This window comes from Synechococcus sp. WH 8016, assembly GCF_000230675.1.
Taxonomy (GTDB): Bacteria; Cyanobacteriota; Cyanobacteriia; order PCC-6307; family Cyanobiaceae; genus Synechococcus_C.
Map to the genome: position 1 here is coordinate 55,995 of NZ_AGIK01000006.1, position 51,501 is coordinate 107,495.

Below are 51,501 nucleotides of genomic sequence, written 5' to 3' on the forward strand. Positions count from 1 at the left end.
ACCAATTCCTTGTCGGTGCCTGAAACGGTGACGTTGGTGTTGCCTTCCACCGCGAAGGTGATGCCTTCAGGGGGCACCATTTCAACGGGGTGGCTGTAGCCAGCGCTCACCACAAGGGTTTTGCCTTTGACCTGGGCTCGGGAGCCCACGCCAACGATCTCCAGCTTTTTGGAGTAGCCCTGACTCACTCCGATCACCATGTTGGCGACGAGAGTTCTACACAGACCGTGGCGTTCACGGGAACTGCGTTTTGTGCTGGTGGGTGCCACCACGATGGAGTTATCCACCTGGTTAACGCTCACACCAACAGGAAGGGTGCGTTTGAGCTCACCCTTGGGCCCCTTCACAGTGACGGCGAGGCCGTCGAGTGTGACATTCACCTTGTCGGGAATGGGGATTGGATTTTTACCAATACGTGACATGGTTCAGGTTCCGGGTCAATAGACGTAGCAGAGCACTTCGCCGCCCACGCCTTGCTTGCGGGCGTCGCGGTCGCTCATCACACCCTTGGAGGTGGAGATGATGGCTACCCCTAGTCCTCCGAGGACCTTGGGCAGGCCGCGCGTGTTTTTGTAAATGCGAAGGCCAGGCTTGCTGACCCGTTGCATGGAGCGAATGGTGGGTTGGCGGTGTTTGCCGCTGTACTTGAGCTCCAGCACCAATTCGGTGCGAACACCCTCGCCTTGCTCGCTGATTTCAGCGATAAATCCCTCTTGTTGCAGCACTTTGGCAATGCTGCGGGACATGCGAGAAGCTGGAACTTTTGTGGACTCGTGACGTTTTTCACTCGCATTGCGGATGCGAGTGAGCATGTCGGAAATTGGGTCGTGATTAGCCATAGTGGTTTCCGAGGGGGGCTCAGTTGCTGCGGAATGGCATTCCCATCTCGCGGAGGAGGGCCCGGCCCTCTTCATCCGTGCGGGCAGACGTCACGATTGTGATGTCCATGCCTCTGATGGCGTCGATCTTGTCGAAAGAGATCTCAGGGAAAATGATTTGCTCTCTAACTCCCACGGTGTAATTCCCACGGCCATCGAAGCTTTTCGGGCTAACGCCTCGAAAATCCCGAATGCGGGGCAGCGCCAAGTTGATGAAGCGTTCTAGAAACGCATACATGCGATCACCCCGGAGGGTGACAGCACATCCAATCGGCATTCCCTGGCGGATTTTGAAAGCTGCAATGGCTTTCTTGGCTCTGGTGATGACAACTTTTTGGCCTGTGATTTGGGCCAATTCGTTCACCGAAGCCTCGAGAGACTTTGCATTGGTGGCTGCTTCGCCGAGTCCGCGGTTAACGGTGACTTTCAGCACCTTGGGAACTTCATGAATGTTGGAGAGACTCAAATCTTTCAGCAATTTTGGCTGAATGGTCTCCCGATAGCGCTGTTTTAGTGACATGGCTGGGGGAAAGGACTTCTGGGCTTGGTCAGAAGAGCGATTGAGGTGATCAGTCGATCACTTCGCCTGTTTTCTTAAGGCGGCGCTTTTTGCTGCCGTCTTTTTCGGTAATCAGTTCAATGCGACTGGCAACCTTTTTGGTTGTGGAATAAAACATCACGTTGGAAGCATGCAGGGATGCTTCTTCAGTGACAATTCGTCCAGTTTCACCTTCCTGGGTGGGCTTGACGTGACGGGTTCTCATATTGAGCCCCTCCACGATCACCCGGTTTTCGTTTGGCAAAGTGCGCAGGACTTCTCCTGTTTTGCCTTTGTCTTTGCCGGCAATCACCTGAACGGTGTCACCTTTGCGAAGGCGCATCTTGATGCGCTCAGCTGGGGCTGATTTGGATGTTGCGGTAGCCATTTCAGATCACCTCCGGAGCGAGGGACACGATTTTGGTGAAACTGCGTTCACGCAATTCACGGGCGACAGGTCCAAAGACACGAGTGCCTTTGGGATTTTTGTCGTCGTTGATGATCACGGCTGCGTTGTCATCAAAACGAATGGAATTACCCGTATCGCGACGCATGGTGGCTTTGGTCCGAACCACAACGGCTTTGACGATGTCGGACTTTTTGACACCCATGTTGGGCATCGCATCCTTCACCGTGGCCACGATCACATCACCAACGTGTGCGTAGCGGCGATTGGTGCCGAGAACGCGAATGCATTGGATCCGTTTGGCGCCACTGTTATCAGCAACCGTGAGGAATGTTTCCTGCTGAATCATTTGGACACCTCCTCAGCTTTAGGGCTTTGACTGAGGACTTCAGCAATGGCCCAGCGCTTGTGGCGGCTGAGTGGACGTGTCTCGGTAATTCGGACACGGTCACCGACGCGACAGGCGTTGTCTTCATCGTGGGCTTTGTAGCGGGTGGTGCGGCTGACCGTCTTTTGATAGATGGGGTGGGGGAAGCGGTTCTCCACCGCCACAACCACCGTTTTGTCCATCTTGTCGCTGACGACGGTGCCGACCCTTTCTTTGAGTGCCATGGAAGGTTCTCCTTAAGGATCAGGAAGCAGCGGAGCGCTTGCGCTCCGATTGCACCGTCAGCAACTGAGCCAGTTTGAGACGGCTCTCCTTGAAGCGGTGCGTGTTGCCCAGCTGGCGGGTGGCCTGCTGGAATCTGAGTTCGAACAATTCGCGGCGGAGGCCGTCAATTTGTTCGGTGACATCTGCGTCAGACAATTGGCGCAGATCTGTTGCTGTAGGACGTGCCATGGTCAGGACTCCACGGTTGAAGTAGCAGCAGCCTTGGTGCCGGCTGGCTGTTCCTGTTCATCGAGTGCGATGAACTTTGTTTTGATCGGGAGCTTGTATTGCGCTAGGCGCATGGCTTCCTTCGCAATCTCAGGGGTGATTTCTTCACCGCCCATCTCGAACAGAATCCTGCCGGGCTTGATCACCGCAACCCAGAATTCTGGGTTGCCCTTACCAGAACCCATACGGGTTTCAGCGGGGCGCATGGTGACGGGCTTGTCCGGAAAGATTCGAATCCAGATTTTTCCACCACGTTTGACGTAGCGGGTCATGGCACGTCGGCTGGCTTCGATTTGACGCGAAGTGATCCAGCCGCATTCTTGGGCTTGCAAGGCAAACTCACCAAAGGCAATGGTGTTACCTCTGGTGGCGACACCGCGCATGCGGCCTCGCTGTTGTTTGCGGAATTTGACTCTTTTGGGACTCAGCATGGTTTAGGCCTCCGGTTCAACCCTCGTTTGAGCGGTCTTCGAACTGTTGGGGCCTACGACCGGCCCGACGGCGGGGATTGGCTCCCACCGGGATCTGCTGTTGGGAGTCGTCGCTCAAAACTTCTCCCTTGAAGACCCAAACCTTGATGCCCAGAACGCCATAGGTCGTGCTGGCCACTTTGGTGGCGTAATCAATTTCGGCGCGAAGGGTGTGCAAGGGCACACGTCCTTCCCGCGTCCATTCAGTACGAGCGATTTCTGCGCCATTGAGACGGCCGCTGACCTGGATTTTTAGGCCAAGGACGCCGGCTCGTTGAGCGCGCTGAACGGCCATGCGGATGGTGCGGCGGAAGGCCACGCGTTTCTCGAGTTGCTGAGCGATGTACTCAGCGAGAAGGAATGCGTCAGCGTCCACACGCTCGACTTCAACCACGTTGATTCGAACCTGACGGCTCGAGTCACCGACGGTTTTTTGAATGCCGCTGCGAAGATCTTCGATTCCGCTGCCTTGACGGCCAACCAGCACACCGGGGCGTGCAGTTTTGAGCTCAACCTCAAGTTGATCAGCCTTGCGGGCGATCAGCACATCGCTGATGCCAGCAGAGCCGTATTTCTTGTGGATGAATTTGCGAATTCGATCGTCCTCTTGCAGGAGGGCGGGATAATTTTTGCTGGATGCGTACCAGCGTGACCGGTGCTCCTGGGTGATCCCCAGGCGTAAGCCGGTTGGATGGATTTTGTGTCCCATTCAGACGGTGTGCTCGGGGGGTCAGGAGTCGGTCTGAGCTGCCACAGCAATGCTGATGTGGCAGGTCTGTTTTTTGATCGCGTAGGCGCGACCTTGAGCGCGGGGCCGATACCGCTTCATGGATGGACCCATGTCAGCGGTGGCCTGGGAAATGATCAGGGTTGCTGGGTCAAGTCCGAGGTTGTGCTCAGCATTGGCTACAGCGGAACGAAGCACTTTCGTGATTGGACCGGTGGAGCGGTAGGGCATGAACTCGAGCATGATCAGCGCGTCGCGGTAAGTGCGACCACGGATTTGATCGAGAACACGGCGCACCTTGGATACGGAGCCGCGGATAAAGCGGCCGTGCGCTTGGGCAGTGGTTGCCGTTGGGGATGACGTTGTCATGGTCTCAGCGGCCTCCTTTCTTGTCTTTGATGTGGCCCTTAAAGGTGCGTGTGGGTGCGAATTCACCCAACTTGTGCCCCACCATTTGCTCAGTCACGAAGACTGGAACGTGGGTTCTGCCGTTGTGAACGGCGATGGTATGGCCGATCATCATCGGCAAAATTGTGGAGGCCCTGGACCACGTCTTGATCACTGACTTGTCGTCAGCGGCGTTTTGCTTTTCAACCTTGCGAAGAAGGCTGTCAGCAATAAATGGGCCTTTTTTGAGAGAACGTCCCATGGCGGATTAAGCGAACTGCAAAGCGGTGAGTGACATCAGGAATCGCGTCCGCCACGGCTCCGCTTGGACGTCTTGCGACGTTTCCGGAGGACGAACTTGTTGCTGGGCTTATTCCGCTTGCGGGTTTTTAGGCCCAAAGCGGGTTTGCCCCATGGAGTGACAGGTCCCGAGCGCCCGATAGGAGCACGGCCTTCACCACCACCATGAGGGTGATCGCAAGGGTTCATCACGCTGCCTCGGACCTGGGGACGACGCCCCAGCCAACGGCGGCGACCAGCCTTGCCCAAGCTGGTGTTGCGAATTTCGGCGTTGCCGACTTCGCCAAGAGTGGCGAAGCACTCACGCCTCACGAGGCGCACTTCGGTGGAGGGGAGCTTGAGGGCGACGTAATCACCCTCCTTGGCCATCACCTGAGCACTCGCACCTGCGGTGCGAACCATCTGACCACCGCGACCGGCATAAAGCTCGACGCAATGAACACTGGAACCGAGTGGGACGGCTGAGAGCGGCATAGCATTGCCGATCTCGATCGGTGCATCCGTGCCTGAAACCACCGTTTGGCCGATGCTGATCCCAGCTGGGGCCAGGATGTAGCGCTTCTCGCCATCGGCGTAAAAGAGCAGGGCCAACCGCGCATTGCGGTGGGGGTCGTAGTGAATCGCGGCCACTTTGGCGGTAACACCATGCTTGTTGCGACGGAAGTCGACCAAGCGATAGAGGCGTTTGTGACCACCACCGCGATGGCGGCAGGTGATAACACCGCGATTGTTGCGTCCTTTGCGGCGGTGTTTGGAGACCACCAAGGAGCGTTCCGGCTTGCGGCCGGTGACTTCACTGAAGTCTGTGACCACCCGGGTTCTGGTACCGGGGGTGTAAGGGCGGAAAGTACGAATTGCCATGACGATTCAGCCCCCTCAGGACTCAGGGAAGAGTTGGATGGAGTTGCCCTCGGCCAGGCGCACCACGGCTTTCTTCACTTGAGCGCGCTTACCGGCAAAACGGCCGATACGACGACTCCTGCGAGGAGGATTCATGGTGCTAATGCCCGTGACCTTGACATCGAAGAGCTGCTCGATTGCAGCTTTGATGTCGGGCTTGGCGGCGCGATGGTCCACCTCAAACGTGTATTGGTTTTGTTCCAATGCACGGGTGGCCTTTTCAGTGATCAGCGGGCGGCGGATCACATCGGCCAGACGTCCGGTGAAGCGCTCAGTCATCGCCGTAGACCTCCTGAATCTTTGCGAGAGCGTCCTCGCCCACTACCAGTTTGTTGGCGTGGAGCAGATCGAAGACGTTGAGTTGGTCGGCTGCGATCAGCTTCACGGTCTCCAAGTTCCGAATCGAGCGTTGCACCGCTTCGGAAGGATTGGTGAGGATGATCAAAACCTTGCTCGTGGCAGAAACGCCAAGTCTCCCCAGAGCATCGATGATCTCTTTGGTCTTCGGAGTCGTCAGCGTGGTGGCGAAATCCTTCACCACCACGAGATCCTCAATACGCGCCATGAGGGCGGTACGGAGGGCTGAACGACGCTCCTTACGGTTCATCGCAAGGTTGTAGGACCGGGGCTTCGGTCCAAAAATGATGCCGCCACCCGGACGCAGTGGAGTGCGAACAGATCCCTGGCGTGCGCGGCCCGTACCTTTTTGTTTGTAGGGCTTGCGTCCACCACCTCTCACCTCTGATCGGGTCAGGGTGCTTGCGGTGCCTTGGCGGCTATGGGCCTGCTGACGCAGCACTGCGCGATGCATCAGGTCAAGGGCACTGGTTTCCTTGGCAACCTTCAAGTCAAGGCTTGCCTTGCCAGCTTCTTTCCCTTGCCAATCGCGAACGATGCAGTTAGCCATCACTTACCTCCTTTAGCGGGCTTGGCGCCCACCCGGTTTGCGGGACGGATGTTCAGCAATGAACCTGGTTTCCCGGGAACAGAACCTTTCACCACAAGAAGGTTGCGATCGCTGTCAATTTTCAGGATCGTCAAACCACGGGTGGTGATTTTTTTGCCGCCGTAGCGACCGGACATCCGCTTGCCTGGATAGATCCTGCCTGGCGTTGTGCCGGCACCGATCGAACCGGGTTGGCGATGATTTTTGGAGCCGTGCGTCATAGGACCACGACTGAAACCATGGCGCTTTTGCAGACCAGCAAAGCCACGACCCATGGTGTCGCCACTGACGTCTACTTTTTGGCCAGCCGTGAAATCACCCACGGTGATGGCGCCACCCACCTGAATCCCGTCGAGATCGTCGACGCGGTATTCACAGAGGTGGCGAAGGAGATCTTCGCCGGATTTGGCGAGATGGCCTTTCGCAGGCTTATTGATCAGCTTTTCGCGAATGTCGCCAAAGCCAATCTGTACGGCTTGGTAGCCGTCAGTGTCTGAACTTTTGAGCTGGGTGATGCGGCAAGGACCCGCTTCGATCAATGTGACCGGAACGGCTTTTCCTTGCTCGTCGAAGAATTGGGACATGCCCAATTTCTTCCCAAGAATGCCGATAGACATGGAGGTAAGAACGCCAGCGTGAACAACCGCTTAATCACAAAGGAATGAAGAGGCCTAAAAGGGCGCTGATCGTATTAACGCAGTCATGACCGTCATCCTCTCGCCAATGGCGAACAAGAAGGCGGATTGGGGCTAGCGAGCGAATCAGCTGGCTGAGACTTTCCGTGCAATGGTTTGCTCGGTGAGTTTCTCGGCAGGACCACCAATGAATTGGTGAGGCTGCTCTGGCCTAGGGATCCGGCGCAAACGCCGAACCTGCTCTGCGATCTGGAGGCCCGGCTAGCGGGCGGGCACAGTTCAACAGTGCAAACAAAGACACTACAGCATTGCGATCAAGCCCCTAACTGGTGGCGTTTAACTGCCAGAATCCTGTTATTCGATCCAATTTCATGCCGCTGCTGCTGTCTGGTCGTGGTTTCCGCCGTGAGCTGGAGTCGGCAGGTTGCATGGCTGTGTTTGCGCCCCTCGAGGGTGGTGCTGAAACGCGTTTGTTGCGCCGATTGCGCGGAGCTGGGTATCGCACGCAGCTTTCCTCTGCCCGCGGTCTGGGCGATCCAGAGGTGTTTTTATTCCAAAAACATGGCATTCGTCCGCCCCACCTCGGGCATCAAAGTGTTGGCCGCGGTGCGGCTGTGGGGGAGGTTCAGGAGGTGATGCCACTCCTTGGTGAAGCGATGTTGGGGACGAAACCGGTTGCGTTATGGCTGCTTGAAGGCCAAGTCCTATCGCGCTCAGAATTGTCAGCCCTGTGTGATCTGTGTCGTCGAGAGCCTCGTTTGAAAGTGGTGGTTGAAATGGGAGGCGCGCGAAGCCTTCGTTGGCAACCCATGAATGAGCTTCTGAACAACTGAATTCCACCGTGACCACTGCTCTGCAGAGAGCGGATCCCGGTGAGCTCGCTCTGGCGAATGGATCCTGGGTCAAGTTGATCTGCGGAGCCAGCAACCAAGATTTGGCCACGATCGGAGATCTTTGCGCGCTCTTCGCTGTTGCAGGCGTTCACTGCGTGGACGTGGCTGCAGACGCTGCCGTTGTGCGTGCTGCTCGTGAGGGACTCGACTGGGCCTGGGAGCGCACCAGGCGACGCCCCTGGTTGATGGTGAGTGTGAGTGACGGACATGATGCCCATTTCCGCAAGGCGGTTTTTGATCCAGACCTTTGCCCTCCAGATTGCTCACGGCCTTGTGAGCGCGTGTGTCCAGCCGATGCCATCCGGGCAGGTGTCGGCGTTGATGAACGGCTTTGCTACGGGTGCGGTCGCTGTTGGCCGGCATGCCCGCCCCAAATCATTCAATCCTTGGATCGTCGGGTGGGCCTGCATGACTTGGCTTCCCTTCTTCAATCCTTGCGTCCCGATGCTTTGGAAATTCATACGGCGCCAGGGCGCATGCCTGCTTTTCAGGCAACCCTGGAACAGGTTCGTCTCGCGGATGTCCCCCTGAGGCGGCTGTCAGTGAGTTGTGGACTGGAAGGCCATCAGGTCACGGTGGAGTCGCTTTCCAGAGAACTGTGGCAGCGCCATCAAGCCTTGCGTGCGCATCAACAACGCCCGCTTTGGCAGCTTGATGGTCGTCCCATGAGCGGTGACCTTGGGGTTGGGACGGCCCGTGCCGCCGTTGGTTTGTGGGAGCGGCTTCAGCCCTTGGCGCCGCCTGGTCCCCTGCAGTTGGCTGGTGGGACCAATACAGCAACGGTTGGATTGCTGCCATCCCAAGGGGGAGCGATGGGACCTGCTGGTGTTGCTTTTGGTGGGGTGGCGAGGGCGCTGGTGCAGCCCTTTTTTCAAGCGGCGCAAGACCGGGGATGTCGTTTGCGCGACTGGCCGGATGGCTGGGCTCAGTCTCTGCAAGCTGCTCGCCTGATGATTGCTCCCTGGTTGCGGCGTAGCTGATCGCACTCCAACCTCCTGCTCCTCTTGCTATGACTGTTTTCGGTCCGATTGCTGGCCGGCTGAGCCATGACGACCGAGCGCATTACCGACGACTTAAACCGACTCGTTTCTTTGCTTCCAGCAGAGCTTCAAGCCTCGTTGGCTTCCCCGGAGTCCAGAGACCAACTGCTCGAGGTGGTTCTCGACCTTGGACGTGTTCCAGAAGCTCGATATTCAGGTGGGTCCACCCCCCTTGGAACCAGCACCATTACGCGCGCCGATCTGCAGGCGATGGTGGAACGTCTCGGCCAGTTTGGCTCTGATAACAGGGCGGGCATTGAGCGAACCTTGCATCGGATCAGTGCCATCCGTAACCGCCGAGGGGAGGTGGTGGGTTTGACCTGCCGCGTTGGTCGCGCGGTGTTCGGGACGGTGGCGATGGTGCGCGATCTTCTCTATAGCGGTGAGTCCTTGCTTCTGATGGGCCGGCCCGGGGTCGGGAAGACAACGGCCTTGCGCGAGATCGCTCGCGTTCTCTCCGATGATCTGGGGAAGCGTGTTGTGGTGATCGACACCAGCAATGAAATAGCGGGGGATGGCGATATCCCCCACCCTGCGATTGGTCGAGCGCGGCGCATGCAGGTGGCACGCCCAGAGCTTCAGCATCACGTGATGATCGAGGCCGTGGAAAACCACATGCCTGAGGTGATCGTGATTGACGAAATCGGCACCGAGTTGGAAGCGCGTGCAGCCCGCACGATCGCGGAACGGGGGGTGACGTTGGTGGCGACAGCGCACGGCAATGCCCTGTCCAACTTGATCAAAAATCCAACCCTGTGCGATCTCATTGGTGGCATTGAATCCGTCACCCTGGGCGACGATGAGGCGCGTCGTCGTCGCAGTCAAAAAACGGTGCTGGAGCGGGCGGCGGAACCGACCTTCTCAATGGCCGTTGAGATACACAGTCGTAGTCATTGGGCCGTGTATCGAGAGGTGGGACGAGCGGTTGATGCCTTGCTACGCGGGCATGTTCCCAGTCCTGAAGAGCGGAAGATGGCCTCCGATGGACGCGTTCTGCGCGTTGAACCCCAGGTGTCTCCCTCGCCCTTGCGTCGCCCTTCCTTGGCGCCGGTCCCGCTTCCAGATCCCGTTGATCCAAACCCACATCAACCCGTGGAGATGGGGTCTGCACCGTCAGCGTTAAAGGAGGCTCAGGCGCCGTCAACGCTGCTTCAGGTTCTCTGTTGTGGCCTGAGCGAGCAACGGCTGGATGAAGCGGTTCGCCGACATGACTGGGCTGTGCAAGCGGTGGATGATCTCGTGCAGGCCGATGTGGTGCTGAGCGTTCGCCAAGGACTTGGCCGTCAACCTGAGCTGCGTCGTCAAGCGAGAGACGCAGGCGTTCCCATCTTGGTGATCAAATCCGACACCCTCCCTCAAGTGGAGAGGGCCTTGGAGCGTTTGTTGATGCGCCGTGATCATGGAGTGAGCGATCGAGACTCTGCGGACTCTGGTGATCAGTCCGATGCCTCTGCTGCTCTTGAGGAATGCCGTCTGGCCGTTGAGCAGGTGGTGGTTCCGCAAGGCCGTCCCGTGGAGCTGCTTCCCCGCAACGACGATGTGCGCCAAATGCAGGCAGAGCTCGTTACGCGCTACCGCCTTCGTAGCGATGTGTATGGCACCAGTGGTCAGCGGCGACTGAGAGTGTTTCCACCTTGAATCAGGGATTCGTTGTGAGAGGTGGATTGACGAAGGTCACTATGTTGTGGGTAACTATGTATGCACTAGCAGGGACCACCAGTTTGGTGGTGCTGAGCTGGGGTTAATGGGCCGTCGCCAAGCGGTAAGGCAGCGGGTTTTGGTCTCGCCATTCCTAGGTTCGAATCCTAGCGGCCCAGTTTTTCCGGATTCCCGGTGTCACTACAGCCTCTCCTCGTTTTCGATTTCGACGGGGTGATCCTCGACGGGATGGACGAATACTGGTCGAGTTCCCGAGCAGCTTGCCGATCCCTGCTCCAGGGGGCGCTCCTGCCGGAGCACACACCGAACAGTTTCCGTCAGTTGCGTCCATGGGTGCACCACGGCTGGGAGATGGTCCTGATCGCTGCCTTGCTTCAAGAGTCCGATGGACCGTTGCAGCGTCTTGGTGTCGATGCTTTTGCCGCTGATTATGACCAGCAGCTCCAAGCCTGTCTCCATCGGTTTGGATGGAAGACACCGCTGCTTCAAGACTCCCTGGAACGCGTTCGTCGTCAGGCCGTGTCTGCTGATCGTTCCGGCTGGGTGGCATTGCATCAGCCGTTTGAGGGGGTGCCGGAGCGTTTGTCGCGCTTGGAGGAGGAGGGGGTGGCTTGGTCTGTGCTCACCACAAAAGGGCGTGATTTCACGGCCGAGTTGCTTGATGCTTTCCAGCTTCGACCCGTACGCCTTGATGGCAGAGAGTCCGGGCCAAAGCCTGAGGTGTTGGTGCGATTGCGCCGTGAATGGGCGCTGAGGGGGTTTGTGGAAGATCGGCGGGCCACCCTTGAAGCGGTGTTGGAGACTCCAGGGCTAGAGGGGCTGCAGTGCTTTTTGGCCGATTGGGGATACCTGCGTCCGGCAGACCGAGAGGGGTTGCCGGAAGGGCTTGATTTGCTTTCGGCCAGCCAATTTGCAGCCCCCTTGGCGATCTGGCCCTGATTCGATAACGTACATGTGTACTAGATGAGACAAGTGGTGTTGGCCGGGGCACTGGATGATCTGTCCAGTGTTGAGTCGACTTCAGTTTGCGGGTCTTCCGCCGGCTGAATCGGCGACCTGCGGCACCTGTTTGCTCCTTAACTGTTCATTGCTATGCCAGCCGACGTGAAAGCCGCTCAGTCCTCCCAAGGAAATCCCCGTCCAGGGGAAAAGGACAAGGCCTTGGACCTTGTGCTCGGTCAAATCGAGCGAAATTTTGGGAAGGGTTCGATCATGCGTTTGGGAGATGCCTCCCGAATGCGGGTGGAAACCATCTCCACGGGGGCTCTCACTCTGGATCTAGCCCTTGGTGGTGGGTACCCCAAGGGGCGAGTGGTGGAGGTCTATGGACCTGAAAGTTCAGGAAAAACCACGCTCACGCTTCATGCCATCGCTGAGGTGCAAAAGCGTGGAGGGGTGGCGGCCTTCGTCGATGCCGAGCACGCCCTTGATCCTGTCTATGCGGCTTCTCTCGGCGTTGACATTGAAAATCTGCTGGTCTCCCAACCGGATACGGGTGAGATGGCGCTTGAGATCGTCGATCAGTTGGTTCGCTCTGCTGCGGTCGACATTGTGGTGGTCGACTCGGTTGCCGCGCTGACACCTCGCGCTGAGATTGAGGGGGAAATGGGGGATTTGGCTGTTGGAGCGCAAGCGCGCCTGATGAGCCAAGCCATGCGCAAGATCACTGGCAACATTGGCAAGTCAGGTTGCACCGTGATCTTCCTGAACCAGCTTCGCTTGAAGATCGGAGTGACCTACGGCAATCCCGAAACCACCACTGGCGGCAATGCACTGAAGTTTTACGCCTCGGTAAGACTCGATATTCGCCGGATCCAAACCCTGAAGCGCGGCACTGAGGAGTACGGCATTCGGGCGAAGGTCAAGGTGGCGAAAAACAAGGTGGCACCTCCGTTTCGCATTGCTGAGTTCGATATTTTGTTTGGGCGTGGGATCAGCACGCTCGGATGTGTTCTCGACTTGGCCGAGGAAACGGGTGTGGTGACGCGCAAAGGGGCCTGGTACAGCTACGAGGGCGACAACATTGGTCAAGGTCGTGACAACACCATCGGCTGGCTCGAGCAAAACCCTGATGCCAAGGAGGCCATCGAAGTGCTTGTGCGTCAGAAGTTGACCGAAGGATCGGAAGTGACGGCGAATTCGATGCGTCCTTTGGCTGCTGCGGCCCGGTCAGCTGCAGCTAAGCCTGCGGCGAAACCGGCTGACACGGATAAAAAGTCCGCTGTTGATGGGGCTGCTTAGCGGCTGGCGGTTTCAGGAGTGCTGCCCGTGGTGGCGCGCTCCTGAATGGTGGTAGCGATGCGTTGAAGCTCCTGAATGGCTTCAGCGCCCTCAAATTTCACGAGTTCTCGTCCATTGCGGGATTCAACCCAGCTGATCCCGAAATCGGAGACAAGAAAACGCACGAGGTGTTGATCCCCGAGTTCGGCTACGAACGATGCGCCATGGCCGTCATGGCCTTGGCCGTCATCGCAGCCGTAGCAGGTGGCGACGATCCCTTGCTTTTGAAGACTTGAAGCAAGGGCATGAAGGCTCATGACCAAGTCTTGAACGACGGTGCGGTACTGATCGGCAAGGCGTGAAAACATCACGGGCTCAGGAAACCTTTAGGAATTCTAAAGGTTTTGACCGGGGTTTTGTTGAGCGCCTTCTGGTTGGGCGGCTTTCGGCTGAAGCGTTAGGGCATGTCTGCCAGCGTCCACCAGCCCGCCGCCGGTCCGATGAAGCGCACCACGATCCAAAACACCACCAGCCCTCCAATGCCGATCCAGGCTCCCCGGGTTGTGAGGGCAACAAATTGCTGGGATTGGCTGCGGGTTAACGGCAACCAAGCAACGATTCGCTCGCTGTCCTTGGGGTCAGATTTGCGTTGCTTGGGAGGTAGTCCCTGGCTGTTGCGACGTCGAGCTTCTCCCATCGAGGCAGGCTGATTGGCAGATATCAAGACTAGAGAGGGTGTCAGTCCGGCAACAGCCTCTGGAGGGGAGACCAGGGTTCGAGGGCGCGCAGGACCTGCTTGCCCCAGCTCCGTGCACGGACCCTCCCATCCAAAATGGCCAGCCGTCCGCCGCTCTGCCTTAAGGGCGCGATCGCTGGAACCAGCTTTGCTAGCGCTTCCGGCAGAAGTAAGTCACGGAACCAATCCCTCCCGAGCTTTTTCAACGATTCCACCCGAGCAGCCGTGAGCGGATCTTCCAAGCTGGAGACAGGAAGCAGGGCAACGATGAGCTGATCCAAGGCCGGTAGCTGGTTCTGATGGTTCATCCACCACGACCAACTGCAGCAGATCACTCCGTTGGCTTCCGGTGCTGTGCCTTGATGAATCACTCTGCTGCCAAATTCTCCAGCGAGTTCGCTGGTGAGTTTTTGCCTTAGCCCTGGATCGTCCAGGAGAACCAGGGTCAGTCCGCGCCGCCCAAGAATCAAGCGCCGACATTGATCGAGCAGATGCTCCGCATAGATCGCCGTATTCGGCAACGGTTGCCGTCTGGGGGCGAACAACCGCAGCGGTTCCGTGTGCATTCGATCGTGGAGCTGGATGTCCACCACGGCCCCTGACTCTGGCGTCCGTTCAGCGGTATGCCTGGGCCGCTCCAGGGATACACCATCCGTTTGCAGAAGAATCGAAGGGTGTTGCTCCAGCAGAGAACGAAGCGTTTGTAGCGGTTCTAGGGGTTGAAGCGTCCAAGTCCATTGCAGCAGGTTGTGGTCGAGATGCGCCCAGCTGGCCCATTGCGAACTCTGGAGCGTTAACAACTCAGTCCAGGGCTCTGGCGCAGACCCAAGCAAACCGATCAAGTCGCGCAGGCTCACCAATGCGCTGCTTGGCATGGGCAGCTCGCAACTGGATCGGCTGGAGACGGCGAACAATTGGCGGCTGAGGCGCTCGTGTAGGTCGAGGAGAGCAGGACCTGCTGTTGGGTAGGCCTGACGCAACCGATCCCAATCCTGGGTCGCGATGGTGAGCCCCATCGCTTGGCGCAGGTGGTGCGCCAACGATTCCGCTTCAGGAATGATCAACTGATGCGAAGGTTTGAAGCCGCCTTGGCGGTGAACTTTGACCAGTTCGGCCGGAGAGAGCAGCCAGAGTTGTGGGCCGGGGGGAGCAGAGCTGCCACTCCAACAGGCAAGCCTTAGGCCACCCTGGCGAAGACGGGGCAGTTCCACTTGAAGAAAGCGTTGCCGTTGGCGTTCATCGAGCACCAGCACACAGTCTTTGGAATGCAGGCAAAGAGGAACGAGCAACCCCAGCCACCAGCGATCCCGCTCACCCGCAGATAACCGGATGCGGGTGCGATCTTGTCTGCGCAAGCTGCGACCGATCAGACGGCTAAGCGTCAGATGGTGCTCCCATGGCATCTCCTCGAGATGGAGAAGTTGCTTGAGCTGCTGATGGGCTTGGACTTCCAGCATCCAAGGAGCCTAAGCAGTGCCCTGAATGGGTTTGGTTCATGCGGATCGATCGATCAACATGGGTGAATGAGCGAAATCGATCCGATGGATCTGGGGCAAGCGGTGCAGCCGTGGTCGATTCAGCGCGTCGGCGTGGTGGGGATGGGCTTGATCGGTGGTTCGATCGCCCTTGACCTCAGCCAACAAGGGGTTGAGGTGCAAGGCCTGGTTCACCGTGAAGTCACCGCGGAACGGGCCCGCAGTAGAGGGCTTGCCCCACTGGTGAGCACGGATCCCAGCTGTCTTCAAGATTGCGACCTGGTGATCCTGGCCCTCCCCTTGGCCTTGTTGCTGGCACCGGAAGAGAGCCTGCTGAAGGCCCTCCCAGAGCAGGCGGTGGTCACTGATGTGGGCTCTGTGAAGGCAGAGGTCCTAGCGGTTTGGCGCGATCTTCATCCGCGCTTTGTGGGGAGTCATCCCATGGCGGGAACGGCTCAAGCAGGGGTTGATTCTGGTTTTCCAGGACTTTTTTGTGGCCGTCCTTGGGTGTCAACACCTGAGTCTGCGACGGATCCAGTGGCGCTTGAGCTGATCCACCAGTTGGCCTTGCGGCTCGGTAGTCATTGGCTCACAGCTGATGCGGCCCGTCATGACCAAGCCGTGGCGCTGATCTCCCATCTCCCCGTCATCGTGAGTGCTGCTTTATTGCGGGCGGTAGGAGAAGAACGGGATCCTGCTGTGCTGGATCTGGCCAGGACCTTGGCGTCGAGCGGTTTTGCCGATACGAGCCGAGTGGGGGGTGGCAACCCGGCTCTCGGGACTGCCATGGCGGCGCACAACACGCAAGCGGTGCTTCGCTCCTTAGCGGCTTATCGCTGGAGTTTGGAGCAGCTGGAAGAAGCGATCCTTGAGGGGCATTGGGCTCAGCTCGAGAAAGAGCTGGAAAAAACGCAGTCGCTACGACCGCAGTTCCTTTCGGAGTAGCGGAGGGTTTCAACTGTTGAGCTCAAGGGTTTGGCCGCGTTGAGCGAGCAATTGCCTGCAAGCCATGAAGGCAGACAGGGTGACCCCTGCTGTTCCCTCACCTGGATGAATGGAATCTCCACAGAGCCAGAGCCCAGGCATTGGCGTGCGGCTCGCCAGGCCAAAAGGTCCGAAACGGCTGGGGGATTGCCCCAAACCGCCGACGATGCCGTTGGGCCGACCGGTCCAGCGCAGAAAGCCCCTCGGTGTAGCCAGCTCCTGATGACGCCAGGTGTGATCCGACAAGCCCAAGGCGGCTTCCACCTCGTTGCGGATCTTGGTTTGACAGGCCTTTTTTTTGCTTTGGTACGCCGTTTCTGAGCCCGAGAACCAACCCATAGGGGTTGTAAACACGCTGGCAATCACGGTGGCTTGCCCTTTCGGCGCTCGGCCATCTCCCTCTCGGCTGATCGAGATAAACACTGAGCCAGGATCGCTTGCATCCCGTTGGTAATGGCCTGGACAGTCGTTTGGCAGATAGGCCCTGTCGATGGCGCCATAAAACACCAGTGCCCCACTGGGGGCCTCGAGCTCGGTGAGGTGTTGGCGATAGGGCGCTGGCATCGGCCTCTGGTCAGCGCTGTGTTCAGGAGCGATCAGCTCAGGGAGGCATTGAGGCGGGAGGGTGCTGATGACGTCGCCAGCGTGAAAGATCTGCTCTTTCCGGTCTGGTCCTTCAACGCGAAGTTGCCAGCCTGACCCATCTGAGTTTTGCTGCAGTTGCTGGACGCGGTGACGCAGAAGCATGGTCCCTCCATCGCGCTTCAACCCAGATGCCAGCAGTTCACTGAGCACTTGCATGGATCCGTGAAGGTGCCATAGGCCCAGAGGGGCTTGGGTCATTTGCAACACCGTCGCTCCGTAAAGCGCTGCGGTCTGATCGGCGGGCTGTTGGGAGTAAAGCCGGAGTTGTAGATCGAGAAAGCGCCGCAGGCGTTGATCACTGCCGCAGCCAGACAGCGTTAAAAGGTCTTTGACTGTGCAGAGACTCAGAGGTGCGCTGAGCAGATTGCCTGGATTGATCGCTGCCAGTGTTTGCTTGAAATCCCAGCCATTGCGAATCGGTAAGACCGGGTCGGAAGCCGCAAAGAGCCAATTGCTTTGGTGAAGAAAGCTGCAGAGCTGCCAGAACCTTTCGCTGCCTGGAAATTGTTGTTGCCGTTCCTGCTTCCAGCGCAGGGGGTCGTGCCAAAGGTGCACGGGCGGGGATCCATCGGCCAGGTCGACGACGCAGCCTGGATCCAGTAGTTCCGCCTCTGGTAATGGCAGATCCAGATGTTGAAAGATGCGGGCGTGGCTGCCACCAGGTTCGAGCCCTGCCACTTGGGTGGCACCAACATCAAAGGTGTACGCCCCTCGACGGAAGGTGCCTGCACAGCCCCCAGGCTGATAATGCGCTTCTAAAAGGGTGACCGAAACACCGTCGCGTGCCAGCAGGGCCGCTGCCGTGAGTCCAGCGATGCCACCGCCGACCACGATCACGTCGTCGCGTTTTTGCATCAGGCCATGCTGACAGTTGCGTTAGGGCGATCGTGAATGCGAAGGCAACTGCTGGAGGCGTTGCAAAACGATTGTGGTCAGCTCCAGGGCTGTGAGTGCAAGACCCTGGAGCCTGCTGGCAGTGCCTCCACCTGGCGTGCTCACTTATCGGATGGGCGATCCCTCTTCCTGAAGCTGGCGTCACCAGCCATGCTCCACGTGGAAGCCCGGGGGCTCCGCTCCCTCAAGCCTTGGGCTGACCCTGAGCTGCTGTTGATCCCTGATCCGCTTGGAGTGGTTCCGGTGGGAGAGCGAGCGGCGTTGATTTTGCCCTGGCTTGAGTCCGGGCGAGGGGATCAACATCAACTAGGGCGAGGGTTAGCCCTCCTTCATCGAGCGTCTGCTGACGCTGGGTTGGATCGATTTGGTTGGGATGAAGAGGGCTTTATTGGCTTGGGGCCGCAACCAGCTGGTTGGTTGCCGTCTTGGGGTGATGCGTTTGTGAGCTTGCGACTGATCCCCCAGCTTCAGTTGGCATCCAACTGGGGATTGGCTCTGGATCCACTCGAACCGTTGCTTGCAGCCACAAGGATTTGGTTGGATCAACATCAGCCCGAGCCCTGCCTCGTGCATGGCGATCTGTGGGGAGGAAACGCGTCAGTGCTCGTTGATGGACGGGGAGCCTTGATCGACCCGGCCTGTTGGTGGGCTGATCGGGAGGTGGATCTAGCGATGACTCACCTGTTTGGTGGATTCAGTGCCCGCTTTTACCAGGGCTATCAACAGGAATGGCCGCTAGATCCCAACCATGACGATCGGATCGTCGTTTACAACCTCTATCACCTGTTGAATCACGCCAATCTGTTTGGAGGTGGCTACCAAAAAAAATGCCTCACAGCAATCGATGCCATGAGGTCAATGTTGTTGTGATTGAGAGAGAAAATCCGCCCCGTTTTAGCCGAGGTATTCGCTACGTAGGGTCTGAACGCGATTCACCAAAGCGGTGCGCTTTTCACTGGTGGTGAGATTTTTCCAGCTCCATTGGCCCACCACCACAACGCCGAGAAGCTCGAGGAGCCCTGGGACGACAGGAAGAAGATTGATGGTGTCGAGAATGCCCTTAATCAGAATTTGGGCAACGATGACAGCTGCAAAAATTCCAACCACTTTGCCGATACGACCGGCTTGGCTCCAATCCACCTTGTCTAAGGTCTCGTTGACTTTTCCGAGAATTTCGCTGTAGCGCTCAGAAAAGTTGGCGGTTTCAGTGTTGGTGGATGATTCGCTGGTGTTAGCGGTCCAAGTTGACTCACTCGCCGGGGTGGTGGACTCCTCGCTCATGGAACTAATGCTTAGTGCAGATTTTGGCTGAGATTATCGGTCTTTTTTCACAAGCGCCATCCCAGTTGATCATTGGTGCTGAATGCCTAATGGTTCTCCGTCACGATCTTCTGGCTCCCGCACCTGCAGAAGGCTGTGCTCTGTTGCTCGGAGAGGAGCATGGCTTGGCGGATTCAGCCTCGGACGATTGGTGCGTGCAGTTGATCTGGCCTTGCCGAAACATGGTGGGTCGTCAAGAAAAAGATCGTTTTGAGCTCGACCCCCGTGAGCAAATTGCCGCGCAACGTTGGGCGCGATCGCGCTCATTAAAAGTGCTTGGGAGTGCCCATTCCCATCCGGGAGCTTCGGTGGTGCCTAGTCGAAGAGATCGTCTTTGGGCTGGGAGCTCAGGATTGATGCTGATCATGGGAAACAACCATGCCCTTGCGGCTTGGTGGCTGGAGGTCGAGGCTCCCCATTGCGCTCTCGCCGACGTTCATCCTCTGCCGATTCGGGTCATGGGGGAGACTCCTCTGACGTCCCTTCCAGGAGATCCTGGGATTCGCCATGACTGAAGCGGGGGGTGCTCCTCAGCTAAGTGGAGAGGAGAAGACCAGATATGCCCGCCATATCACCCTCCCCGAAGTGGGCGTTGCCGGACAACAACGCTTAAAAGCAGGCTCGGTGTTGTGCATAGGTGCTGGTGGCCTGGGTTCGCCGCTCCTGCTTTATTTGGCGGCGGCAGGGGTGGGTCGCATCGGGGTTGTGGATGATGACCTTGTTGAGCCCTCCAACCTGCAACGTCAGGTGATCCATGGCACGGGAACGGTGGGCCAGGCCAAAACGTCATCAGCGCGTTCTCGAATAAAAGATCTCAATCCCTTTTGTCGGGTTGAAGAGCATGGCGTCCGCTTGTCGGCCAGCAATGCGCTGGAGCTGGTTTCTGCGTACGACGTGGTGGTGGACGGAACGGATAATTTCGCCAGTCGCTATTTGATTAATGACGCCTGCGTCTTGACCAAGCGACCGTTCGTTTATGGCTCGGTCCAGCGCTTTGAAGGGCAAGTGAGTGTGTTCAATCTTGGGAGTGAATCACCGGATTATCGAGACCTGGTGCCGGAGCCGCCGCCGCAAGGGCTCGTCCCCTCCTGCGCTGATGGAGGAGTGATGGGTGTGATGCCTGGCTTGATTGGCCTGATTCAGGCCGCTGAGGTCATCAAGCTGATCACCGGAATTGGGACCCCCCTTGATGGTCGGTTGCTCTTAGTGGATGGCTTGTCGATGCGGTTTCGCGAGCTCACCTTGCGAAGAAGGCCAAGTCGCGCCCCCATCGAAAAGCTGATTGACTACCAAGCGTTCTGCACGGCCGGAGATTCGATCTCCGGGGAGACATCGAATCTGATGAAAAGCATTTCTGTGGTTGAGCTCAAAGCCCTGTTGGATCAGAACCAAGACTTGGCTTTGATCGATGTGCGCAATCCAGCAGAAGTTGAGGTTGCTGTGATCGCTGGCTCCGAATTGATCCCGTTGTCCACGCTTGAGAGTGATGAGGTGATCGAACGCATCCAGGCCATCGCGGCGAGCCAAACGGTTTATGTGCACTGCAAACTGGGAGGACGTTCGGCTAAGGCGGTAGAGCTTCTTGCCAGCCACGGCATCGATGCGGTCAACGTGGAAGGCGGGATTGATGCCTGGTCAGAGCAGATTGACCCTTCCGTTCCGCGCTATTGAGCGCGATTAGTAATCGACACCGCGCTTGAGATCAACGCCCTGCTCGGCGTAATGCTTATGGCACACCATCTCTGAATGAACGCTCGCAAGGTCGAAATAGGCGGGCTGATGTTTGCACCGGCCGGTAATGATCACTTCCGTCTCTGTTGGCTTACGGAGCAAGGCCTGAACGATCGGCTCAACCGGAAGAAGTTCGAGATCCACGGTGGGATTTAACTCATCAAGGATCACGGTTTTGTACAGCCCGCTCGCGATCGCAGCCCTGGCGATTTCCCAGGCCCGTTCCGCTTCCACGTAGTCGATGGGTTGTTGCTGGCCTCGCCAAACGATGGCATCACGCCCTGAACGGAGGTGATCCACTAAGTGGGGATAACTCTCACGCAAGGCTGCGATCGCCGCATCTTCGGTGTACCCACTTCCACCTTTGAGCCATTGGAGGATCAGAACGCGATGGCTTTTGTCCTGGCTGATGCCTCTGCCGATCGCTTGCAGGGCTTTCCCAAGGGCACTGGTGGATTTCCCCTTTCCTTCACCGGTATAAATCTCGATGCCGCCTGCTGTGACAAACGACAGCGCGGCGTTGTTGTCCACCTCGGGGCGTCGGTGCGCGCGCATCTCAGAGTGCAGATCGGCGATCTCTACCAACCGGCGTGGAGCTCCACGTCCGGTGACGATGATTTCCATCCCTTCCGGTCTGCTCTTCAGCGACCGGATCACATCTTCGGTTTCGAGGAGGCCAAGATCCAAGACTGGATTCAGTTCATCGAGAACCACCACGGAGTACAAAGCGCTCGCAATGGCGCCTTTGGCGATGTCCCAACCCCGTTGAGCTTCCTGTCGGTCGAAGCGTTTGACCTCGTCCACACTAAAATAGTCTCCCCGACCGGTTCGCACCTGATCGATCAAGTGGGGGAAGCCCTGTTGCAGAGCTTCGATCGCGGCGTCTTCGTCGTAAGCCCGACCTGGACCTTTTAAGAATCGAAGCAGCAGAACTCTGGTGCGCCTTTGCTCGCAGATCCCGAGCCCAATCGTTCGGAGGACAACGCCTAAGGCTGCTTGGCTTTTGCCTTTGCCCTCGCCGTCATACACGTGGAGTTGACCGAGGCTCCGCTCACGGCTGTCAGCAGCGGTGACGATTCCAACGCCGCGATTGCTGCGAGCACGGTTGGCTTGAGACGTATTGGATGAGACTGCATCCATTGGCAGCAAAAGGATGAGTCTTCTTACGCTGGGAGCATACAGAGATTTGAAGCGAAGGCATTGACCAACGTGATGTTCCGCCAGCTCGAAGCTTTGTCAGAGCTGGAATGTGACGTCTTGGAGCGGTTGCGTGATTTCTTGGCCGCTCAGAAGCATGTGTGTGTGGCTTACTCAGGTGGTGTTGACAGCAGCCTCGTCGCAGCCATCGCCCATGAGCAGCTTGGTGACCAGGCCTTAGCGATTACGGGCGTTTCGCCCTCCCTCGCTCCCCATCTCCTGTTGGAAGCGCGCCAGCAGGCGGCCTGGCTTGGGATGCGGCACCAGGAGGTCTCCACCCTTGAGCTTGAGGATCCGAGTTACACCAGTAACCCGCAGGATCGTTGCTATGCCTGCAAGCGAGAGCTGCATCGTCATCTGGCTCCGATTGCTGCGGAAGCCAACGGCGCCCTCGTGCTTGATGGGGTGAATCAGGACGATCTGGGAGATCATCGTCCGGGGATTGCGGCGGCGAAGGAAGCCGGTGTTCGCTCTCCTCTGGCTGAACTTGGGATCACAAAGGCGACTGTCCGACGCTTGTCTTGGGCTCTTGGTTTTCCTTGGTGGGATAAGCCTGCGCAGCCTTGCCTGGCCTCCCGTTTCCCCTACGGAGAAGCCATCAGCAGTGAGCGTCTCCAGCGGGTTGGGCAGGCTGAGGCCTGGCTGATTGACCAGGACTTCGATCAGGTTCGGGTCCGTAGTCACGGACTCGCCGCGCGTGTGGAGGTTCCCGAGGACCGCATTGCCGATTTGTTGCAGCCTTCGCTGCGGCGTGAGCTCGTGAAAACCCTTCTCAGTCTTGGCTTCACCTCGGTGAGTGTGGATGTGGAAGGGCTTGTGAGCGGCAAGCTCAATCGCGGCTAGGTGATCAAACGCCCACTTGGTTACGACTGTGGCGCTGGTTCCCCACCCTGAATAGTTTTTATCAAGATGAATTCTTCTTGTGGCACTGCATCAATCCCGTCATCATCTCCGTGACAGTGAGGAGCAGGCGTTGGTTGATGCCATGCTCTCTCCTCTGCCGAAACATCACTTTCCTGGAGTAGGGCGGGAAGGAAACTCCACAGTGCAACTTTTAAAAGAAGAGTTGCTCCTCGATGGGAATAGTAAGCAGAACTTAGCCACTTTTTGTCAGACTTATCAGGCGCAAAGCGCGATGGAGTTGATGGCTCTGGGAGTGGATAAAAATCTCATCGATAAAGATGAATATCCGCAGACGGCTGAGCTTGAGAGTCGCTGTGTTTCGATGATGGCCGACTTATGGAATGCTCCTGGCGCTGCAGTTGGATGCTCCACCATTGGGAGCAGCGAAGCGGCCATGCTCGGCGGGATGGCCGCGAAGTGGCGTTGGCGAAAGCGTCGCGAGGCGGCTGGCTTGCCAACAGATAAGCCCAACATGGTGTGTGGCAGCGTGCAGATCTGCTGGAAGAAGTTTGCGCGCTATTGGGATATTGAAATGCGTGAATTAGAGATGCTTGCTGGTGAATTATGTATCAGTCCTGAGCGTGTTATCGAGGCTGTGGATGAGAACACGATTTTTGTTGTACCCACGCTTGGGGTGACGTATCACGGCCTTTATGAAGACATTGAGTCCATCAGCAAGGCTTTGGATGACCTTCAGGCTCGGACGGGCCTTGATGTGCCCATTCACGTGGATGCGGCCAGTGGTGGCTTTCTTGCTCCGTTCTGCGCACCGGATCTCCCCCTGTGGGACTTTCGCTTGGAACGCGTGAAATCGATTAATGCTTCAGGTCATAAATTTGGTCTGGCACCCCTGGGCGTGGGCTGGGTTCTCTGGCGTAGTCAGGATGATCTGCCCGATGAGCTGGTCTTTCACGTGACCTATCTGGGTGGAGACATGCCGACATTCCAGATTAATTTTTCAAGGCCGGCAGGTCAGGTGATCGCTCAATATCACGAATTTGTGCGCTTAGGTCGAGAGGGCTATCGCATGCTTCACATGGCCAGTCATGCCAATGCGCAGTACTTCGCCGAAAAATTAAGGGAGATGGACCTTTTCAAAATCATCCATGACGGTGCTCCCGACCAGGGCATTCCCACCGTGGTTTGGACTCTTGATGACAATCCGGATCATGGCTTCAATCTCTATGACTTTGCCGATCGCTTGCGGATGCGTGGCTGGCAGGTGCCTGCCTATCCCTTTACGGGAGAACTGGAATCAACAGCCTTCCAACGAATTTTGGTGAAGCGAGACTTCACTCGCGACATGGCGGACCTGCTTCTGCAAGACATCAGGCAAGCCATTGAACATTTTCAAAAGCACCCGATTACGAACAATCTGCTCGCCGCAGAGGCGGCGTCTTACAACCACCTCTGAACCCAGGTCTTGCACTCAGGCAGCGATCGGAACGGCCGGCATGCGCTCGGTTGTTCCAAGCGCTGCCGGTGTTTCCCGTAAGAAGCTGCGTAGGGCGTGACGACCAGCCCCTAGGTCTTCGCACAGCACCTCACAGGCTTTCTCCGGCATGGTGTGGTCACCACAGGTAAAAACATCCACGGCCGCGTATCCGTTTTCAGGCCAGGTGTGAATGGAGATGTGGGATTCAGCCAGGAGTGCCAGACCTGTCACCCCTTGGGGTTCGAAGCGGTGGGTGATCAGGTTGAGCAGAGTTGCACCAGCACGCTGGGCTGCTGTCGTGATGGTGTGTCTGAGAAAAGTTTCGTCGTCGAGCTTTGAAGGATCGCAGTCGTAGAGCTCGAGAATGCAGTGTTTGCCAACCATGTCGGTTGCACTGGTGTCGGTGGCACTGCGCGTGGTCGCGTCGGAGCTGAGGTCTGTAGCGCTCTCTTTCGTCGCCCATCCCGGGTTGGGATGCAGGCTGAACAAGGACTGCTCCATCAAGAATCTTCATGTAAATGGCCCGCGACCCTACCGCGTCTCGGACTGTGATCTCAAGCTGTCTGCCTCGAGAATCTGCGACTGCTCAAGCCATCCGCCTTCAAAGGCGTCGAGATGGGTGGCACTAACAAGGCATTGATGGTTTTCTCCAACGGCCTCGAGGAGGGCCAGCTGCCGTGTGGGGTCGAGTTCTGCCAAGACGTCATCCAGCAAAAGAAGGGGAGGTTCGCCGCAGAGTTCTCCGACCAGTTGTAACTCCGCCATCTTCAAGGCCAGCACCAGGGTGCGTTGTTGGCCAGATGAGCCGAAACGTCTTGCCGCGGTTCCATTGATCCGCATTTCGATTTCGTCGCGATGAGGTCCAACTCGGCAGCTGCCTAAACGTTCTTCTTCCTTGCGTTGGTCTCGGAGCTGTTGCTCAATCGCCAGTCGCCAGGATTCCTCCTGCTCTTCTCCGATCAAGGCACTGCCAGGGGTGTAGCAAAGCTGAAGTTGCTCCCGTCCTTCACTCAGCCTGTCCTGCCACACAGCGGCTAGGGGCTCTAGTCGGGCAAGGGCTCGCAGACGCCTGCGATGAATGCGTGTGCTCACAAGAGCCATTTGGCTATCAAAGCTTTCGAGGAGCGCTTGCGGTTCCATTCCTGTGGATAACCCTCCCCGTCGCCAGAATTGGGCCCGCTGTCTCAGCAAGCGCCCGTAGCGACTGATGAGATCGGCATAAACAGGCTCCAGCTGAAGCACAACACGATCGAGCCACTGGCGGCGCAGGGCGGGCTCGCCTCTCACGAGATGCAGGTCGAGGGCGCTGAAGCCCACGCAGCGCAGAGGACCAATCAAGTCCAGCTGTCGTTGCAGTGGTTTCCCGTTGCGCTTGGCTTGGCGGCCGCCACGGCGACGCAGCTCCAGTTCAAGGATCTGCTGGTCTGCGCAGGTTGCCTTTAGCAGGGCACGGCTGGCGTCCCAATGGATGAGATCTCCATCCTGGCTGGCTCGGTGCGAGCGCAGGCTGCCGAGGAGCTCCACGGATTCCAGCAGGTTTGATTTGCCCACACCGTTGCTACCGATCACCAGGAGGCGTGGTGCCTTGATCTCCAGCTGCAGGTTGCTGTGGTTGCGAAAGCCCTGCAGTTGAAGCTGGAGAAGCCGAATTGGTCCGAATGCGTCGTGTCGCTAAGGTACTTGGATCGGCCGGTTTTGCCGATCAATACCCGCAGCTGTTGCGACAGCCGCAGGGGCATGTAGCTCAGTTGGATAGAGCATCAGATTCCGGTTCTGAGGGTCGGGGGTTCGAGTCCCTCCATGCTCGTCATCAATCAGGCTCCAGCCTTCATCGGAGCCTTAAGCCCATGGCGCGAATTCCGCCAGGGTCAAGGATGAAACCTTGTTTCTTCAATCCCTCCAGTGCAATGGCGGGAGCGGAGATCGAGATGCTGCAGCCTGGTAATTCTTTTTTCAAGCGTGTAAGGGCGTGATGCACTAACGCGTTCAGCAGCGAGTTCTGATCGTCGCCAGGAGAGGCGGCGAGGTTCCAGAGATTGGCATTCAAGGCCAGATCGCTTGTGGCTCGAATGAAGCCAACCAGCGCTTGATCGCGCTCGTCGATGATGCTGAGTTGCCAGAGGCTGCGACTGAGCGCCAAGGGCCAACGCTCCACTGGATGCGCTGGCTCACCGCAGGACATCAGCAGGGCATTGATCGCCTCACCGCTCGGATGGGGCTCGGTCTGCAGCCGGTAATGGGCAGGCAGTCGTGGTGCCGCGGCCTGCTGTCGGAACGGAAGCGGTGACACTCAGCCTGTATTGCGCATGCCTGCTGCGATTCCGTTGATGGTGAGAAGCGCACCTCGCAGGAGCTCACTGCGGCTGTAGGTGCGCCCGTCTCCATCGCTGCTGGGCGATTCACTCATCGGTGGTTGACGGTTTTGATCTCTCAGGCGGCGCAACAACGCCACTTGCAGAAAACCAAGCGGAACGATCGTGCGATTGCGTAGGTCAACCGAGAGCTGTAGGGCTGGATCGGCATCAAGAAGTCTCTCTTGGCCTGTGATGGCCAACACAAGCCCCTTGGTTCGGGCGTATTCATCGGCCACCGTGGCGTAAATCTTCTCAAACGCATCATGGTGTTCGGCACTGCCCAAACTGGTCACGTAATGACGCGCTAAATCGAGATCCACCTTGGAGAGAGTCATCTCCACTTTGGAGATCAGCATGCGGAAGAAAGGCCAGCGCTGATGCAAGGTGCGCAACAAGGTGAGTTGGTCTGGATCCGCCTCAAGCTCTTCACTCAGGGCTGAACCCACCCCAAACCAGCTGGGAAGCAAGAAGCGGCTCTGGGTCCAGCCGAACACCCAGGGAATAGCCCTCAGGCTGGAAAGGTCTCGGGCGCCTGTTTTCCTGCGTGCGGGGCGACTGGAAATCTGCAGTTTGCTGATTTCTTCAATGGGCGTGACCTGTTGAAAAAAGGCCACTAGATCAGGGTTGTCGTGCACCAAGGCTCGGTAATGGCGGCGAGAGCTTTTGGCGAGCCTGGACATCAATTCATTCCAGCTCGGTGTCGCATCGAGTTGGTTGGTCACCAGGCTGTTTTGGATCACCGCGGTGGTCACGGTCTCAAGGTTGTACAGAGCCAGCTCCGGCAGGCTGTACTTCGAGGCCAGAACTTCGCCCTGCTCCGTGATCTTGATGCGTCCCTGCAGGGTCCCGCTGGGCTGAGCCAAGATCGCTTGGTAGGCCGGGCCTCCACCACGTCCTACAGAGCCACCACGCCCGTGGAATAGACGCAGGGCAATGCCCTGACGAGAGGCCAAATCTTGCAAGGCAATTTGGGCTTGATGGATTTCCCAGTTGCTGGAGAGGAATCCCGAATCCTTATTGCTATCGGAGTACCCGAGCATGAGCTCCTGCAGAAGCAGCCCCTGGGTGCCGACCTGGGGCAGCAAATCTCGATAGAGCGGGGTCTGGAACAGTTGCTCCATCACCTCAGGGGCCCTTTGTAGATCCTCCACGGTCTCGAACAGTGGAACAACAAGCAGGTCGGCATGGCGGGCCGAAGGATCCACCAATCCCGCTTCTTTGGCGAGCAGCAGCACCTCGAGCAAATCGGAGACGCTGTGACTCATCGAGATCACGTAGGTGCCGCAAATACGGCTGCCGAATTCATCCTGCAAACGGTGCAGCATCCGGAACACATCCACCGTTTCAGCTGTGGCTGCGGACCAGCTAACCGCCGGAGGAATCAAGGGACGACGCGTTTGCAATTCCTCCATCAACCAGGCCACACGCTCTGCTTCGTCCATCTCTCCGTAAGCACGATCGGGATTGATGTACCGGCTCAGTTCGTCAAGGGCATCACTGTGTCGCGTGCTCTCTTGCCGGATGTCGAGACCTGCGAGTGAAAACCCAAAGATGTGCACTTGGGTGAGCAGTGTGTCGAGGGGTTCACAGCTCAGATCTGTGTTAACCAAACTGGTGCGGATCAGTTCCAGTTCGCTGCTGAACTCAGCGATGGAGCCGTAGTGCAGAGCATCACCTGGGGTGTTTCCTGGAGCACAAGATGGCAATCCTTCAGGCGGGGTTCGCCAGCCAGCATCAGCCAGTTGCTGGTTGCGCAATTGCGTGAGTCGCAGGCGCTCCAGCACGAAGCTGAGCTTGAGCCGATAGGGCTCAAGCCGGTATCGGGTGGCGCGCTCCTCGTAAACGTCTGGGAAGCGCAGTCGGTCCATTTCCAACGATTCGAGCAGGGGAGCACTCACCTGGCTCCATTGCATGGAAATGCTGAGTTGATTGCGAAGGTGTTGAACGGCGCTCACGTACCGGTCAAGCATTAACTGGCGCTGATAACAGGCTGTACGCCAGGTGATTTCAGTGGTGACGGAGGGGTTTCCATCCCGGTCGGACCCCACCCACGATCCAAACGTGCAAAACGATGACGAAGGAACCCTGACGTCTGGATAGCTCGCCGCAAGGGACGCGACGATCCGCCGCCGCAGCTGCGGCATGGCATTGAACAGAACCTGTTGGAAGTAATGAAGGGCGTAGTCCACTTCATCCAAAACCGATGGCTTGAACTGATGGAGCTCATCGGTTCGCCACCAAAGCCGGATCTCTTCTTCCAGCTGCAGTCGCACGCTGTCCGTTGCCCCTGAGGGTGTCAGCGGCTGCGTCTCAAGTTGCTGGAGGAGACTGGCAACGCGTCGCTGTTTGTGGCGCACGGTATGGCGCACGATTTCCGTGGGGTGGGCTGTGAAGACCAAACGGATATCGAGTTCTTGGAGCAGGGCCTCAAGCTTGGCTGGGGGAACGTTGAGACGTCTGAGGCGCTCAAATAATTCTCGAAACGTTGCTGGTTCGGTCTGGGTGGCCAGAGGCGGAGCAAATGGATCGACATGCTCTGCCTGGTCCTGGGATCGATTAATGCTCTCGAGATAGGTGTCCTCTTCGATGCGTTGTTCGAGGATGTTGACGAGTTGGAAATACAACGAGAACGCTCTTGCCGCAGCGATGGCCTCGGCAAGATCCATCTCCTTGATCAGATCGATCAGTGCATCGGTTCCCGCTGGATGTTCACCAGGAAGCACCGGATCACTGAGCTGCTTCATGCGCAGCAGTCGCTCGGCCTGCTCCGGTGGACATTCGCTGCGCAGAACGGTTTGCCACAGGTCTTCAACAAGAGCAAGCCGTTGCTGCAGGAGCTGTCCACCGCCTGTTTCGTGGCCATCAGCCCTGGGCTGTGTGCTCTCAGGAATCAGGGCTGAGGACGAATGCATCGATGGGAAACCGCTATCAGATGGAGTCATGATCATCCCAAAGCGTCAGCAAGGGATTGGTCGATCGGCTGTTCTTCCCGTTCCATCTCGAGGATGCCAGTGCGGAATTCCTCTTCAAGGCTGCGTCCATTCTCGATTCCTTTGAGCCAACGCATGGCTTGATTCCCTTCCGCAAGAACGGATTCGAGAGGGAGCAGAGAGGAGGCCAGTTCCAGGTCGTGCGCTAGAGGCATCACGGCCTTGATCATCTCCCGCAGCCAGTCGCGACATAAGCGTTGGCGCCCATCACGCCAATCATGCAGCTGTGCATCAAGGCTATGCCTGGCGGCAGCGGCGTCATTGGTATCGCTGAGCACCATCAGCTGTTCGGCATTCAGTTCACTCGCCTTGAAGGGGTCGAGTTGATCGGGCTCCTGAAGCAACATCAACACGCGCAGTTCCATCAGGGCTGTAATCGCCAGAAGCAGATCTGGATTGGTGACTAAATCGCAGATCCGCAGTTCGATTCGATTGAGATCAAAGGGCCGTTGTGGACCATTGGGACGGACTGAGGTCCATAGATGGCGCACGTTATGCATGCGCCCCTCCACCAGCTGGGTGTCCGTCCATTCCACGAAATGCTCGAGATCGCGAAAGAGGGGAACCTGTTTGGGAGTGAGGGGGAATTGCAGCCAACGTTGTGAATGGGCGCCGGTGATCTGGCGGTTGAGAAAGGGTGAACTGGCGCTCAGGGCAAGCAGAAGGGCTGCTTCACAACGCACAAGCCGAAGCGCGGGGAATAAATCGGCTGGGTCACTGATCCCCAGGTTGATATGAATGCTGGCTGTGACGACCGTGGTGCCGTAGGTGGCTTCGATGAGGTCGTGATACGGGTCGTTTGGATTGGATCGTTCAAATCGCGAGGCATCACCCAAGGTGAGAGTGCTGCCTGGGAGCAAGGTGAGATCACGTTCTGCCAGCCACGTCCGGAGGCGGCGGCGCGGCGCGAGCAGGGCCTCCTTGAGCTTTCCGTAATCGGATTCAGGCTCTGTGATGTACTCCAGATTGCGGTGGTCTGGCTCAACGCAAAATTCAGTGAGGTCTTGCTTGACCAGCTCGGCAACACCAACATTTTCACCGTCGCTCCGACCGGTGAATAGCTCCACTTCAAACCCTTTGAGTCTGAGCTTTTGGATCATGACTCTGCATCCTCAAGGCAAGCGAGAGCAGTGAGCATGGCGCGGGCCTTGTTCAGGGTTTCTTGGTACTCAGAAGCGGGGTCGGAATCGGCGACGACGCCAGCGCCGGCTTGCACTTGAATGTTCCACCCCCCCTTCGGATGAGGACGGACCACCATGGTGCGGATGGTGATAGCCGTATTCAGAGCGCCGGCCAGATCAACAGAACCGTAGACGCCGGAGTAAGGCCCTCGAGCATCGGGCTCCAACTGATGAATGAGCTGCATGGCCCTGATCTTTGGAGCGCCGCTCACCGTTCCCGCTGGGAACGAGGCCATCAGCAAGTCCCATACGTCACGTCCTTGAGCCAATCGTCCTTCCACCTGGCTGACGATGTGCATCACATGGGAGTAGCGCTCGATCACCATCAGCTCCTTGACATCCACCGTGCCAGCGGCGCAGACCCGGCCTAGGTCATTGCGGCCAAGGTCAACCAACATCACGTGCTCCGCCCGTTCTTTGGGATCAGCAAGGAGATCCACTTCAAAATTTCGGTCTTCCAGTTCATTGCGCCCGCGTGGGCGCGTGCCAGCGATGGGCCTAAGGCTGGCACGAATACCTCCCTGGTCTGGTTCTGCCTTGACCATCACTTCAGGGCTTGAGCCGATCAGGTACCAGTCCCCGAAATCAAAGAAGGCCATGTAAGGGGATGGATTGACCATCCTCAAGCTCCGGTAGATCTCTAAGGGTGGTTGCGAGACGCGTGTTTCCAGCCGTTGGCTGATCACGAGCTGGAAGGCGTCTCCTGCGGCGATGTGTTCTTGGGCCGTGGCAACGGCTTGTTGATAATTTTCTGGGGATCGATTGCTCTCTGTTTCAGGGGTAGGCCTCGCATCAGGCTTCCAGCGCAGGGGACGCACCTGGGGGAGAGGTGATGCCATGCGGTTTTCAAGCCCATCGATGCGACCCATGGCTTCGTCCCAGGCTTGATCTGCGGTCTTGGCCGCGGCCCTCGTGCTGCTCAAATCTCCATAGGCCACAGCCGTGATCAAACGCTTCACTTGATCGATGATCAAGATGCTGTCCATCAGCATCCAAATGCCGTCAGGAGGGGCGTCCTCGTCGGCTTGATGCACGGGAACGCTGGGTTCAATCCAGCGGATCAGCTCATATCCCCACATCCCATACAACTGCCCAAGGGGTGGCAGCCCTGGGAGGGAGACAGGCTTGTAGGCATTCGTGCATTCACGAAGAACGTCTAGGGGATTGCCTTGAAAGCTCTCTTCGTAGCCGTCTCGCCAGCGGCGGGTTAGGGCATTCCCTCTGGCTGAGAGTGTCCATAAAGGATCACAGGCAATCACACTCCAACGTCCAAGGTTCTCGCCACCTTCGACAGATTCGAGTAAAACCCCAGGCGGGTGGCCTTCACCGACCTTGAGCCAGGTGGTGAGAGGGGTTTCCAGATCAGCGGGCCAGCTATGGGCTACGGGAATGAAGGTTGCCCCGCAGCGTGCTGCTTCAAAAAAGGCGGAGCGGTCGGGGCAGAGCATGAGGAGATTGTCGCAACCGACCGCTGGGCATCATGGCCGAACGCAGGTCAGGAGTCGAACGTGTTGCGGCCGCTGAACTTGATGTTTGCAGGATTGGGATTCGCTCCGATTCTCCTGGGGTTGTGTCCCACCATGGGCCGTCCCTCGTTGACCTTCTCCGAGAAGACACCATCCAATGGATGGAGGAACTCGGTGTCACCACCAGGGAAGATCCGATAGATCTTGAAGTCTTCGATCCGAGGCTTGAACTTGGTGCGGAGTTGGGTGCCCAAGGCCAAGCACTGTTCTTTGCGGGCGAAATACATGATGTTTTCGCCAGAAACCATCATCGCGGCTCCGCCTGTGGGCAGTTCAAACGCTTGCGCGCTTTTGCTGGTCCAGGTGATCGCGTACTTCTCTTCCGTTTCAGCGGAATTGAGCAGCCCGCCGGTGCTTCCGATGTACTGGGGGAGCTGACCGGTTAAAGCGGATGCTGTCATAGCTTTCCTCGGAATTCGGCATGCCGTGATGTCAAAAAATTAGCATCGCGGTTCGGCCCTGATCGCCCTTCTGGCCTGGAAGCTTCACACCCGTCAACAATGCGGGGCTAAAGGGAAAAATACAGTCAAACCACGATCTCGTCGCTGGGTGAGTCGGCCGCCTAGTCGGGCGAGTAAACGCCGGGTAGCGGTCTGACTGAGCTGCAAACTTCCCGTGTCTGGATTCCAGCTCAGTACGGGGCCAAGTTGGGCGATGGGTTCTGGACTGGCTCCCTCTTCTCCACGTTCTGCAGGACTCTGGCCATGCAGTTGCAACTTGAGACGTGCTCCAGCGGGTTGCAGGGTCAGAACGAGCTGGCTCCCACTGGGAAGACCTCGACTGCAACGGTCGACCAGGCCTCCCAGCATCGGCTCTAGGCGACTTGGATCGCTGAGAACGGACGGCAGGTTGCTGGCGATGGAAAGACTGAGCTCGATGCCGCGCCGCTGGAGCTGCTGTTCCCAGGAGGGCGTTAAGAGGCTGATCATGCTGCCGAGATCAGTCTGAGCCAGCACGGAGGGGCTTTCTGGCTGGCGTTGTAGCTCTGCCGCCTGAAAGATCAGGCCAAAACGGTCAATTTGTTCGCTGCATTCGGTGTCGATCATCTGAAGGCGCTTGATCGCGGTTTCGGGCAAGTCATGGCGCCTCAACAAGGAGCGGATCAGGGTGCGAATCGTTGAAAGAGGTGTTCGCACTTCATGGGCGATGGCCTCAAGCAAGGACAACTCCTCATCCACCTTGTTCGCCGCTGAGTCTTGTTCACTCGTTTTTTGTGGGTGCTGTTGGCTCTCGGCAGGAGCTGATGCCGATGCCTGCAAGGTTACGGTGGGAGCCATGCTCGCGAGTCGCACCGCCAGGCTTGGCCAGAAGGTTTGCCCGAGGACACAGCTGCTTTGCAGAGGGCCGAGCGCTTCGAGGGCTTGATGAAGAGCCAGTGCTTGATCGGGGGCATCCTGTTTCAGCCTTTGTTCAATCAGCCCAAGCACGGTGCCAAGGATTTCAGGCTCACTGCGCATGAGCAGCTGCCGTTGGTTTGGTTCTCCATGGAGGGCTAAGGCAATTTGCACCTTGGCTGTGATCACAACCAACAGCGGGTCGTGGCTGTCCCCCTCATGAAGGGGCAGGTGCCTGAAGGTCGATGCCTGGAGTGACTGGGTGGCTCTTCCCTGGCTCTGGCCAGCTCTTAAGAGGTCTGGAGGCAGGAGGCTTGTGGTGGGCGAGGTGAGAGCTCCGAGTGCCTGCGGTGCCCAGACCCATCCCTGCAGGCTGTTCAAGAGCTGGGGTGAATACAGCGCGGGCAAGGGGGCCGCAAGCCAAACGCCGGCTGGGGCTTGTTCGTTCTGTTGAAGCGTTTCCTGAAGCGTTTCCAACGCAGCCCACCACATCCGCCGCGCCGTTGAGTCATCGGAGCATCCCGCGCTCACGCCCTGGGCCATCTGTTGGTGAATGCTCTGGAGCAACATCACTGGCTCATCGGTTCAGGGACCGCTTGGAGCGCCTTGACACCGAAAGACATAGGCCTAAGGCGAGGAAATTCACGACCATGGCGCTTCGGCCGTAACTCATAAACGGAAGGGGGATGCCAGTCACAGGACCCAGGCCAATGGTCATGAAGATGTTCACGACCACTTGAAACATCAGCATGGTGGCGACACCAATCACCACGAGTGATTCGAAATCAGAACGGCTTTGCCCGGCCACCTGCAGGAGGCGCCCCATTAAGAGGGCAAATCCGATCACAACGAGCAGCGTTCCTAAGAATCCAGTCTCTTCTCCAAGGGCACTGAAGATGAAGTCGGTGTGTTGTTCAGGAATAAAGCGCAATTTCGTGAGTTGCCCTTGAAGCAGCCCCATCCCAAACAAGCCACCCGATCCAATGCCAACGGTGCTTTGCAACAGGTGATAGCCACCCCCGAGGGGGTCTTTGGCCGGGTCCAGAAACAGCACGAGGCGATCGCGCTGATAGTCCTGTAAGCCGTGCATCCACATCCAAGGGGTGACGAGGGCCGCCGCCGATTGCATGATCATCACCAGTACGAGCGCCACCCGTTTCCAGGGCAATGATCGGTAGGCAATGATCATGGTTAAAGGGATCCAGGCCGCGAGTCCCCAGGGGAACAGACCTGCGAGCAGGGCCGTCGCCAAGGGTGAGAGCAGCAGCACGAGCCACTCAATCGGCATGCCAGACCAATAGAGCATCGTGAGAAGCAGCGCTCCAAAAACGAGCGATGTTCCGAGGTCAGGCTGGATGAACACCAGAAACCAAGGAATCGAGATGATTCCCAGCGGACGCAGCAGATCGACGGGCCGTTCGACAGGGTGCCGATCGAGCACGGCCGCCAGCAAAAGAATCGCCGACAATTTTGCGAACTCGGACGGCTGCACGTGCACTCCGCCGATGCTGATCCAGCGTTGAGCGCCAAGCGCAGTGGTGCCGATCAGGCGAACGGCCACCAGGCTGATCACCGTGATGGCGTAGATCGGAATCAGCAGTGGTTTCAGCCGAAGCAAGGGAAGCCTGGCGAGCACCAGCGCGATCACAACTCCCACAGCAGCCGTGATCCAGTGGTGATACCAGTCGGCGTAATCAGCTTGGCGCTGGGTGCTTGCGATCAAGAGACCCGCCACCATAACCATGGCGAGGGGGACACCCCATAACACCGGCTCCTTGAGTCGCCAGCCTTTGCGTCGGCGGTTGAGAGCGAACAGGCTGTGTTCACGACTCATCGGGCCCATTTTCATGCTCAGCTGATCGCTTGAAGGCTGTTGGCAACTGTCTCAGCCAGCTCTTTGAAGGCCTGTGCACTCACGGAGCTGGGGTGGCTGATGCTGATAGGTCGGCCTTGATCGCCTCCCTCTTGCACGGACATTTCCATCGGGATCTGGGCTAACAGAGGCACGTCGAAGGCGTCCGCCAATGTTTGTCCGCCCCCGGATCCAAACAGGGCATAGCTCCTGTCGGGCTGATCAGGTGGGATGAAGGCGCTCATGTTCTCAACGACGCCAAGAACCGGGACGCCCATCTGAAGGAACATGGCCAAGCCTCGCCTGGCATCTTGCAACGCCACTTTTTGCGGCGTGGTCACGATCACCACTCCTGCCATGGGAACGGCCTGGGCCAGGGAAAGTTGGGCATCGCCAGTTCCAGGTGGAAGATCGACGACCAGCACATCGCGCTCGCTCCAGTCCACCTGATACAGAAACTGGCGAATAATCCCGTTCAGCATCGGTCCACGCCAGATGACTGGTTGGTTTTCTTCGATCAACAACCCCATCGAGACCACGGCGACCCCGCAGCTCTCCAGTGGGATCATCCGCTGCTCATCACCAGAGCCATTGACCTCGGGGCTTTGATCGGCAACGCCAAGCATGATCGGTGCATTAGGGCCGTAAATATCAGCATCGAGTAAGCCAACACGGAGTCCCTGTTTTGCCAGGGAGCAAGCAAGATTGACCGCCACAGTGCTTTTGCCCACGCCTCCTTTCCCACTGCTAACGGCAATGACTTGTTTGACCCCTGGGATGGGCTGGCGTTCGGCTGCTTGGCCATGGCCGGCTTGACCAATGCCTCCTTGAGAAGGAGGGGTGCCTACTTCAATTTGGACATCTTGAATGGTTTCAAGGGCTAAAAGTCGTTCCCGTGCCTCAGCGACGATCCTGTCCCGTTGGCCTTGGGCAAAGCCAGGCAGATTGAGACGGAGCACCGCTCGGGGGGGATCCACTCGCACGCGATCCAGCCAGCCGAGATCCACAACAGAGCGATTGCTCCCTGCATCCACGATCCCTTTCAGCAACTCAGCTGCCTTTTCTGCTATGGCCATGCATCTGTTGCGTTGGGGTGGATCCTAGGGGCGCCGCCCATGACAGTCCTTCACACATGCTTGTCGGGACCGCTGTCAGGCTGAAATGGTCGTTTGATCGTTCATCGCCATTTCATGGTTCGCTCTCTCCTTAAGCGCCTCAAGGGCAAGATCTTGCTCTCCTCGGATGCCACGGGGGAGCGACCACCTTCCGATTCCCGCACGCGAGCCAGGGCGCTGGTGCAGGGCCTCCAAGATGAAATTTGCGCTGGCCTCGAGCAACTGGATGGCAGTGCCCATTTTCAGGAGGAGAGTTGGGATCGTCCGGAAGGAGGTGGTGGACGTTCGCGGGTGATGACCGAGGGGCGGGTGTTTGAGCAGGGAGGGGTGAACTTTTCCGAGGTACACGGCAAAGAATTGCCACCGTCGATCCTCAAGCAGCGTCCTGAGGCCAAAGGGCATCCCTGGTTCGCAACCGGAACGTCGATGGTGTTGCACCCTCGCAATCCCTTCATTCCGACTGTTCATTTGAACTATCGCTACTTCGAGGCGGGCCCTGTTTGGTGGTTTGGAGGGGGTGCCGATCTCACGCCTTTTTATCCGTTCCTCGAGGATGCCCGCCACTTCCATCGAGAGCACCAGCGGGCCTGTGATTCCATCGACCCCAAGCTTTACACCGTGTTTAAGCCTTGGTGCGATGAATATTTCTTCCTGAAGCACCGCCAGGAGACACGGGGGATCGGGGGGATTTTCTACGACTACCAAGATGGAAGTGGTCGCCTGTATCGAGGCCAGGACGCAGAGGGACCTGCGGCGCGTCAAGCCGCAGAAATCGGCGCGTGCCCACTGGGTTGGGACCAATTGCATGACCTGGCACGCGCTTGTGGACAAGCCTTCTTGCCTGCCTACACCCCGATTGTGGAGAAGCGCAATCCACTCCCCTATGGAGAGAGAGAACGTCAATTTCAGCTCTACCGGCGTGGCCGCTACGTGGAGTTCAATCTGGTCTGGGATCGGGGCACGATTTTTGGACTGCAGACCAACGGTCGTACGGAATCGATCTTGATGTCTCTTCCTCCGATGGCACGCTGGCAGTACGGCTATCGAGCCCCTGAAGGATCCCGGGAGGAATTACTCACAGACCTGTTTACCCGTCCGCAGGATTGGTTTGGAGATTCGACCCTTGAGGACCGTTGCCGCCCTCATCAGGCGATTGATTAACGCCTTGCTCCAAGGCATCCACCACACGTAGCGCTAAGCATTCGATCGTTTGGAGTTGCGTGTTGGGGTCGCGGAGCTTTTGCTCTAAGGGCGGTTCCAGCATTCCAATTTCGAGAATGCCGATTCCCCGCCGTGGCCCGCCTAAACCACCTCGGAACAGTCTCGGGAAGCGCCCAAAGGCCTTGCCCAGGCTTTCGTCAATCGTGTTGAGGGGTCTGTTGATGGCTGGAATGAGGCCTGAGCCGAATCCATAGGGGCTATAGGCATCGAAATGAATTTCGAGGATGTATTCGCCTTTGGCTGAACGCACCCTCGCCTGCGACCAGTTGGTCTTGGGGTGATTGTCATTCCGGATCGTGAGTGCGGGTGGGTTGTAGGCGCTGATATTGAGAGCTCGGGCCTTCCCTTGGCGAACCACGGCCTTCTGAACCTTCAAATTCCAGTACAGCTCGTCGCGCATGCGTGCATCCATCGGAGCTTGCTTCTTCACTCCAACAGCAAATCCAGGCGTGCCTGCACTGTTCATCCCCTGGGAGTCGGCATGCCCCGCCATGACGACAATGGGGGCGTCTTTTGCTAGTGGGGTCGTCCCCACCCAACGGCCAGGCTTACGGGTCCTCGCTCCCAGCAACGGGTCAGGGTTGGCTGGAGCTGGGCAGGCTGATGGCTTAACAACCGTCCTGTCTGTCTTCTCAGCGGTGCTGTCTGGACTCCAAAGGTTCTGCTCTTTTGCCTGCGTGAGCACCAGGGCGGCCATAGTCAGCACGGTGACGCCGATCGGGATGGTGACCCGTTTGCGCTGCAGCCAGGCCGGAATGGAGGGCATTGGTTTCAGATGGGGGAGGAGAGCAAAGAGCCATCGCTGGCGAGTTCAAGGGGTTCGCCTAAAGCCAGCTCGAGGGCGATCAATTCGTCGCGGTGCGCACGAAGCCTGAGGGTGCTTCCTTCTTGGGGTGCTGGTTCGATCAAACGGATTTGGATGCCTTCCTGACGGGCTGCCCGTCGGCTGTAAACCCAACCGGCGAGGGGCCCAAGCAGGATGAGCGAGAGCGGCCACCAGGAAAGCGATGGGTTGAGCTCACGCAGCACGAGTCCGAGGCAGCCTGCGCCAACCCCGCCAAGAATGGAAAGCAACACTGCTAAAGGGTTGCTGGAGGCCACGCGCCCGCGATATTCGAGCAAACAGCGCTCTGCATCGCCGCCATCGCGAATCCAACCGCGACTCTCGAGCCACGTGCAGAGTCCTTCCATGACTTCAAGCGCGGGCCTGGGGGAGTGCACCTCCACCACGGTGGTGCGATCTTTGCTGGCGGCTCGCAAGAAGAACACGAGTCCAATGGCCAACAGCAGAGTCAGCAACAATGTGGATGTCTGTGTGGTTGGCATCCGCCGCGCTTGGTCTTTTGGTCCACCTGTTCTAGGTGGTCAGGGGGTCATGTTCGAGGAGCCAGCGCTGCCATGGTTCCATCAACCGCTCAGCCTCGGCTCTGGCCTCCTCATGGAGATGGAGCATGCGGCGAGGACGGCCGCGGCTTGGACAGCGCTTGCTGTAGCACTCAAGCAGTTCTTGCTGATTTAAAAAGTCAACGGCCTGGTGCAGGACGGTTTCAGACACGCGCAACTGTGGATGTTCCCGTTGAAGTCTCTGGAGCAGTCCAGAGGGATAGCTGTCGTGCTGGAGAAGGCAGGCCAAGATCCAGCACACCGCCAGTTCGAGATCTAAAAACAGTGGTGGTGGTTGCTGAAAATAATGTTCGATATCGGCCAGGCAGTTGTGAGTGGCGCTGCGACGGTGGAGCATAAAGCCGATTGATCTCAAGTTGGTCTAGCTCGGTCTCGGTTTGATTTTCAAGCCGCGAATGGGAAAACATTCCGCGTGCGGACAGGAGGTCAAAGTGGTGAGCTGGGTCCCCACTTCTCTGTTGCCATGACTGACATCACTGCACAGCCTCGAGCGTTTGCTGTTTTCGATGGCGATCTTGATGCGGACTGGGCGGAGCGTTACAGCCATGCCACCGCTCTCGCCGTGGATACGGAAGCGATGGGTTTGATTCATGGACGGGATCGTCTCTGTCTGGTTCAAATCTGTGATGCCGAAGATCAGGTGTCCTGCGTTCGCATCGCCCTGGGGCAAACCGAGGCCCCACGCTTGAAAACGTTGATGGAACAGGCCTCGATCGAGAAGGTGTTCCATTTCGCCCGCTTTGATGTGGCGGCGCTTGCGACCGGGCTGGGCATCAGGGTGAACCCCATTTTCTGCACCAAGGTTGGGAGTCGGTTAGCCCGCACCTACAGCCCTCGCCATGGACTCAAGGAGGTGGTGATGGAGCTGGTGGGTGTGGAGCTGGATAAGCAGGCCCAAAGCAGTGATTGGGGTCGTGTGGATGAACTCAGCCACACCCAACTCGCCTATGCGGCGAACGATGCGCGCTATTTACTCCCCGCCCGAGACCGCCTCAAGGAGATGTTGCAGCGTGAGGGGCGCTGGGACCTTGCCGAGCGTTGCTTTGCTTGCATTCCGGTGATGTCTGATCTCGATCGCTTTCGCTTCACCCAGACCTTTGAGCATTGAGGCCCTAGGCCTCTGCCGTGCTGGTGGCCTGGACTTCAATCCTCCAGCATGAATTTCTCATCCAGGGGCTCTGCTTCGAGCAAGCGGTCGAGGACTTGCCCCTGATCGTGATCTCCTTGTGAGCGTTCGTTTTGTGCGTCTGCAAGCAGGGTTGTGGCCACCTCTTTGCGAGACATCAAATCCTTGGCGCCTATCTTGCTGGCAGCAAGTTCAACCCTTCGGCGGGCTGACGACTGGCTGATGCCAAGTTCGGTGGCCAGTTCCGCGCAGAGCCTGAGGTAGTCATGGTCCTGAATCGCGGGCATGGCTGAAGGACGATTGCCTCTCAGTATCCGTGGCCGAGCGGCAGTTGGATCAGAACTCGCTTAGCGATGGCTTCACTGCCACCGGCAGGCCCCATGCGTTGCCGACCTCTTCGACCCATTTGCAATCTCAAAGACGGGTCCTCGAGGAGCTTTTTCAGGCGTGTGTTGAGCTCATGGCTCGATTGGCAAGAACGCACCGCTCCGCCGAGCAAGCGACTTTGGCGTTTTGCGAACCCTTGGGTGAATTGAGGTCCTTTCCCAGGAAGGGAGAGAGCGGGAATGCCCAAGCCGACGAGTTGCTCGGTAGCTGTTCCTGCCGTGGCGACGCCCACTTCAGCCCATGGAGCCCAAAGCTCGAACTGTCCGGTCCCTAAGAGGACAAGGACTTGCCCCCTTAGCCAGCAGGCTCCCGCCTGCAACGCATCACTGGGTGGTGGACTGGATCGAAATCCTTGGCGCTTGAGTTCTGAGCCAAGGGCTTGAAGGCTTGCCGTGCTGCCAAGCGCGACCAGCACGGCAATCGGTCGGTCGCTGGGCAACGGTGCCAACCCGAGCAGTAAGCGGCTGAAGTTGCGCTCCGCTTCTGGCATGCGGCTTCCGCACAGCAGCAGGATGCGCCTGCAGCGACTCAGGCTGGCAGGGGCGGTTGCATTGCTCAACCCATCCATCATCGGATTGCCAGGGGCTTCCGCGCGGACCCCATGCTTTCGCAGTCCTCGCGCTGTTAAGCGGTCACGGGTGACCACCAAACGGCAGCGTTTGTTGCGCATGAGCAGCCATTCCCACGGATCCCATTCGCTCCCTTTGAGGGCGTGATAGTGATCGCTGAGGTCACGACCAGGGCCGCTGGACCAGGTGTAATCGCTTTTTGGGGTGCCCACAAAGGCGAAGGGCCGTCCCGAACCCCAAGCCATCAAGAGCGGGAGCAGGTCTCCCACGGCAAGGACGGCGTCAATCTCAGTGCGGAGTTTGCGCAGGCATCGCCACTGCTGCCATGTGAGCAGGGGTAGCCCAGCGATTAAATCCGCAAAGAGGCCACTCAGGCTTTGGTTGCTAAATCCGCCACTTGGGAGCGGCGCAGCGGGCCCAACTTGTTGGACCCAGCCTTTTTCGATGGCTTGCCTGAAGCTTCCGCCCGTCCCAACCAGTGGCAACACCTTCAGGGTTAGTTGCGGACGTTGGGTCCGAAGTGCCTCGATGATCTTTAAGGCGATGAGGTCTTCCCCGTGCCCATTGCTGATGAGCAGCAGGGAACCTGAACCCTCGCTGATACGATCCGCTAGTGGAGCTGAGGCTCCCTGAATGGCGGCATGGCCAAGTGGTAAGGCAGAGGATTGCAAATCCTTTATCCCCAGTTCGAATCTGGGTGCCGCCTTTGATCTCAAAAGACCCGAACGAGATCTTTTTATGATTTGGCGTATCTTCACGCTACGCAAAATCCTCGAATGTCTTGCTCAGAATCTGTCTCATTTGAGATGGGTAGTTGGCTCTGCGTTGAAGGGCACTCGTGGGGCTTGCGCTTGTCTCCCTTAGGCATCTTCCCAGATCTTCGTGAGGACAACGCTTGATCGTGCGCTTGGGTTCGTGCCTCGCAAAGGGGTGCTTGGTTGTTGGGGATGAGGGTTGAGCCTTGAGGCGTTGGCTCTTGTGAATGACGCGCTGGAGGTCGAGGGTTAAGCGAAAAAAAAGCCCCAGGAGCGTTCGATCTCCTAGGGCCTGAGTCGTTCTCATGCGACCGCACCGTTCTATCCGAATTGCTGAGTATTTGTGCTTACGGAATGCCGGCGGTTGAGGTTCGGTTCTCCGTGGCAGCTCCCGTTCACTCGCGCCTGATCTGCCTTTGTGCCTGGGTGGCGATGGAGGGGTTTCAGCAGCAAAATACAAGTTCTTTGCGAGGAAGATCAGGTGAAAAATATTAGAAATAGGGTTTGTATTTTGCTTGAAGAAGAGCAAGCTGGTCGAAAAAGCACGTATGTTGTTAAGGCTATTGGGCTTTTAATTGTCTTCTCCATTCTGCTGGCAATTCTTGCGACGGAGCCGGCGGTTCGTGGCCCTTATCTTGATCTTTTGGCGAAATTAGACCTGGTCGTCGCAATCTTGTTTCTTGTGGAATACCTTTCCCGTTTATGGATTGCGCCGCTCCGAGACGGGGCGCGAAAAGGAGTGAGAGGCGCCTTGGATTTCGCGATCACTCCAATGGCGATTCTTGATCTTGTTGCGATTGCGCCAACGATCCTTGGATTTATTAGTCCTGAGCTCTATCTGCTTCGACTGATTCGTCTTGTGCGAATTGGCAAGATAGGGCGTTCTAAGCGCTTTCAGAAAAGTGTGAAGCACTTTAATCACGCTATTACGTCGAAAAAGGAAGAATTGCAAATTTCTGCCATCTATTCGGCTGTCGTGATTTGCATCAGTAGTGCATTGATGTATTTGGTTGAAGGAAGCGTGCAAACCGAGCAATTTGGCTCCATCCCTCGGTGCTTATGGTGGTCAGTGATTACCGTAACGACGGTTGGCTATGGAGATGTATCTCCAGAAACAGCAGCTGGAAAGATTGTTGCTGCGATGACGGCATTGTTTGGGATTGCTGTGATCGCAATCCCTATTGGCATTATTTCTTCTGGATTCACAGATTCTCTGAGTTTAGAAAAAACGGATTTAGATTCCAAGAGTGGTTGAGATTGCAGCCCAACCACTAGAAGACCTGATCTCTTGGTTGGCATGTGTTCTGTTTGTTTAATACGGTCAAATAAAAAATTTTGAAATCTAGAAATGAGCCTCTGCTTTGTAGATCTCACCATTGATGTGCAGAGCGCTGCAGCGCAAAACTCTGTCTTTCAAGCTGCATTCTCCGTTGTTAGCGGCCCAAGCCTTGGGTAAGCCCGTTGCAATTCCATTGGAGTTGAATGAAGCTTCTGCCACGCTTGAGACTGCGCTTTGCCACGACTGGGCTTCTAAGCGACAGGTTCCAGCGCTGCATTTCAAAGGTGATTCTCCCTGTGTTGTCAGTGTGACGAACGTGAGCTGCCTACGGGAATTTTTGGTGCTGCCGTGACCAATCAAGCGGACCGCTACGACGGAGGCACTGCGTCCTTTGAGCTGCAAGGTGATGCAAGCAGAGCTTTCTTGCTTGCTGCCGGTGAAGGAACACTCCTTCGTGTTCGTTTCATAGCGGCCAATTTTGAGATTCGGATCGGCAGCAGCCCCTCTTAAGGGAAAGCTCATCGCGCTGCTCAGCAGCAGCAAGGTGCTGAGGTGCAAAGCAAGAGAGCGATCCATCATCTGTTCAGTAATCCTTTGTTCAGTAGTCGTTATCAGCGACGCAAATCCCCATGCATCGGATGCCATTGCTGGCGGTGCGACGGCAGTGGGGACAAAGGACCTTTTCGCTTTGGTCTGTTGTGACCCCATCTCCTGCTCGATCGGCATCGGAGCTGGATGGTTTGCTCGTTTGCATGATGGATTCTGCGATCGATGCCATGGCGAGCGCTGCTTTACGACGATCATGGCGTGAACAGTGAAAGGCCGGCGTGACGGGAATCGGATTTGGGACTTGGGCCTGGGGCAATCAATTGCTGTGGGGTTACCAGCCGGAGCGTGATGATCCCGATCTTGCGGCCACTCTGAGAGCAGCTGTTCAAGGCGGATTGTCGCTTGTGGACACCGCCGATTCCTATGGAACAGGACGCCTCAATGGGCGTAGCGAACGGTTGCTGGGTCAGTTTCTGCGTGCCATGGATCCTGTTCAGTCCCAAAAGCTCAAGGTGGCAACCAAGTTGGCTCCATTCCCTTGGCGGCTGGGACGCGGCGGGTTTAAGCGTGCGTTTGATGCCAGTAAAGAGCGTTTGGGAGGACGTTTGGATCGAATTCAATTGCATTGGAGCACGGCTCGCTATGCCCCTTGGCAAGAGTTGCCTTTGCTCGATGGGCTTGGGGACCTCGTCGAGCAAGGCTTGGTGCCAGAACTGGGCTTGTCCAACGTGGGGCCCAAGCGTCTTCGCTTCCTCCATGAACATCTCTTGAACAGAGGGATCTCCTTAAAAAGCGTGCAAGTTCAGCTGTCTCTGCTTGCTCCTGAACCGGTTCTCCATGGCGAGTTGGCGGACGTGTGCCGGGAGCTTGGTGTTGAGTTATTGGCCTATAGCCCCCTAGCCCTCGGGATTTTGGCGATTCCTCCGGGAGCGCAAGGCACCACCGCAACGATGTTGCGTTCAAGGTTGTTTCAGCGTCTGCTCCCAGCCAGTGAGGGCTTGCGTGCCGTCATGGTTGAGATCGCTGCAAGCCGAAGCGCTTCGATGGCCCAAGTGGCTTTGAATTGGTGCCGGGCCCATGGTGCTTGTCCGATTCCAGGATTGCGCCGCCCAGCCCAAGTAATTGATGTCACTCAAGCTTTGCAATGGTCGCTGAGTGAAACCGAGAGGCAAGCTTTGGATCAAGCCAGTCAAAAAACAGTGGCACGCATGCCAGCTAATCCATTTCAGAGTGCCTGATCAGCAGGATCAGGATCAGGACTTACAACCACTGGCAAAGAGGATGCTTTGCCCTGGAATGGAATGACCTTGACCGGAGATGGATTGGACGTCTCTTCCTGCGCCTTGGATTGTTCACAGGCATTCAAAGCTTCTTGAAGAAGAGAATCAAATGTGGCTCCTGGCAGACGATGCCGGGCGATTTCAAGAAATGTTCTTGGTAGGGACTCCCCTGCAGCGCTCAGGACCGCTGGGTTTTCACGGCGCTGCTGTTGCTCCTCTTCAATGGCACGAAGGAAACGATGGGTCACGTCTCGCTTGGTGCAGGCCTTAATCAGGGTGTCGCGGTCGGCAATTGGCTGATCCGCAATCTCTTCAAGTTCAACAATCCTGCGCTCGAGGCTCTCGAGAACTTCAGCAGCTTCTTTGGTGATGTTGGCGAGTTGTCCGTCCGACAGGAAGGGCATATCGGCTACAAAGACCTTTCCATGATCTTTGAGGGCTAGAAAAGTAGGCCTGGCCCCTTGTCGATGGCCTGATGCACGGTCATAATTCCCGCCTAGAGGCCTCCGTGGAGGCGTAGGACCAGCAGAAGATCGTCTACGGGTCGTTCTCTGAATTTTATCGAAAGCCATTTCTAGTTAAAGATTTAACGCTCTGCTTGCGGCTAATGCCGAAGTGCCATAGCAACACTAACGATTCATACCCTAAATGGGTTTGAGAGCGCAGCCAGTTTTATGAGCTGACGTCTTCTATCGAATAGGGGGCGGAATTCATGTTGGAAGTCCCAACACGGGTCCGTTTCCATCCCCGCCTGTTGAACGTTCGATCCGTCCGATGGTCCAGGCCTGAAGCCCCTGTGATTCGCATGCTTTCTCAGCGACCGCAACCCCTTCTTCGGGGACGATTAAGCAGTAACCAATGCCGAGATTGAAGGTATGCCAGAGGTCTCGTTCGGGGATGTCGCCATGGGATTGCAACCAGTCATAGACAGCCGGGCGTACCCAGCTCGAAGGGTCCACGCTTGCTTGTAAACCGTTCGGTAGGCAACGAGGCAGGTTTTCTGGAAGCCCGCCTCCTGTGATGTGAGCCATTCCGTGAAGGGGTGTTCCTGCTTCGAGCAGGGTTTTCACAAGACGTCCATAGAGCTGTGTGGGGGTGAGCAAGGTCTCGATCAGAGGTTGATCGTCGGGACCGAATCTGGTTTCAGCATTGGCGCCAGCTTGGGTGAGCACCCTGCGCACCAGGCTGAAGCCATTGCTGTGAATGCCGCTGCTGGCAATGCCCAGAATGCGATCGCCCGCGCGGATCTGCCGCCCGTCTATCAGCTGCTCTTCTTCAACAACAGCCACGCAGAAGCCTGCTAGGTCGTAACGCCCTGGTGGATAGAACCCTGGCATTTCAGCGGTTTCACCACCCAACAAAGCGCAGCCACTCATGCGACATCCCTCGGCAATGCCCTCCACCACCGTGGCCATCGCTTCAGGGCTCAAAGCTCCAGTGGCCATGTAGTCGAGGAAAAAGAGGGGTTCTGCCCCACTGGTGATCACGTCGTTGACACACATGGCGACAAGGTCGATCCCCACGTCGTGATGCCGGCCATGGTCTTGAGCGAGTTCAAGCTTGGTGCCAACGCCATCAGTCCCTGACACCAACAGGGGTTTCTTGAGTCCTGCGGGAAGGCGCATCAGGCCGCCAAAACCACCGAGTCCGCCCACGACCTCTGGCCGGTGCGTGGCTTCCACGCTCTTGCGGATTCTGTTGACGAAGGCGCGCCCCGCCTCCACATCGACCCCAGCGGTTTTGTAGTCCATTCAAAAATGCTTCACTTCAATGATCCTCCTCTTTCATGGCTCGTGCTGTGCCTGATCTGGGATCGTCCGAGCCATTGATGAGTGTGGCTTTTCTCTGAGATCAGGCTCCCTAATGCGTTATTCGTTCTGTTGTGTTGCGTAGCCCTGTGCGGGTGTGACATCTCAGGGTTGCGTCAATGATTTCGTTCAAGCGAGATGTCTCAGCGTTCCTGAACACGATTGAAAAAGGTTTTTAGCTTGCTCAAAGTTTGAAACGAGAGATCGTTCGGACCAGACGACCTTTACCGCTTTGTTTTCGGACAAGGGTCGCTCTAACAAGGCCGAACCATCGACTTGCATGCACCGATCTTTCCCCTTCGCAACGCTCGCCACTGGGCTCTTCGCTACAGGCTTTGCCCTGTTTCCAGTGTTGGCGCGTGATGTACCCACCATTGATCTCTACGACCCTTTCGAACCCTTGAGCTCGGAGTCCGTTCAGGCCTCTGCTCCAACAGCCCCGGCGGTGGCTTCTCCCCCTGCCGTCGCTCCGCCGAAACCTGCCAAAACGTTGGTTGTTTCCACCTCAACCGGAGAAGCCAGCTGGTACGGACCTGGCTTTTTTGGCAATCGCACCGCTAATGGAGAGGTGTTCAGGCCAGGAACCATGACCGCAGCGCATCGCACGTTGCCTTTTGGAACGAAAGTGAAGGTGACGAATCTGAGAAACGGCAAAGAAACGATCGTACGAATCAATGACAGGGGCCCATTCAGTGGCCATCGCGTCATCGATATCGCCCATGGCGCTGCCCAGCACCTTGGGTTGGTGTCAAGCGGCATTGCTCAAGTGCGCCTCGAGGTGCTCCGCTGAGCATTCAGGTTTGTCAATCCCTGCATGAACTTCAACGTTGGCGTCAATCCTGTGACGCCTTCGTGCATTTTGTCCCAACGATGGGGGGGCTTCATCACGGCCACGCAAGCCTGATTGCGGCGGCCTCCCGCCCAAAGGCAGGTGCGGCAGAGACTTTGGTGAGCGTGTTCGTCAATCCTTTGCAGTTCGGTGCAAATGAGGATTTCGCTCGCTACCCACGAACCTTGGAAGCGGACTGCGAACTGGCGGAGCTGTCTGGTGCTTCTGCAATCTGGTGTCCAGACGAGCAGCAGATTTACCCCGGTGGGATGGCTGAATCCTGGAGGGTTCAGGCGCCGAAATCGTTGCAGTCACGATTGTGCGGATCAACAAGGCCTGGTCACTTCGATGGTGTCGTCACAGTGGTGTGCCGACTGTTGGCATTGGCTAGGCCGCATCAGTTGTTTTTGGGGGAAAAGGATTGGCAGCAACTCACCATTCTTCGCCGCATGGTGGTGGACTTGGGCTTGGACGTCCGGGTGCGCAGTGTGCCCACCGTGAGGGATGGTGATGGTCTGGCTAGCAGTTCGCGCAACCGCTACCTCAACGCTCAAGAGCGTCAGCAAGGGGTGTTGTTTGCCCAGGTTCTACGCGATGCGAAATCTGCGTTCTTGAGTAGCAGCATGTCGCCGGACCCTGGTCAAGTTCGCCGTCATCTTGAGGAGGGAGGACTCGGAGTGGAATACGTCGACGTTGTTGACCCCTGGCTCTTACAGCCTTCCCAGCCCCATGAGGCATCCATTAATTTGCTTGCAGCTGCTGTTCGATGTGGCAGCACTCGCCTGATTGATCATGTCTTTTTAATGACGCGTTCTCCCCTCGTTGCCATTGATGGTCCTGCTGGTGCTGGTAAAAGCACGGTGACCAGGGCCTTTGCTGAGCGCCTCGGACTGGTCTACCTCGATACAGGAGCGATGTATCGCGCCGTGACGTGGTTGGTGCTCGAGCAGGGAATTGATCCTGCGGATTCTGCGGCTGTGGACGCTGTGTTGCGGGATCTCGAGGTCGAACTTGCGCCCTTGCAGCAAGGTGTGCAGGCGGTGCGTGTCAATGGCCACGAGGTCACCGATGCCATTCGCGATCCGCAGGTGACGGCGTCGGTATCAGCGGTCGCGGCCCACGCTTGTGTTCGTGCTGCGCTGACTGCCCAGCAGCAGCGCATGGGCGCAGCGGGCGGTCTTGTCGCTGAAGGTCGTGACATTGGCACTGCAGTGTTTCCGGATGCAGAGCTCAAGGTGTTTCTCACTGCAACGCCGAAAGAGCGCGCTCGACGCCGTGCCCTCGATTTGGAGGAGAGAGGACATGAGGTGCCAGCTCTGCCCGACCTAGAAGCACAGATTGTTGAACGCGATCGCCTTGACAGCACCCGTGAGGTGGCGCCCCTGCTTCAGGCCGACGATGCCGTCGAGTTGATCAGCGATGGCATGAGCATCGACCAGGTGATTGATGCCTTGGAAGATCTGTTCCGCCGTCGGGTGGCGGAAGAGGTTTGGCCAACCCCCGCCTAACGGTTAGCGCTCAGTTGTTGGAGCCAAGAGGTCGTCTAGAAGGCCTTCGCAGGCATCTTCGAGTAGATCGAGCACATGTTCGAAGCCCTGCTCACCTCCGTAATAGGGATCTGGAACCTCGAGCGTGTCTGCCCGACGCGCATGGCTGAGCATGAGGCGAATCTGGGCTGTGCTTCTGGGGCCGAATTCTTTGGCCATGCTGGTCACACTGCGCAGGTTGTCCCGATCCATGGTGAGAACGTGATCAAAACTCTCTAGGTCGCCGCGTTCGAGTTGGCGGGCACGACTGGGCAGATGAATCCCTCGCCGCATGGCGGCTGCTTGCATGCGCTGATCGGCTGGATTTCCTACATGCCACCCACCGGTACCAGCGGAATCAACAAGAAACTGGTCCGTGAGCTCTCTCTGCTCGATGAGGTGAAGAAACACGCCTTCAGCGGCGGGTGAACGGCAGATATTGCCGAGACAGACAAATAGCAACTTTGTTGTCATGAGGCCTTCAGGCGTTGCAGTGCCAACTTTGCCCTGAGACGCACCACGCCCACCTCTTCAGACTCCCCCGCAAGGGTGTTCAGCGTGCTGCTGGCTTGATCACGAATGTTCCCAAGAATCCTGCAATGGAGGAGGCAAAACTCCAACCCGTAGGCCACGGCGTAGCGCACGACCCACTCTCCATCCTCCCCTGCATCAATCAGGGCCTGAAGACAACGCTCTGTTCTGTCTGGCGAATGGATCGAAGCTCCACTGATGGCGGCCAAACCTTTGGCCGCGGCGCGACGCACGCTCGGGGCGATGTCCTGTTGGAGGGCCTGAATCAGCACATCGGTGCCGCGAGGATCCTTCAGTTCGGCCAAGGCGCGAATCGCCCATGCCCTAGCGCCGTAATCATGGGCATTGAGATTGCGAAGCAGGATCGGCACTACATCAGGGCCAAGGGCAATCAGTCCTCCCATCGCCACCGCTCCCACCGCTGGGTTGTTGAAGCTGAGCACTTCGATCAGTTTTGGCGCTGCCTTGAGATCCTTCAGGGTCGATAGCGATCGGGTGGCTTGGATCAGATCTGGAGTTGTGCGGGCACGATCGAGCTCTCGAATCGCGCTGCTTAGAAGGTCGGAGTGCGTCACAACAGTGAATCCATGGCGTCCAAAACCTTGGAATCGCCAGATTGTTCGGCCAATCCACGTAAGGCAACCAATTTGAGGCTGTTCTCAGCGGCGGTGGCTTGAATGGCTGGAAGGGAGGGGAGCCATCCTGTGGCCCCGAGATCGAGCAGCGCTCCACGGCGAACGAGCGGTGTTGGATCGTTGAGCAGTTGTTCCAACTGTTGGGCCCATTGCCCGTCTTGGGTGAGCTGCAGCATCGCTCGACACGCTGCACTACGAATCAAAGCTCGAGCGTGGTTGCAAAAGGGACGAATCACATTCAGCACGTCGGCTCCGTTGCTGCCAATCGATCCAAGCGCTTCAAGAATGGCTTCACAGGGCTCTTGCAACAGAGCTGAGTTCGGACGTTCTTGGCCAGCGATGGTTGGCCCGCTGGCGAGAAGGGAGCAAAGCGCTTTTACGGCGTTGGGGGCTTGCATCGAACCCAAGCTGCGTGCGGCTGCTTCTCGGATGCCGTAGTCATTGGATTGAAGGAGGCCTGAAAGGATGTCGGACGTCGAGGTCTCTTGGAGCCAACCCAGAGAGCGAATGGCATTGAGTGCAACCCCGCGACGATCTTGATCGTCTGGATGCTCCTGAAAAGTTTGCAGGGTTTTTAGGAGCAGGGGCACCGTCTGGGGATGTCGACTGCGCATCCTTCCGAGCCACCATGCGGCGTAGTACTGGTCAGACAGATCTGCTTCTTGCTGCAGATTGCTGATGACTTGCTCTTCACTGAGGGGAGGGTGGTCGGCAGCGTCTGTAGTTGGAGTGTTGATTATGTCCATTGCGCAGGGATTTCCTCGCCCCATGTTTTGGTGCGTAAAAACCGAAACTCGCCCGCGATGGATCCCCAGCAGCGTTCATGGGTGACCGGGTCATGCCCTCGGTCGAGTGTTTCTAAAGCATCACCTTTGAGATGAAAGGTGCTGACTAAAACCGTGTCTTTCCCATCGCGTCGCACGATGCATTGGCATCCCGGTTCCATTTCACCGCGGTAGCCGCCATCAACCTCTGTGACTTGGTAATGGCATTGATCCATGGAGATCAGATCCTTGTCTTGAATTTGTCCTCGACAATCTGGATCAAACGT

General features: G+C 57.5%; 61 protein-coding genes and 3 tRNA genes (2 of these 64 running past the window's edge). 20 read left to right on the forward strand and 44 right to left on the reverse strand.

The annotated features are described in order from the left end of the window. The 15 genes in view from rplF to rplC are tightly spaced (at most 49 nt apart) and all read right to left on the reverse strand, a layout consistent with a single transcriptional unit that may run on beyond the window. Nucleotides 1-422: the 5' portion of a 50S ribosomal protein L6 gene (rplF, locus tag SYN8016DRAFT_RS12650; RefSeq protein WP_006854814.1), read on the reverse strand. It extends 118 nt beyond the left edge of the window; the window shows 422 of its 540 coding nt (coding positions 1-422); it begins with the start codon at nucleotides 420-422; its stop codon lies off the left edge, out of view. A gap of 15 nt (nucleotides 423-437) precedes the next feature. Next, the gene (gene rpsH, locus SYN8016DRAFT_RS12655) at nucleotides 438-839 is read right to left on the reverse strand and encodes a 30S ribosomal protein S8 (RefSeq protein WP_006854815.1); all 402 of its coding nucleotides are present in this window, start codon (nucleotides 837-839) and stop codon (nucleotides 438-440) included. A 19-nt stretch (nucleotides 840-858) separates the two neighbouring features. Further along, entirely contained in the window at nucleotides 859-1,398 is a 540-nt protein-coding gene (gene rplE, locus SYN8016DRAFT_RS12660; protein ID WP_006854816.1) for a 50S ribosomal protein L5, read from the reverse strand. Between the two features lie 49 nt (nucleotides 1,399-1,447). Beyond that, the gene (gene rplX / locus SYN8016DRAFT_RS12665; RefSeq protein ID WP_038014845.1) at nucleotides 1,448-1,804 is read right to left on the reverse strand and encodes a 50S ribosomal protein L24; all 357 of its coding nucleotides are present in this window, start codon (nucleotides 1,802-1,804) and stop codon (nucleotides 1,448-1,450) included. A 1-nt stretch (nucleotide 1,805) separates the two neighbouring features. After that, the gene (gene rplN / locus SYN8016DRAFT_RS12670; RefSeq protein ID WP_006854818.1) at nucleotides 1,806-2,171 is read right to left on the reverse strand and encodes a 50S ribosomal protein L14; all 366 of its coding nucleotides are present in this window, start codon (nucleotides 2,169-2,171) and stop codon (nucleotides 1,806-1,808) included. Continuing rightward, nucleotides 2,168-2,434, reverse strand: coding sequence for a 30S ribosomal protein S17 (gene rpsQ / locus SYN8016DRAFT_RS12675; protein WP_006854819.1), 267 nt, complete (start codon nucleotides 2,432-2,434; stop codon nucleotides 2,168-2,170). The genes rplN and rpsQ overlap by 4 nt, the downstream gene beginning before the upstream one ends. A gap of 19 nt (nucleotides 2,435-2,453) precedes the next feature. Continuing rightward, nucleotides 2,454-2,663 (reverse strand): 50S ribosomal protein L29, encoded by a 210-nt coding sequence (gene rpmC / locus SYN8016DRAFT_RS12680; protein WP_006854820.1) that lies wholly within the window; start codon nucleotides 2,661-2,663, stop codon nucleotides 2,454-2,456. A gap of 2 nt (nucleotides 2,664-2,665) precedes the next feature. Continuing rightward, nucleotides 2,666-3,133 (reverse strand): 50S ribosomal protein L16, encoded by a 468-nt coding sequence (gene rplP / locus SYN8016DRAFT_RS12685; protein ID WP_006854821.1) that lies wholly within the window; start codon nucleotides 3,131-3,133, stop codon nucleotides 2,666-2,668. Nucleotides 3,134-3,149: 16 nt separating this feature from the next. Then, on the reverse strand, nucleotides 3,150-3,881 hold the full coding sequence (rpsC, locus tag SYN8016DRAFT_RS12690) for a 30S ribosomal protein S3 (RefSeq protein WP_006854822.1): 732 nt from the start codon (nucleotides 3,879-3,881) through the stop codon (nucleotides 3,150-3,152). 21 nt (nucleotides 3,882-3,902) lie between these two features. Further along, nucleotides 3,903-4,268, reverse strand: coding sequence for a 50S ribosomal protein L22 (rplV, locus tag SYN8016DRAFT_RS12695; RefSeq protein WP_006854823.1), 366 nt, complete (start codon nucleotides 4,266-4,268; stop codon nucleotides 3,903-3,905). A gap of 4 nt (nucleotides 4,269-4,272) precedes the next feature. After that, on the reverse strand, nucleotides 4,273-4,548 hold the full coding sequence (gene rpsS, locus SYN8016DRAFT_RS12700) for a 30S ribosomal protein S19 (protein WP_006854824.1): 276 nt from the start codon (nucleotides 4,546-4,548) through the stop codon (nucleotides 4,273-4,275). 35 nt (nucleotides 4,549-4,583) lie between these two features. Then, a complete protein-coding gene (gene rplB, locus SYN8016DRAFT_RS12705; RefSeq protein ID WP_006854825.1) occupies nucleotides 4,584-5,447 on the reverse strand; it encodes a 50S ribosomal protein L2 in 864 nt (287 codons plus the stop codon). 15 nt (nucleotides 5,448-5,462) lie between these two features. Next, nucleotides 5,463-5,765 (reverse strand): 50S ribosomal protein L23, encoded by a 303-nt coding sequence (locus SYN8016DRAFT_RS12710; protein ID WP_006854826.1) that lies wholly within the window; start codon nucleotides 5,763-5,765, stop codon nucleotides 5,463-5,465. Then, nucleotides 5,758-6,393, reverse strand: a complete 636-nt coding sequence (gene rplD / locus SYN8016DRAFT_RS12715) for a 50S ribosomal protein L4 (protein ID WP_006854827.1) — start codon at nucleotides 6,391-6,393, stop codon at nucleotides 5,758-5,760. The genes SYN8016DRAFT_RS12710 and rplD overlap by 8 nt, the downstream gene beginning before the upstream one ends. Next, complete coding sequence (gene rplC / locus SYN8016DRAFT_RS12720; protein ID WP_006854828.1) at nucleotides 6,393-7,049, reverse strand: 50S ribosomal protein L3; 657 nt, start codon at nucleotides 7,047-7,049, stop codon at nucleotides 6,393-6,395. The genes rplD and rplC overlap by 1 nt, the downstream gene beginning before the upstream one ends. A gap of 389 nt (nucleotides 7,050-7,438) precedes the next feature. Here rplC and SYN8016DRAFT_RS12725 point away from each other — a divergent pair, with 389 nt between their 5' ends. The 6 genes from SYN8016DRAFT_RS12725 to recA all read left to right on the forward strand — a co-directional run bounded on the left by SYN8016DRAFT_RS12725 (nucleotide 7,439) and on the right by recA (nucleotide 12,900). Next, entirely contained in the window at nucleotides 7,439-7,900 is a 462-nt protein-coding gene (locus SYN8016DRAFT_RS12725; RefSeq protein WP_006854829.1) for an NAD(P)H-quinone oxidoreductase subunit N, read from the forward strand. 8 nt (nucleotides 7,901-7,908) lie between these two features. After that, nucleotides 7,909-8,940 (forward strand): LdpA C-terminal domain-containing domain, encoded by a 1,032-nt coding sequence (locus SYN8016DRAFT_RS12730; protein ID WP_006854830.1) that lies wholly within the window; start codon nucleotides 7,909-7,911, stop codon nucleotides 8,938-8,940. Nucleotides 8,941-9,006: 66 nt separating this feature from the next. Beyond that, nucleotides 9,007-10,638 carry an AAA family ATPase gene (locus SYN8016DRAFT_RS12735; protein ID WP_006854831.1) on the forward strand — a complete coding sequence of 544 codons (1,632 nt, stop codon included), beginning with the start codon at nucleotides 9,007-9,009 and terminating at the stop codon, nucleotides 10,636-10,638. A 107-nt stretch (nucleotides 10,639-10,745) separates the two neighbouring features. Further along, nucleotides 10,746-10,817, forward strand: a tRNA-Gln gene (locus tag SYN8016DRAFT_RS12740). Nucleotides 10,818-10,833: 16 nt separating this feature from the next. Beyond that, on the forward strand, nucleotides 10,834-11,598 hold the full coding sequence (locus SYN8016DRAFT_RS12745) for an HAD family hydrolase (RefSeq protein ID WP_006854832.1): 765 nt from the start codon (nucleotides 10,834-10,836) through the stop codon (nucleotides 11,596-11,598). Nucleotides 11,599-11,751: 153 nt separating this feature from the next. After that, nucleotides 11,752-12,900 carry a recombinase RecA gene (gene recA / locus SYN8016DRAFT_RS12750; protein ID WP_006854833.1) on the forward strand — a complete coding sequence of 383 codons (1,149 nt, stop codon included), beginning with the start codon at nucleotides 11,752-11,754 and terminating at the stop codon, nucleotides 12,898-12,900. Here the strand turns inward: recA and SYN8016DRAFT_RS12755 are convergent. From SYN8016DRAFT_RS12755 to SYN8016DRAFT_RS12765, 3 genes are all read right to left on the reverse strand, one after another. After that, complete coding sequence (locus SYN8016DRAFT_RS12755; protein WP_006854834.1) at nucleotides 12,897-13,247, reverse strand: DUF1815 family protein; 351 nt, start codon at nucleotides 13,245-13,247, stop codon at nucleotides 12,897-12,899. The two genes, recA and SYN8016DRAFT_RS12755, sit on opposite strands and share 4 nt — an antisense overlap. A gap of 89 nt (nucleotides 13,248-13,336) precedes the next feature. After that, nucleotides 13,337-13,576, reverse strand: a complete 240-nt coding sequence (locus SYN8016DRAFT_RS12760; RefSeq protein ID WP_006854835.1) for a DUF2839 domain-containing protein — start codon at nucleotides 13,574-13,576, stop codon at nucleotides 13,337-13,339. Nucleotides 13,577-13,617: 41 nt separating this feature from the next. Next, nucleotides 13,618-15,072, reverse strand: a complete 1,455-nt coding sequence (locus SYN8016DRAFT_RS12765; RefSeq protein ID WP_006854836.1) for a hypothetical protein — start codon at nucleotides 15,070-15,072, stop codon at nucleotides 13,618-13,620. A gap of 66 nt (nucleotides 15,073-15,138) precedes the next feature. On the opposite strand from SYN8016DRAFT_RS12765, the gene SYN8016DRAFT_RS12770 reads away from it, so the two are divergent. Further along, nucleotides 15,139-16,035 carry a prephenate/arogenate dehydrogenase gene (locus tag SYN8016DRAFT_RS12770; RefSeq protein ID WP_006854837.1) on the forward strand — a complete coding sequence of 299 codons (897 nt, stop codon included), beginning with the start codon at nucleotides 15,139-15,141 and terminating at the stop codon, nucleotides 16,033-16,035. Nucleotides 16,036-16,044: 9 nt separating this feature from the next. Here SYN8016DRAFT_RS12770 and crtD read toward each other — a convergent pair whose 3' ends face one another. After that, on the reverse strand, nucleotides 16,045-17,574 hold the full coding sequence (gene crtD / locus SYN8016DRAFT_RS12775) for a C-3',4' desaturase CrtD (protein ID WP_006854838.1): 1,530 nt from the start codon (nucleotides 17,572-17,574) through the stop codon (nucleotides 16,045-16,047). Nucleotides 17,575-17,610: 36 nt separating this feature from the next. Here crtD and SYN8016DRAFT_RS12780 point away from each other — a divergent pair, with 36 nt between their 5' ends. Then, nucleotides 17,611-18,483, forward strand: coding sequence for a fructosamine kinase family protein (locus SYN8016DRAFT_RS12780; protein WP_006854839.1), 873 nt, complete (start codon nucleotides 17,611-17,613; stop codon nucleotides 18,481-18,483). 24 nt (nucleotides 18,484-18,507) lie between these two features. On the opposite strand, the gene SYN8016DRAFT_RS12785 is transcribed toward SYN8016DRAFT_RS12780, so the two are convergent. Further along, nucleotides 18,508-18,894, reverse strand: coding sequence for a CAAD domain-containing protein (locus tag SYN8016DRAFT_RS12785; protein WP_006854840.1), 387 nt, complete (start codon nucleotides 18,892-18,894; stop codon nucleotides 18,508-18,510). Nucleotides 18,895-18,983: 89 nt separating this feature from the next. Between SYN8016DRAFT_RS12785 and SYN8016DRAFT_RS12790 the strand changes: the two genes are divergently transcribed. Next, nucleotides 18,984-19,448: a M67 family metallopeptidase gene (locus SYN8016DRAFT_RS12790; RefSeq protein WP_083825915.1), complete on the forward strand. Its 465-nt coding sequence runs from the start codon at nucleotides 18,984-18,986 to the stop codon at nucleotides 19,446-19,448. Beyond that, nucleotides 19,441-20,604, forward strand: a complete 1,164-nt coding sequence (gene moeB, locus SYN8016DRAFT_RS12795; protein WP_006854842.1) for a molybdopterin-synthase adenylyltransferase MoeB — start codon at nucleotides 19,441-19,443, stop codon at nucleotides 20,602-20,604. Before SYN8016DRAFT_RS12790 ends, moeB begins: the two co-directional genes overlap by 8 nt. Before the next feature lie 6 nt (nucleotides 20,605-20,610). Here the strand turns inward: moeB and SYN8016DRAFT_RS12800 are convergent, their stop codons facing one another. Next, on the reverse strand, nucleotides 20,611-21,804 hold the full coding sequence (locus SYN8016DRAFT_RS12800) for a cob(I)yrinic acid a,c-diamide adenosyltransferase (RefSeq protein ID WP_006854843.1): 1,194 nt from the start codon (nucleotides 21,802-21,804) through the stop codon (nucleotides 20,611-20,613). A 72-nt stretch (nucleotides 21,805-21,876) separates the two neighbouring features. Here SYN8016DRAFT_RS12800 and larE point away from each other — a divergent pair, with 72 nt between their 5' ends. Then, complete coding sequence (gene larE / locus SYN8016DRAFT_RS12805; RefSeq protein ID WP_006854844.1) at nucleotides 21,877-22,704, forward strand: ATP-dependent sacrificial sulfur transferase LarE; 828 nt, start codon at nucleotides 21,877-21,879, stop codon at nucleotides 22,702-22,704. 79 nt (nucleotides 22,705-22,783) lie between these two features. Beyond that, complete coding sequence (locus SYN8016DRAFT_RS12810) at nucleotides 22,784-24,178, forward strand: glutamate decarboxylase (protein WP_006854845.1); 1,395 nt, start codon at nucleotides 22,784-22,786, stop codon at nucleotides 24,176-24,178. Nucleotides 24,179-24,193: 15 nt separating this feature from the next. Here SYN8016DRAFT_RS12810 and speD read toward each other — a convergent pair whose 3' ends face one another. Beyond that, nucleotides 24,194-24,700: an adenosylmethionine decarboxylase gene (gene speD, locus SYN8016DRAFT_RS12815; protein WP_006854846.1), complete on the reverse strand. Its 507-nt coding sequence runs from the start codon at nucleotides 24,698-24,700 to the stop codon at nucleotides 24,194-24,196. A 30-nt stretch (nucleotides 24,701-24,730) separates the two neighbouring features. Next, nucleotides 24,731-25,828 carry a DNA replication/repair protein RecF gene (gene recF / locus SYN8016DRAFT_RS12820; RefSeq protein WP_038014849.1) on the reverse strand — a complete coding sequence of 366 codons (1,098 nt, stop codon included), beginning with the start codon at nucleotides 25,826-25,828 and terminating at the stop codon, nucleotides 24,731-24,733. A gap of 104 nt (nucleotides 25,829-25,932) precedes the next feature. Here recF and SYN8016DRAFT_RS12825 point away from each other — a divergent pair. Continuing rightward, nucleotides 25,933-26,006: transfer RNA gene (locus SYN8016DRAFT_RS12825), tRNA-Arg, on the forward strand. A gap of 21 nt (nucleotides 26,007-26,027) precedes the next feature. Here the strand turns inward: SYN8016DRAFT_RS12825 and SYN8016DRAFT_RS12830 are convergent. From SYN8016DRAFT_RS12830 to SYN8016DRAFT_RS12865, 8 genes are all read right to left on the reverse strand, one after another. Beyond that, nucleotides 26,028-26,489, reverse strand: coding sequence for a hypothetical protein (locus SYN8016DRAFT_RS12830; RefSeq protein WP_006854848.1), 462 nt, complete (start codon nucleotides 26,487-26,489; stop codon nucleotides 26,028-26,030). Further along, nucleotides 26,490-29,501, reverse strand: a complete 3,012-nt coding sequence (gene ppc / locus SYN8016DRAFT_RS12835; RefSeq protein WP_006854849.1) for a phosphoenolpyruvate carboxylase — start codon at nucleotides 29,499-29,501, stop codon at nucleotides 26,490-26,492. After that, the gene (gene gshA, locus SYN8016DRAFT_RS12840) at nucleotides 29,498-30,643 is read right to left on the reverse strand and encodes a glutamate--cysteine ligase (protein WP_006854850.1); all 1,146 of its coding nucleotides are present in this window, start codon (nucleotides 30,641-30,643) and stop codon (nucleotides 29,498-29,500) included. The genes ppc and gshA overlap by 4 nt, the downstream gene beginning before the upstream one ends. Next, complete coding sequence (locus SYN8016DRAFT_RS12845) at nucleotides 30,640-32,172, reverse strand: anthranilate synthase component I (protein ID WP_006854851.1); 1,533 nt, start codon at nucleotides 32,170-32,172, stop codon at nucleotides 30,640-30,642. The genes gshA and SYN8016DRAFT_RS12845 overlap by 4 nt, the downstream gene beginning before the upstream one ends. 47 nt (nucleotides 32,173-32,219) lie before the next feature. Beyond that, nucleotides 32,220-32,651, reverse strand: a complete 432-nt coding sequence (locus tag SYN8016DRAFT_RS12850) for a photosystem I reaction center subunit II PsaD (protein ID WP_038014855.1) — start codon at nucleotides 32,649-32,651, stop codon at nucleotides 32,220-32,222. 93 nt (nucleotides 32,652-32,744) lie between these two features. After that, entirely contained in the window at nucleotides 32,745-34,154 is a 1,410-nt protein-coding gene (locus tag SYN8016DRAFT_RS12855) for a sensor histidine kinase KdpD (protein WP_006854853.1), read from the reverse strand. A gap of 7 nt (nucleotides 34,155-34,161) precedes the next feature. Beyond that, on the reverse strand, nucleotides 34,162-35,433 hold the full coding sequence (gene rodA, locus SYN8016DRAFT_RS12860) for a rod shape-determining protein RodA (RefSeq protein ID WP_006854854.1): 1,272 nt from the start codon (nucleotides 35,431-35,433) through the stop codon (nucleotides 34,162-34,164). A gap of 2 nt (nucleotides 35,434-35,435) precedes the next feature. Next, nucleotides 35,436-36,512, reverse strand: a complete 1,077-nt coding sequence (locus SYN8016DRAFT_RS12865) for an Mrp/NBP35 family ATP-binding protein (protein ID WP_006854855.1) — start codon at nucleotides 36,510-36,512, stop codon at nucleotides 35,436-35,438. A gap of 114 nt (nucleotides 36,513-36,626) precedes the next feature. Between SYN8016DRAFT_RS12865 and hemF the strand changes: the two genes are divergently transcribed. Then, entirely contained in the window at nucleotides 36,627-37,712 is a 1,086-nt protein-coding gene (hemF, locus tag SYN8016DRAFT_RS12870) for an oxygen-dependent coproporphyrinogen oxidase (protein WP_006854856.1), read from the forward strand. On the opposite strand, the gene SYN8016DRAFT_RS12875 is transcribed toward hemF, so the two are convergent. The 3 genes from SYN8016DRAFT_RS12875 to SYN8016DRAFT_RS12885 are packed head-to-tail and all read right to left on the reverse strand — an operon-like array spanning nucleotide 37,639 to nucleotide 39,513. Beyond that, on the reverse strand, nucleotides 37,639-38,538 hold the full coding sequence (locus SYN8016DRAFT_RS12875; protein WP_006854857.1) for a hypothetical protein: 900 nt from the start codon (nucleotides 38,536-38,538) through the stop codon (nucleotides 37,639-37,641). The genes hemF and SYN8016DRAFT_RS12875 overlap by 74 nt on opposite strands. Before the next feature lie 5 nt (nucleotides 38,539-38,543). Further along, nucleotides 38,544-39,098, reverse strand: coding sequence for a cofactor assembly of complex C subunit B (locus SYN8016DRAFT_RS12880; protein ID WP_006854858.1), 555 nt, complete (start codon nucleotides 39,096-39,098; stop codon nucleotides 38,544-38,546). 31 nt (nucleotides 39,099-39,129) lie between these two features. Further along, entirely contained in the window at nucleotides 39,130-39,513 is a 384-nt protein-coding gene (locus SYN8016DRAFT_RS12885) for a PadR family transcriptional regulator (protein ID WP_006854859.1), read from the reverse strand. 126 nt (nucleotides 39,514-39,639) lie between these two features. Between SYN8016DRAFT_RS12885 and SYN8016DRAFT_RS12890 the strand changes: the two genes are divergently transcribed. After that, nucleotides 39,640-40,284 (forward strand): ribonuclease D, encoded by a 645-nt coding sequence (locus SYN8016DRAFT_RS12890; RefSeq protein ID WP_006854860.1) that lies wholly within the window; start codon nucleotides 39,640-39,642, stop codon nucleotides 40,282-40,284. Between the two features lie 35 nt (nucleotides 40,285-40,319). Here the strand turns inward: SYN8016DRAFT_RS12890 and SYN8016DRAFT_RS12895 are convergent, their stop codons facing one another. Beyond that, nucleotides 40,320-40,589 carry a hypothetical protein gene (locus SYN8016DRAFT_RS12895; RefSeq protein WP_006854861.1) on the reverse strand — a complete coding sequence of 90 codons (270 nt, stop codon included), beginning with the start codon at nucleotides 40,587-40,589 and terminating at the stop codon, nucleotides 40,320-40,322. Nucleotides 40,590-40,609: 20 nt separating this feature from the next. After that, the gene (locus tag SYN8016DRAFT_RS12900; RefSeq protein WP_006854862.1) at nucleotides 40,610-41,839 is read right to left on the reverse strand and encodes a lipid-A-disaccharide synthase-related protein; all 1,230 of its coding nucleotides are present in this window, start codon (nucleotides 41,837-41,839) and stop codon (nucleotides 40,610-40,612) included. A gap of 54 nt (nucleotides 41,840-41,893) precedes the next feature. On the opposite strand from SYN8016DRAFT_RS12900, the gene SYN8016DRAFT_RS12905 reads away from it, so the two are divergent. Next, nucleotides 41,894-41,964: transfer RNA gene (locus tag SYN8016DRAFT_RS12905), tRNA-Cys, on the forward strand. Nucleotides 41,965-42,431: 467 nt separating this feature from the next. Further along, complete coding sequence (locus SYN8016DRAFT_RS12915; RefSeq protein ID WP_253909876.1) at nucleotides 42,432-43,268, forward strand: ion transporter; 837 nt, start codon at nucleotides 42,432-42,434, stop codon at nucleotides 43,266-43,268. 87 nt (nucleotides 43,269-43,355) lie between these two features. On the opposite strand, the gene SYN8016DRAFT_RS12920 is transcribed toward SYN8016DRAFT_RS12915, so the two are convergent. Both SYN8016DRAFT_RS12920 and SYN8016DRAFT_RS12925 read right to left on the reverse strand, forming a co-directional pair. Next, nucleotides 43,356-43,868, reverse strand: coding sequence for a hypothetical protein (locus tag SYN8016DRAFT_RS12920; protein ID WP_038014911.1), 513 nt, complete (start codon nucleotides 43,866-43,868; stop codon nucleotides 43,356-43,358). A 22-nt stretch (nucleotides 43,869-43,890) separates the two neighbouring features. After that, nucleotides 43,891-44,070 carry a hypothetical protein gene (locus SYN8016DRAFT_RS12925; protein WP_038014859.1) on the reverse strand — a complete coding sequence of 60 codons (180 nt, stop codon included), beginning with the start codon at nucleotides 44,068-44,070 and terminating at the stop codon, nucleotides 43,891-43,893. A gap of 49 nt (nucleotides 44,071-44,119) precedes the next feature. Here SYN8016DRAFT_RS12925 and SYN8016DRAFT_RS12930 point away from each other — a divergent pair, with 49 nt between their 5' ends. Continuing rightward, the gene (locus SYN8016DRAFT_RS12930; RefSeq protein WP_006854866.1) at nucleotides 44,120-45,079 is read left to right on the forward strand and encodes an aldo/keto reductase; all 960 of its coding nucleotides are present in this window, start codon (nucleotides 44,120-44,122) and stop codon (nucleotides 45,077-45,079) included. Here SYN8016DRAFT_RS12930 and SYN8016DRAFT_RS12935 read toward each other — a convergent pair. Continuing rightward, on the reverse strand, nucleotides 45,067-45,693 hold the full coding sequence (locus SYN8016DRAFT_RS12935) for a 2-hydroxyacyl-CoA dehydratase (RefSeq protein ID WP_006854867.1): 627 nt from the start codon (nucleotides 45,691-45,693) through the stop codon (nucleotides 45,067-45,069). The two genes, SYN8016DRAFT_RS12930 and SYN8016DRAFT_RS12935, sit on opposite strands and share 13 nt — an antisense overlap. Nucleotides 45,694-45,831: 138 nt before the next feature. Further along, nucleotides 45,832-46,872: a phosphoribosylformylglycinamidine cyclo-ligase gene (gene purM, locus SYN8016DRAFT_RS12940; protein WP_006854868.1), complete on the reverse strand. Its 1,041-nt coding sequence runs from the start codon at nucleotides 46,870-46,872 to the stop codon at nucleotides 45,832-45,834. Between the two features lie 337 nt (nucleotides 46,873-47,209). Between purM and SYN8016DRAFT_RS12945 the strand changes: the two genes are divergently transcribed. Then, a complete protein-coding gene (locus SYN8016DRAFT_RS12945) occupies nucleotides 47,210-47,719 on the forward strand; it encodes a septal ring lytic transglycosylase RlpA family protein (RefSeq protein WP_006854869.1) in 510 nt (169 codons plus the stop codon). A 62-nt stretch (nucleotides 47,720-47,781) separates the two neighbouring features. Continuing rightward, nucleotides 47,782-49,266: a bifunctional pantoate--beta-alanine ligase/(d)CMP kinase gene (locus tag SYN8016DRAFT_RS12950; protein ID WP_253909877.1), complete on the forward strand. Its 1,485-nt coding sequence runs from the start codon at nucleotides 47,782-47,784 to the stop codon at nucleotides 49,264-49,266. Between the two features lie 3 nt (nucleotides 49,267-49,269). Here the strand turns inward: SYN8016DRAFT_RS12950 and SYN8016DRAFT_RS12955 are convergent, their stop codons facing one another. The 4 genes in view from SYN8016DRAFT_RS12955 to SYN8016DRAFT_RS12970 are tightly spaced (each overlapping or abutting the next) and all read right to left on the reverse strand, a layout consistent with a single transcriptional unit that may run on beyond the window. Next, the gene (locus SYN8016DRAFT_RS12955; protein WP_006854871.1) at nucleotides 49,270-49,758 is read right to left on the reverse strand and encodes a low molecular weight protein-tyrosine-phosphatase; all 489 of its coding nucleotides are present in this window, start codon (nucleotides 49,756-49,758) and stop codon (nucleotides 49,270-49,272) included. Beyond that, the gene (locus tag SYN8016DRAFT_RS12960; protein ID WP_006854872.1) at nucleotides 49,755-50,390 is read right to left on the reverse strand and encodes a HEAT repeat domain-containing protein; all 636 of its coding nucleotides are present in this window, start codon (nucleotides 50,388-50,390) and stop codon (nucleotides 49,755-49,757) included. The genes SYN8016DRAFT_RS12955 and SYN8016DRAFT_RS12960 overlap by 4 nt, the downstream gene beginning before the upstream one ends. Further along, entirely contained in the window at nucleotides 50,387-51,196 is an 810-nt protein-coding gene (locus SYN8016DRAFT_RS12965; RefSeq protein WP_006854873.1) for a HEAT repeat domain-containing protein, read from the reverse strand. The genes SYN8016DRAFT_RS12960 and SYN8016DRAFT_RS12965 overlap by 4 nt, the downstream gene beginning before the upstream one ends. Next, a protein-coding gene (locus tag SYN8016DRAFT_RS12970) for a chromophore lyase CpcT/CpeT (RefSeq protein ID WP_006854874.1) crosses the window boundary here: on the reverse strand, nucleotides 51,187-51,501 show its 3' portion. The gene runs 276 nt beyond the window's last position; 315 of the gene's 591 nt are visible here — the last part of the coding sequence; the start codon falls outside the window, past its right edge; it ends in the stop codon at nucleotides 51,187-51,189. Before SYN8016DRAFT_RS12970 ends, SYN8016DRAFT_RS12965 begins: the two co-directional genes overlap by 10 nt.

What these genes read in the sequence shown, in the direction of transcription:
- SYN8016DRAFT_RS12710 (WP_006854826.1), bottom strand. Translation starts at nt 5,765, where the DNA reads ATGACTGAGCGCTTCACCGGACGTCTGGCCGATGTGATCCGCCGCCCG.
- rpsH (WP_006854815.1), bottom strand. Translation starts at nt 839, where the DNA reads ATGGCTAATCACGACCCAATTTCCGACATGCTCACTCGCATCCGCAAT.
- SYN8016DRAFT_RS12890 (WP_006854860.1), top strand. Translation starts at nt 39,640, where the DNA reads ATGACTGACATCACTGCACAGCCTCGAGCGTTTGCTGTTTTCGATGGC.
- rplE (WP_006854816.1), bottom strand. Translation starts at nt 1,398, where the DNA reads ATGTCACTAAAACAGCGCTATCGGGAGACCATTCAGCCAAAATTGCTG.
- SYN8016DRAFT_RS12725 (WP_006854829.1), top strand. Translation starts at nt 7,439, where the DNA reads ATGCCGCTGCTGCTGTCTGGTCGTGGTTTCCGCCGTGAGCTGGAGTCG.
- rplP (WP_006854821.1), bottom strand. Translation starts at nt 3,133, where the DNA reads ATGCTGAGTCCCAAAAGAGTCAAATTCCGCAAACAACAGCGAGGCCGC.
- rplB (WP_006854825.1), bottom strand. Translation starts at nt 5,447, where the DNA reads ATGGCAATTCGTACTTTCCGCCCTTACACCCCCGGTACCAGAACCCGG.
- SYN8016DRAFT_RS12790 (WP_083825915.1), top strand. Translation starts at nt 18,984, where the DNA reads ATGGTTCTCCGTCACGATCTTCTGGCTCCCGCACCTGCAGAAGGCTGT.
- SYN8016DRAFT_RS12965 (WP_006854873.1), bottom strand. Translation starts at nt 51,196, where the DNA reads ATGGACATAATCAACACTCCAACTACAGACGCTGCCGACCACCCTCCC.
- rplX (WP_038014845.1), bottom strand. Translation starts at nt 1,804, where the DNA reads ATGGCTACCGCAACATCCAAATCAGCCCCAGCTGAGCGCATCAAGATG.
- SYN8016DRAFT_RS12760 (WP_006854835.1), bottom strand. Translation starts at nt 13,576, where the DNA reads ATGGGAGAAGCTCGACGTCGCAACAGCCAGGGACTACCTCCCAAGCAA.
- rpsQ (WP_006854819.1), bottom strand. Translation starts at nt 2,434, where the DNA reads ATGGCACTCAAAGAAAGGGTCGGCACCGTCGTCAGCGACAAGATGGAC.
- SYN8016DRAFT_RS12800 (WP_006854843.1), bottom strand. Translation starts at nt 21,804, where the DNA reads ATGGATGCAGTCTCATCCAATACGTCTCAAGCCAACCGTGCTCGCAGC.
- SYN8016DRAFT_RS12855 (WP_006854853.1), bottom strand. Translation starts at nt 34,154, where the DNA reads ATGTTGCTCCAGAGCATTCACCAACAGATGGCCCAGGGCGTGAGCGCG.
- larE (WP_006854844.1), top strand. Translation starts at nt 21,877, where the DNA reads ATGTTCCGCCAGCTCGAAGCTTTGTCAGAGCTGGAATGTGACGTCTTG.
- SYN8016DRAFT_RS12955 (WP_006854871.1), bottom strand. Translation starts at nt 49,758, where the DNA reads ATGACAACAAAGTTGCTATTTGTCTGTCTCGGCAATATCTGCCGTTCA.
- SYN8016DRAFT_RS12735 (WP_006854831.1), top strand. Translation starts at nt 9,007, where the DNA reads ATGACGACCGAGCGCATTACCGACGACTTAAACCGACTCGTTTCTTTG.
- SYN8016DRAFT_RS12865 (WP_006854855.1), bottom strand. Translation starts at nt 36,512, where the DNA reads ATGGCCATAGCAGAAAAGGCAGCTGAGTTGCTGAAAGGGATCGTGGAT.
- SYN8016DRAFT_RS12785 (WP_006854840.1), bottom strand. Translation starts at nt 18,894, where the DNA reads ATGAGCGAGGAGTCCACCACCCCGGCGAGTGAGTCAACTTGGACCGCT.
- rplD (WP_006854827.1), bottom strand. Translation starts at nt 6,393, where the DNA reads ATGGCTAACTGCATCGTTCGCGATTGGCAAGGGAAAGAAGCTGGCAAG.
- rplC (WP_006854828.1), bottom strand. Translation starts at nt 7,049, where the DNA reads ATGTCTATCGGCATTCTTGGGAAGAAATTGGGCATGTCCCAATTCTTC.
- SYN8016DRAFT_RS12920 (WP_038014911.1), bottom strand. Translation starts at nt 43,868, where the DNA reads ATGGATCGCTCTCTTGCTTTGCACCTCAGCACCTTGCTGCTGCTGAGC.
- speD (WP_006854846.1), bottom strand. Translation starts at nt 24,700, where the DNA reads ATGGAGCAGTCCTTGTTCAGCCTGCATCCCAACCCGGGATGGGCGACG.
- rpsC (WP_006854822.1), bottom strand. Translation starts at nt 3,881, where the DNA reads ATGGGACACAAAATCCATCCAACCGGCTTACGCCTGGGGATCACCCAG.
- SYN8016DRAFT_RS12770 (WP_006854837.1), top strand. Translation starts at nt 15,139, where the DNA reads ATGAGCGAAATCGATCCGATGGATCTGGGGCAAGCGGTGCAGCCGTGG.
- rplN (WP_006854818.1), bottom strand. Translation starts at nt 2,171, where the DNA reads ATGATTCAGCAGGAAACATTCCTCACGGTTGCTGATAACAGTGGCGCC.
- SYN8016DRAFT_RS12925 (WP_038014859.1), bottom strand. Translation starts at nt 44,070, where the DNA reads ATGGCATCGATCGCAGAATCCATCATGCAAACGAGCAAACCATCCAGC.
- crtD (WP_006854838.1), bottom strand. Translation starts at nt 17,574, where the DNA reads ATGCAAAAACGCGACGACGTGATCGTGGTCGGCGGTGGCATCGCTGGA.
- SYN8016DRAFT_RS12935 (WP_006854867.1), bottom strand. Translation starts at nt 45,693, where the DNA reads ATGGCTTTCGATAAAATTCAGAGAACGACCCGTAGACGATCTTCTGCT.
- moeB (WP_006854842.1), top strand. Translation starts at nt 19,441, where the DNA reads ATGACTGAAGCGGGGGGTGCTCCTCAGCTAAGTGGAGAGGAGAAGACC.
- SYN8016DRAFT_RS12875 (WP_006854857.1), bottom strand. Translation starts at nt 38,538, where the DNA reads ATGCCCTCCATTCCGGCCTGGCTGCAGCGCAAACGGGTCACCATCCCG.
- SYN8016DRAFT_RS12945 (WP_006854869.1), top strand. Translation starts at nt 47,210, where the DNA reads ATGCACCGATCTTTCCCCTTCGCAACGCTCGCCACTGGGCTCTTCGCT.
- rpsS (WP_006854824.1), bottom strand. Translation starts at nt 4,548, where the DNA reads ATGGGACGTTCTCTCAAAAAAGGCCCATTTATTGCTGACAGCCTTCTT.
- SYN8016DRAFT_RS12765 (WP_006854836.1), bottom strand. Translation starts at nt 15,072, where the DNA reads ATGCTGGAAGTCCAAGCCCATCAGCAGCTCAAGCAACTTCTCCATCTC.
- SYN8016DRAFT_RS12755 (WP_006854834.1), bottom strand. Translation starts at nt 13,247, where the DNA reads ATGTTTTCACGCCTTGCCGATCAGTACCGCACCGTCGTTCAAGACTTG.
- SYN8016DRAFT_RS12895 (WP_006854861.1), bottom strand. Translation starts at nt 40,589, where the DNA reads ATGCCCGCGATTCAGGACCATGACTACCTCAGGCTCTGCGCGGAACTG.
- rpmC (WP_006854820.1), bottom strand. Translation starts at nt 2,663, where the DNA reads ATGGCACGTCCTACAGCAACAGATCTGCGCCAATTGTCTGACGCAGAT.
- rodA (WP_006854854.1), bottom strand. Translation starts at nt 35,433, where the DNA reads ATGAAAATGGGCCCGATGAGTCGTGAACACAGCCTGTTCGCTCTCAAC.
- purM (WP_006854868.1), bottom strand. Translation starts at nt 46,872, where the DNA reads ATGGACTACAAAACCGCTGGGGTCGATGTGGAGGCGGGGCGCGCCTTC.
- rplV (WP_006854823.1), bottom strand. Translation starts at nt 4,268, where the DNA reads ATGACAACGTCATCCCCAACGGCAACCACTGCCCAAGCGCACGGCCGC.
- gshA (WP_006854850.1), bottom strand. Translation starts at nt 30,643, where the DNA reads ATGATCCAAAAGCTCAGACTCAAAGGGTTTGAAGTGGAGCTATTCACC.
- SYN8016DRAFT_RS12850 (WP_038014855.1), bottom strand. Translation starts at nt 32,651, where the DNA reads ATGACAGCATCCGCTTTAACCGGTCAGCTCCCCCAGTACATCGGAAGC.
- SYN8016DRAFT_RS12885 (WP_006854859.1), bottom strand. Translation starts at nt 39,513, where the DNA reads ATGCTCCACCGTCGCAGCGCCACTCACAACTGCCTGGCCGATATCGAA.
- recA (WP_006854833.1), top strand. Translation starts at nt 11,752, where the DNA reads ATGCCAGCCGACGTGAAAGCCGCTCAGTCCTCCCAAGGAAATCCCCGT.
- hemF (WP_006854856.1), top strand. Translation starts at nt 36,627, where the DNA reads ATGGTTCGCTCTCTCCTTAAGCGCCTCAAGGGCAAGATCTTGCTCTCC.
- SYN8016DRAFT_RS12845 (WP_006854851.1), bottom strand. Translation starts at nt 32,172, where the DNA reads ATGCTCTGCCCCGACCGCTCCGCCTTTTTTGAAGCAGCACGCTGCGGG.
- SYN8016DRAFT_RS12780 (WP_006854839.1), top strand. Translation starts at nt 17,611, where the DNA reads ATGCGAAGGCAACTGCTGGAGGCGTTGCAAAACGATTGTGGTCAGCTC.
- SYN8016DRAFT_RS12880 (WP_006854858.1), bottom strand. Translation starts at nt 39,098, where the DNA reads ATGCCAACCACACAGACATCCACATTGTTGCTGACTCTGCTGTTGGCC.
- ppc (WP_006854849.1), bottom strand. Translation starts at nt 29,501, where the DNA reads ATGATCATGACTCCATCTGATAGCGGTTTCCCATCGATGCATTCGTCC.